Genomic DNA, 49,194 nt, shown 5'->3' with positions numbered 1-49,194 from the left:
GATATTCCACACCGACTACCGGCGGCCACTGCGCACCTTCCGAGATGCCTTCAACGCCGTCCGCGGACTCATCTTTTTCACTCGGCAAAAAACCAATTTTGCATAAGCCTCCACCTTTTGCCGGCACCTTGATGTCCGGTAACGAGATGAGACCATTCGCGTCGGTCGTTCCTGAGTAGGTTTTCGTTCCGTCTTTGAAGGTATAGCCATCGGTCACCGTCACCGTGACCGTTTTTCCGGGATCGGCAGTGGTTCCGTCGAGGGTGCGCTTCACCTGCACGCCGGTGATCGTGCCGCACGCAGTACCGCTGTACGACGCCTGTGTGAACGCCAGAGTCGGCGAGTTCGACGCTGCGGCAGCCGGCGTACCAATCGACACAGCGACGACCGGAACGGTCCAGGCGGCGCCCTTCACGATGGTGCGGCGGTGGAGGCCGTCCTCGGAGGGAATGGTCCACGTGGACGAGTCGAACGTGGCTCGTAGGGTGTTCTTCTTCGGCATGGTGCGCTCGAACTTTCTGTGGGTGTCAACGGACGTCGAACAGTGTCCTGAGCACGCCCATGACCAGAGACGAACCTGCCGGGATTATGACCGTGCTTGCCGGAAGTGGCGTGCGCTGTCTCGGGGCGCACGACGCGAAGCGGAACGGAAGGCGGCGAGCGGAGAGTGCCGAGGAGGGCGCGAGGAGGGCGCGATCAATCGTGATGAGGCGGTAACTCTGGGGCGGCTCCGGAGTCGTCGCGGGTGTCTGAGCTGACCTGCCCCAGATGGCGGAGCGGTCGATTCTGCCTGCGGCGCGGCCGCCGTGATCGTCCGCGGACAGGAGGCAGGTGCCGCCGTCACTGCGGTGCCGTGGCGCTCGGGTTCGGTCACTCCTGGTGAAGCGACTGGTCAGTCGGGGAGTCGCACCGGCCCGGTGATTCCCGTGACGGTCGACCCTGACGGCTCTTTTCCCGGCCGAGCGATCCTCGCTGCGAAGAGTTCCGCTTCGCCGCTCTCTCATCGCGCTGGCCTTCTTTGCAAGGCCGACCGAGGATCGTACTGACTTTCCGAAATCAATGACGAATCGTCGATATGTAGGGAGGCGGAAAATGCCCTGTCAGTCGCCGCCCGCTGCCTGTTCCTTCGCCGAAAACTGCGCGCGACGGAGCAGAATAGTGATGAGCGAGGCATTCTGATGGGACGAGTCGATTTCCACGACTGCCGAGCGATCGTCGCTTTCAAGGAATCCCGAGAATGGAAAGCTGATGCCTACCGAGACGCCGCGGTACAAATACTCCCTTCTGGGCTCGGAGGTGTTCAGCTGGCTGGCGGACAGGCAGATGCCCGACGGCGAAGCCGATTCCGACGTCCGTCTCGTCGCCGACGAACTCGTCTTGCCCGAACTCCGCATCGCTCGCGTGTGGAACACCAGCGCCAGCTATCGGGTCCGTCGCGACTCCTCGACGGCACTGCTGCTGCTGCAAATAGAGGGAGTGTCCTCGATCGAGTGCGATGCCTGGGATGCACCGGCCGAACTCAGCCCGGGAGACGTAGCGATCCTCCCCGGCCCAAAGCACTCCTTCCGGATCTCCTCCAGCTCCCCGACCGCGCGCTATGAGGTCGACTACGACCTCGACGCTCTCCCGCGGCCGGCCCGAGACGAACTCACAGGGGGACGGATCTTTCTCGCTCCCGCCCGGGAGTACCGTGACGCTGTCGCCGCGGCCTCGAACGCCGCGTTGAACTCGGGCATGGACGTCGAAGACGCCGGCTTCTCGGACTTCGCGGCGGGAGTGCGGTACCTGACGACCGCGCTGCTGGTGCAGGCGCTCGAAAGCACGTCGCCCTGGCTGATGACGCCTTTCAGCGACCTGTATCGGGGCGCGTTGCGGACGATTGCGGCGAAGGCCACGGATCCGGACTTCGACATCGAATTGCTCGCCGCGGCGGTCAGCACGTCACCGCGCAACCTCCGCCACGTCTTCGCGCGGGCGGGCGCCTCGGCGAAGGCCTCACTCACGGCGGAGCGGGTGCGCATCGCTCGCATCTACCTGTCGAAGAACGCCGCCGGAGCATCGTTCTCGCAAACCGAGATCGCCCGGCTCTCGGGGTTCCGCGACGTCCGCGCCCTCCGGCGTGCGATGTCGGCGACCGCGGACGGGGTTCCGAGTGGGCGGGAGAGCGCCGCGGAAACAGAGGGCGCAGGCGCATCGGAATCGGTCCGGAGTTCGCCAGGCCGTGACGCCGCGACGCGACCGCCCGTCTTCCTCGCATGATCCCCCTCTGCCGCACGAGCGGCTCGGCCTACGGTCGGTCGGACCGCCCACGTCGCCGCGCCGGAGGCGCAGACCGCCGCCCGACGTCACTCACCCCCGCTGTCGGCGCCTCGACGTAGGCTGTCGGCCATGACTTCGACGACGTCTCGCTCCGGTATCGACCGCTCCGAACTCGACCCCGAGACGCGGCCGCAGGACGACCTCTACCGGCACGTCAACGGGCTGTGGATCGACCGCACCGAGATCCCCGCAGACAAGGCGCGGTACGGCTCGTTCCACGTCCTGCAGGAGGAGGCGGAGAAGGCCGTGCGCGACATCATCGTCGAGGCGCAGACCGCGCAGCACGGCACCGAGGAGCGCCTGTTCGGCGACCTCTACACCTCCTTCATGGACGAGGCGCGCGCGGAGGAGCTGGGCGCCGCTGCGATCGCCGACGATCTCGCGGCCGTGCAGCGGGTCGACTCGATTCCCGGCCTGCTCCGCGCTGTCGGTGCCTTCGAGCGCACCGGCGTCCCCGGCCTCTTCGGCCTCTTCGTCGACAACGACCCCGGCAGCCCCGAGCGCTACCTCGTCTTCGTCAACCAGGGCGGCCTCGGTCTGCCGGACGAGAGCTACTACCGCGAGGAGGAGTTCGCCTCCGTCCGCGAGGCCTACACGCCGTTCGTCGCGCGGATGCTCGCGCTGGCGGGCATCGATGCCGCGGAGGCGCGCGCCGAGCGGATCGTCGCGCTCGAGACCGAGCTCGCCGCCGTGCACTGGGACAAGGTCCGCAGCCGCGACAGCCAGGCGACCTACAACCTCCGCACCTGGGCCGAGGTCGAGGAGCTCGCCGCGGGCGTCGACCTCGGCGTCTGGCTCACCGCGATGGGGGCTCCGGAGGGGGCACTCGCCGAGGTCGTCGTCCGCCAGCCGAGCTTCCTCCAGGGCCTCGCGGGCCTGCTGGCCGAGGACCGGCTCCCGGCCTGGCGCGACTGGCTGGCCTGGCAGGTGATCCGGGGGGCCGCGGCCTACCTCTCCAGCGCGTTCGTCGACGCCAACTTCGACTTCTACGGCCGTACCCTCACCGGCACTCCGCAGAAGCGCGAGCGCTGGAAGCGCGGCGTGTCGCTGGTCGAGGCGTCCCTCGGCGAAGCGGTCGGCCGCACCTACGTCGCGCGCCACTTCCCCGAGACCGCGAAAGCCGCGATGGACGTGCTGGTCGCGAATCTTATCGAGGCCTACCGCCGCTCGATCGTCGACCTCGAGTGGATGAGCCCCGCCACCCGCGAGCGGGCGCTCGAGAAGCTCGCCACGTTCACCCCCAAGATCGGCTATCCCGTCCGCTGGCGCGACTACTCCGCCCTCTCGATCGACCCGACCGACCTGCTCGGCAACGCCCGCCGCGTCGCCGAGGTCGAGTTCGCCCGTGAGCTCGGCAAGATCGGCCGCCCGCTCGACCGCGACGAGTGGTTCATGACCCCGCAGACGATCAACGCCTACTACAACCCGGGCTTCAACGAGATCGTCTTCCCCGCAGCGATCCTGCAGCTCCCCTTCTTCGACGAGGGGCGCGACTCCGCAGCCAACTACGGAGCGATCGGTGCCGTCATCGGCCACGAGATCGGCCACGGCTTCGACGATCAGGGCTCCCGCTTCGACGGCGACGGCCGCCTCACCGACTGGTGGACCGAGGAGGATCGGGCCGCATTCGAGGAGCGGACGACGGCGCTCATCGCGCAGTACGACGCGCTCGCTCCGGCGACCACACCCGGGCACCACGTGAACGGCGCACTCACCATCGGCGAGAACATTGGCGACCTCGGCGGGCTCGCCATCGCCTGGAAGGCATACCTGATCTCGCTCGAGGGCCAGGAGCCGCCCGTCGTCGACGGTCTGACCGGCGCCGAGCGCTTCTTCCTCTCCTGGGCCCAGGCCTGGCAGCAGAAATCGAGAGACGAGGAGACGATCCGCCTTCTCGCCATCGACCCGCACGCGCCAGCCGAGTTCCGCTGCAACCAGATCGTTCGGAACATCGACGAGTTCTACGCTACTTTTGACGTCTCCGAAGGCGACGCCCTCTGGCTCTCCCCGAGCGAGCGCGTCACCATCTGGTAGTCGTCACCGACCACCTCCCCGCACCACAGACGAGGAGCCCCGGGCATCGAGAGCCGACCGATGCCGAGGGCTCGTCCGCCGATCTCGCGTCCCGCCGGCGCGTGAGGACCTCGGTCCCCCTCCGCACAACCGCTCTCCCGACCCGTAAAGGGGCCGTAACCGTGGTGATTCCCACCAGCGAGACCCGCCGTGAGAACCGACGCAACCGGCGGGGCCGGCACAAGGGGGCCGGCGACCGCGACAACTTCCAGCGCGGCTTCGATGCCCTCGGACGCCTCGCGGTCGACGGCGTCGTCGTTTCGGCGCGCGCCGTCGACCTGACGACCGGGCGCACCCTCTTCGCCGTCGACGACTCCGTCTCGATGCCCACCGCGTCCCTGGGCACCGTCGTGCTGTTGATCGAGGTCGCCGCCCGCCTCGCGCACGAGCCGCAGGAGAACCTGCGGCTGGTCGACCGGACCGCCGCCGACGCGGTCGCGGGCTCCGGGATCTGGCAGCACCTCCAGGTGCCGTCGATGCCGATCGCCGACCTCGCCGCACTCGTCGGCGCGTCCAGCGACAACCTGGCGACGAACGTCCTGCTCCGCCGCGTCGGTCTCGACGCCGTTCGCGAGCGGGCGGAGGCGCTGGGGCTCTCGCGCACCGCTCTGCTCGATGTCGTCCGCGACGAGCGGGGCCCCGACGATGCACCGCAGCTCTCGATCGGCTCGGCCCGGGAACTGACCTGGCTGCTGGCCACCCTCGCGAACGGCGACGTCGTCGATGCCGCCGTCAGCTCGCGGGTGATCGGCTGGCTCTCGCTCGGGACCGACCTGTCGATGGTCGCCGCGTCCTTCGGCCTCGACCCGCTCGCGCATCGGCACCCCGATCACGGGGTCCTGCTCGTGAACACCACCGGCACCGACGTCGGCGTCCGCGCTGAGGCGGGCGTCCTTCGCGGACCCCGCGCCGGCGTCGCCTACGCGGTGGCGACCCAGTTCGACGACACGACCCTGCACTACCGCCTCGCCGTGCTCGAGGGCATGCGCACCCTCGGCGCCGACCTCCTCGAGTACGTGCACTGAGGCGGCTGTTCAGTGGTCGTGTTCACTTCTCGTGAACTCGACAAGAATGCTCGTCCTCGATCGGTGTTCTGCCCCCGTCGTCAAGTCCGTGACCGCGCCCCGCGCCGCGATCTAGGCTGCCCGCAGCAGCGCCGCCTCCCGGGCGGAGCGCGGAGAGGGAATGATGAGCAGCTTCGGCTTCGACGCCCCCGAGGACGTCACCGACACCACCCGACCCGACGGCGGTTCCCTGCCGGTCCCACCCGAGATCGACGACCCCGAGGCTGTCGACGAAGCACTCGACCAGGGCGCCGATGCCCGCCTCGACGACGACCAGGACCCGCCGGAGCACCCCGTCATCCCGTCGCCCAGCTGATCTCCGCGGAGTGCTCTCGGGGCGGGCGGCGTTCCGCGCCATCCTGAAGGAGCGGGACGTCCTCTCGGGCAGAGTGGAGGAATGACAGATGCTCATCAGGCTCCTCAGTCCCTTCCTCCTCGTCCCGATGCAGGGGCCGCGCCCGCGCCCTCGGCCGGATCCGCGCCGCCGTCCGTGCCCGCCCGCAGTGCCCTCGCCATTACGGCTCTGATCCTCGGGATCGCCGCCGTGCCCCTCGCCTTCGTGCCGGTACTCGGCGCTCCGGCGGGCATCACCGCGGTGATCATGGGCATCGTCTGCCTGGCGAAGAAGCGCCCGCCGAAGGGGTTCGCTGTGAGCGGGATCGTCCTGGGCGCGCTCGGGGTTGTCCTCGCAGTGGTCGTGGTCGTGGTCACGGTCTTCGGTGTGCTCAGCGCCGTCGGGAAGCAGCAAGCGGTCTCGCGTCCCGGCACCGCCCAGGAGGAGCAGATGACGTCGACCTTCAACGACGGCGTGGTGTTCGACGACGGCATCGCGATCGGCGCCTCCTCCCCGGCGCCGTACCAGCCCGGCAAGTACGCGACGGGAGCCGACCAGGCGCAGAACGTGGTCCTCACGTTCGTCCTCAAGAACAACTCCGACAAGCCGTACGAGCCGTACGTGGTCATCGACGCGTCCTCCGGCGGTGTCGAGGCCTCCCGCATCTCGGACTACGACTCGGGCGAGACCTTCAACGACCCGACCACCGCCGTGCTCCCCGGAGGCTCGGTGACCTGGAAGCGCGCCTTCTCCGTCGCCGACCCAGCCGCACTGATCGTCCAGGTGCACGTGGACCAGCACTCGACGGTGATCTTCACCGACGTGCACTGACTCGGCCGCGCAGCTGCCCGAGGTGGTCGGGCTACTCCTTCGGCCTGGCCTTCAGTCGCTCCGCGAGCCGCTTGAGCGGATGAGCGGGCTCGCGTTCGGTCGGATCCTCGACCTCGAGGCCGTAGAACGTGCCGATGTCGCCGACGAGCGCCGTGCGACGGGCCCGGTCGTAGGCGCGGATCTCCCGTCGGAAGGCGATCACGGTGGCGATGCACATCAGGATCATCACGACGCTGAACGGCAGGGCCGAGAGGATCGCGGCGGTCTGCAGGGCGTCGAGTCCGCCGGCGACCAGGAGCGAGAGGGCGAGCAGCGCGGTCGCGACGGCGAAGAAGACGCGAATCGGGTTGCGCGGCTCGGCCTGGCCGCCGGTCGCGATCATCGCCATCACCAGGGCGCCGGAGTCGGGGGAGGTCACGAAGAAGATGCCGATCAGGATGATCGCGCCGACGGTCAGCACCGAGCCGGCGGGCAGTTCCTGCAGCATCGAGAACAGGGCCGTATTGGTGTCCACCGCGCCGTCCGCGCCGACGAGACCGCCGGTGCCGTAGAGCTCGCGATAGATGGCGGTGCCGCCGAGGACGCTGAACCAGAGGAAGGTCATGATCGTCGGCACGAGCAGGACGCCGACGACGAACTCGCGGACGGTGCGGCCCTTCGAGACGCGAGCGATGAAGATACCCACGAACGGCGCCCACGACATCCACCAGCCCCAGTAGAACGTGGTCCACGAGGCCTGCCACTCCTCGCCCGCGCGTCCGGAGTAGGCGCTGACCGTGAACGTCAGGCCGATGAAGTTCTGCAGGTAGTTGCCGAGCGATTGGACGAACTCGCGGAGCAGGAACTGCGTCGGCCCCGCGACCAGCACGAAGACCAGCAGGGTCGCCGCGAGCAGTAGATTCGCGGTCGAGAGCCACTTCATGCCCTTGCCCACGCCCGAGATCAGCGAGAAGACGGTCAGGCCGGTGACCACCGCGATGACCACGATCTGCACGGCGAGCGACGACTCCACGATGCCGCTCGCCTCCAGGCCCGCCGAGATCTGAGTGACGCCGAGCCCCAGCGAGGTCGCGACTCCGAACATCGTGCCGACCAGGGCGACCACGTCGATCGCGTTGCCCCAGCCTCCGCGGACCCGGCGGCCCAGCAGCGGCTCCAGCGCCCAGCGGATCGATACCGGCCGCTTGCGGCGATGGATCGCGTACGCGAGGGCGAGGCCGACGACGACGTAGATCGACCAGGCGTGGACGCCCCAGTGCAGGTAGGTCTGCGAGATCGCGCTCTGCGCGAGCTCCGTCTCGTCACCGGTGACCCCGGGGCGCGGAGTGGCGAAGTGGGTGAGCGGCTCCGCGACGCCGTAGAAGACGAGGCCGATGCCCATGCCGGCGGCGAAGAGGAGTGAGATCCAGGCGAGCATCGAGAACTCGGGTTTGTCGTCGTCGGCGCCGAGCGTGATGTCGCCGAAGCGGCTGACGCCCATCCAGACCGCGAACGCGACAAAGACCGCGGCGATCAGCACGTAATACCAGCTGAACGTGTTGACAACCGTGGTCTGCAGCGTCGAGAAGACGGCGGTTGCGGCGTTCGGCGCGAGAATGGCGAAGGCCGCGATCGAGAGGGTCAGGGCTGCTGCTGGCCAGAAGACCCATCGGGCCAGGCGGTGCTCGGGGATGGTCACGCCCGCGGTCGCGGTGGCGGCGTCCGGGGAGGACGGATGCTCGGACATGGGGGTCCTCTCGTCGGCGGCAACCTGCCACGGTACACGGCGGCCGGTCAGCGGCCAGTCGGCCGGGCTCGCGCGATCCGGCCCGGGTGCGCGAGGCTGGACCCGTGCAGTTCAGAGTCTTCACCGAACCCCAGCAGGGCGCGAGCTACGAGGATCTCCTCGCCGTCGCGCAGGCCACCGAAGCCCTCGGCTACGACGGCTTCTTCCGCTCCGACCACTACCTCCGGATGGGCGACGGCGACCCCGGCGTCGGCCCCTCCGACGCGTGGACGACCCTCGCCGGCCTCGCCCGCGAAACCGAGCGGATCGCGCTCGGCACTCTCGTCTCCTCCGTCACCTATCGGCCACCGGGGATCCTCGCGATCCAGGTCGCCCAGGTCGACGCGATGTCCGGCGGTCGCGCCGAGCTCGGGCTGGGCACGGGCTGGTTCGAGCAGGAGCACGCGGCCTACGGGATCCCCTTCCCGCCGCGCCGTTTCGACCTGCTGGAGGAGCAGCTCGAGATCGTGACGGGCCTGTGGTCCACGCCGGTCGGCGAGCGCTACTCCTTCGCCGGTGAGCACTACACGCTGACCGATTCGCCGGCGCTGCCCAAGCCCGCGCGCCTGCCGCTGCCGGTGATCGTCGGCGGCGGAGGGCCGAAGCGGACCCCGGCGCTCGCGGCGCGGTTCGCGAGCGACTTCAATCTGCCGTTCCCCGAGTTCGACGCGATTCCGGGTGCCTTCGCGCGGGCCGACGAGGCCTGCCGCGCGATCGGGCGCGAGCCCTCGACGCTTGTGCACTCGGTCGCGTTGATCGCGGTGGGCGGCGGCGATGAGTCGGAGTTCACGCGCCGGGCGGCGACGATCGGCCGTGAGCCCGCCGAGCTGCGCGAGCACGGAGTAGCGGGCGGAGTGGACGAGGCGGTCGACCGCCTCGAGTCCCTGCGCGAGGCGGGCTGCGAGCGCGTCTACCTCCAGTTCATGGACCTGCAGGACCTCGATCACCTCGACTTCTTCGCCCGTGAAGTGCTGCCCAAGCTCTCGGCGTAGAACGGACCCGCATCGGGAGCCCCACTGTCCAAAAGTTGTCGCACTCGGCATCGACTGCGACAACTCTTGGATTCTCGTAGCCTCCGTCGGTCCGGGGCCCGCACCCACTATCCAAAAGTTGTCGCACTCGGCGTCGACTGCGACAACTTTTGGAGTCTCGCGTCGTGGGCGGGCGCGGGACGCCGGCGCGCCGCTCCTGCGTCGGCGCGACTTACGCTGGGGGGATGGCGGACACGATCGAGCGCGCGGACGAGCGGGTAGCGACCCGATCGGCGGCCGAAGTCCCGTGGATCGTGCTGGTCTGGGACGATCCGGTCAACCTGATGTCCTACGTGTCGTACGTGTTCCGCAGCTACTTCGGATTCAACCGGGCCGAGGCCGAGCGGCTGATGCTCCAGGTGCACACGGAGGGGCGCGCGGTCGTCGCGACCGGCAACCGCGAGGAGATGGAGCGGCACGTGGAGGCGATGCACGGCTACGGCCTTTGGGCGACGCTGCACAAGGCCGACGCATGAGCGAGCTCCGGGATTCTCGCGCAAGCGCCCCGCGGTGCCGCCGACCCCGCCCGGACGGAGCGCGCTGATGCGCGCCTTCCGTCGCGACTCCTCCGGCGAGGCGATCGCCCGCTTCGACCGCGAGGAGGCCGGGATCCTCCGCCACCTGGCCGGCGAGATGCTCGAACTGCTCGACCGTGGCGCATCCTCCGAGCAGGCGCGCTCAGATCCCGCGCTCGCCCGACTCCTGCCCGACGCCTACCGCGACGACGCCGAGGCGGCCGACGAGTTCCGCCGCTTCACCGCTCCGGATCTCGCCGCCCGCAAGATGGACGATGCCCGCGCCGTCACGGCCGCCCTGGACGCGGGCGACGGCACGAGCCACGGCCGGATCTTCGAGGGGCTCGGCGAGGTGGCGGTCCGGCTCGACGAGTCGCAGGCCATCGCGTGGCTCCGCGCTCTGACCGATATGCGGCTCGCCCTCGCCGTGCGCCTCGGCATCGACGACACCGACGACGTCGAGCCGAAGGAGGGGAGCGTGGCCGCGATTCGCAGCGTCTACGACTGGCTCGGCGGTGTGCAGGACGGTCTCGTCCGAGCCGTCGACGTCTGATCCGCTCGTCCCTCTAGCGATTCCACAGCTGTGGACAACCCTGTGGAGAGGTGTGGACAACCGCCTCCTGACGTACCCGGAATGGCGGAGCATCGGGCGCCGAGGTGTGGACAGCCGAGGTGTGGAAAGCCCCCGTTCGGTCCAACGTTCGGACAAACTCACCGTTCGACCCCACGGTGTCCGGACACACACTGTGAGGAAACGCGTGGCGTTCCCCCTGTGAACCCTCCGAGTGCTGCCGACGCCCAGCGCACCGCCGACGACGTCCAGGACTCGCGCGCGGTCCGCACCCTGGCCCGTGCCGGTTTCGCTGCCAACGGCCTCGTGCACCTCGTGATCGGGGTGATCGCGCTCCAAGTGGCTCGCGGCGGCGGATCGAGTTCGTCGGCGTCGTCCGAGGGCGCGAGTGCCCAGGTCCTCGCCGCGCCGGGCGGAGTCGCGCTGCTCGTGATCGCGGGACTGGCCGTCCTCGCCGTCGGTGGCGTCTTCGTCTACCGCGAAGCGAGCAGGAGGTTTCTCGAGAATGTCGCGAAGCCGGCGGGCGCCGCGGGCACGGTCGTCACCGGGCTGGGGATCGTGGGCTCTATCGCCAAGGGTGTCGTGCTCGCCGTTCTGGGCGTGTTGCTGATCGTCGCCGCCGTCAGCCACGATCCGGAGCAGACGGGCGGGATCGATGAGGCGTTGCGGTCGCTCGTGGGTCTGCCCGCGGGCGTGTTCCTCCTGGGTGTCGTCGCCGTCGGGCTCATCGCCTACGGGCTCTTCTGCTTCGCCCGCGCGCGCTGGCCGCGCCTCTGATGACGGGTAGTGGATCCGCTGCATACCTGTCACCCCCCTTTTGTGCAACTGGTCCCGCAGTCGCGGAGTCGGTGACACGCTGGAGCCTGTGAGTGCTGGGGGCGGTGGGGCGAGCGAAGGACGAGTGCGTCCGCCGCTGACGCTGGACGCCGCCCGTTTGCTGACGCGCACCGCCGCGGGAGACAGCTCCGCTCTGGGAGAGCTCGTCGACCGCTTCGGTGGCCTCGTCTCCGCGTGTATCGGAACCGTGCAGGCCGACTCGGTCGGCCGCGACCGCCTCTGTACCGACGTCTTCACCGCACTCTGGCGCCGTGCCCGCGAGGGGGCCCACTCGTCCGAGCCCGTGCTCTGGATCCTCGAGGTGCTCTGCGAGACCCTCGGCTCCGCGAATGAGCTCGGTCGCCGTCCGCTCGGCGGTGGTCTGCTCGGCCTGGACTGTCCCGACCGGGAGCTACTGCTGCTCGCCGCAGCCGGCGGTTTCTCGCAGGGCGAGATCGCGGCGTTGACCGGGGTCGACGAGTTCCGGCTGCGCTCGATCCTCCGAAGGGCACTCGAAGTCCTGCGGGGCCGGCACAGCGATCGACTGACGGCCTGACCTCCCGGGCCCCGACGGGGGTAAAGTTGAGTCCAACGAACTCAACTTCTGAGTCACGGAGGAGGCCACCATTATGCAGGCCGGTCGGATGCCCCAGCAGGACGAAAAATCCGCTCTCGAGCAGTACGGCGTCAACCTGACCGCCATCGCGGCGAGCGGCAAGCTCGATCCGGTGATCGGACGGGACGCCGAGATCCGGCGCGTCAGTCAGGTGCTCACGCGCCGCACCAAGAACAATCCGGTTCTCATCGGTGAGCCCGGCGTCGGCAAGACCGCTGTCGTCGAGGGGCTCGCCCAGCGGATCGTCGCGGGCGACGTCGCCGAGAGCCTCAAGGGCAAGCAGCTCGTCAGCCTCGACCTTTCGGCCCTGATCGCCGGCGCGAAGTACCGCGGCGAGTTCGAGGAGCGGCTCAAGGCCGTGCTCCAGGAGATTCAGGACTCCGACGGTCGGATCATCACCTTCATCGACGAGCTGCACACCCTGATGGGCGCGGGCGGCGGCGAGGGTTCGGTGGCGGCGGCGAACATGCTCAAGCCCATGCTGGCCCGCGGTGAGCTGCGGATGATCGGCGCGACGACGCTCGATGAGTACCGTCAGTACATCGAGAAAGACGCGGCCCTCGAGCGCCGATTCCAGCAGGTGTTCGTCGGCGAGCCGACCGTCGAGGACACCGTCGCGATCCTCCGCGGGTTGAAGGAGCGCTATGAGGCGCACCACAAGGTGGCCATCGCCGACTCCGCTCTGGTCGCCGCCGCGTCGCTCTCGAACCGCTACATCACCGCCCGTCAGCTGCCGGACAAGGCGATCGACCTGATCGATGAGGCCGCGTCACGGCTCCGGATGGAGATCGACTCCGCGCCGGTCGAGATCGACGAGCTGCGTCGCTCCGTCGACCGGTTGAAGCTGGAGGAGCTGGCGTTGAAGAAGGAGAAGGACGAGGCCTCGAAGGCGCGGTTGGAGAAGCTGCGCGAGGACCTCGCCCGCCGCACGGGCCAGCTCGACGAGCTCCAGGAGCGCTGGGAGCGCGAGCGCGCCTCCCTCAACCGTGTCGGTGAGCTGAAGAACCGGCTCGACGCCCTGCGGATCGCGGCCGAGCGGGCGCAGCGCGAGGGGAAGCTGGAGCGCGCGTCAAAGCTGCTCTACGGCGACATCCCGGTGATCGAACGCGAGCTCTCGGCGGCCGAGGCCGAGGAGGAGCCGCTCGAAGGCCGCATGGTCAATGAGCAGGTGACGGCCGACGACATCGCGGCGGTCATCGCGGCCTGGACCGGCATCCCGGTGGGGCGCCTCCTGCAAGGCGAGACCGAAAAGCTCCTGCACCTCGAGACCGAGCTGCATCGGCGCTTGATCGGGCAGGACGAAGCGGTGTCGGCCGTGTCGGACGCCGTGCGCCGCACGCGCGCGGGCATCGCCGACCCCGACCGGCCCACCGGCTCCTTCCTCTTCCTCGGGCCGACCGGTGTCGGCAAGACCGAGTTGGCGAAGGCGCTCGCCGGTCATCTTTTCGACGACGAGAAGGCGATGGTCCGGATCGACATGTCGGAGTACGGCGAGAAGTTCGCGGTCTCGCGGCTGGTCGGCGCTCCTCCCGGCTACATCGGCTACGAGCAGGGCGGTCAGCTGACGGAGGCGGTGCGCCGTCGCCCCTACTCGGTGGTGCTGCTCGATGAGATCGAGAAGGCGCACCCCGAGGTGTTCGACGTGCTGCTGCAGGTGCTCGACGACGGCCGGCTCACCGATGGGCAGGGGCGCACGGTCGACTTCCGCAACACGATCCTCATCCTCACCTCCAACCTGGGCTCGCAGATCCTCATCGACCCGGCGCTCTCGCGAGCGCAGAAGGAGGAGGCGGTGCAGCAGCTGGTGCGCCAGGCCTTCAAGCCGGAGTTCGTGAACCGGCTCGACGACATCGTGATCTTCGACGCGCTCGACCGCACCGAGCTGGGCGAGATCGTGTCGCTGTACGTCGACCGGCTGTCGAAGCGGCTGTCGGAGCGACGGCTCGACCTGGCGGTGACGCCGGCCGCCCGCGGGTGGCTGGCCGAGCGCGGCTACGACCCGCAGTACGGGGCGAGGCCGCTGCGCAGGCTGATGCAGCGGGCGATCGACGACCAGCTGGCGACGGCGCTTCTCGGCGGGACGGTGCGCGACGGGGACGTGGTGCTGGTGGATGTGGCGCCGGACGGCGAGAGCCTGTCGGTGACGGCGGGCATGACGGAGCCGGCGTAGGCCGGTTGCGCGCCGTCGCCGCTGCGGTCGCCGCCGCGAGTATCCACAAGTTGTCGCACTCGACGCCGAGTGCGACAACTCCTGGACACTCGCGACGGCGAGCGGCGGCCAAGGCTCCTCCACAGGGGGCGGTGAGGGCTCGATTGTCCACAGATGCGGTCGCAAGCGCCCGCGGCGACGGTGGCCTGCGTAGCGTCGCGGGCATGTCCTTCGAATCGCCGCGCATGGCTGACCTCTCTCCCGAGCAGCGGCCGCGCGAGCGCCTGCGTGCCCGCGGTCCCGAGGCGCTCACCGACGCCGAGACCCTTGCCGTGCTCATCGGAGCCGGTGTCCGCGGCGCCAACGCGACCGTCGTGGCGCAGCGCCTCCTCGCCCGCTTCGGCGGCATCGACGCCGTCGCCCGCGCCGGCGTGAACGACCTGATGCGGCACCGCGGCATCGGCGAGGTCGCCGCATGCCGGCTGGTCGCCTCCTTCGAGCTGCGACGGAGGATGAACCGCGCCTCGCGCGCCGCCCGCGTGACGGACGCCGCGGGTCTGGCCGCCCTCGTCACTCCGCTGCTCGCCGCGCGGCCGCTCGAGACTGTGCTCGCCGTGGCGCTCGCCGAGTCCGGAGCCGTGCGCGACGTGCTGACCCTGGCCGACGGCCCTCCCGCGCACGCCGAGCTCCCGGTGTCCGCCGTGCTGGCCGAGGTGCTCGCGCGGGGAGCCGCGGGCATCGGGCTCGCGCACAGCCACTCGGGCGAGGCGGTCGTGCTCCCTTCCGACCGGGCGGCCACCCGCGCCATCGAGGACGGAGCCCAGGCCTGCGGTTTGCGGTTCCTGGCTCACGTCGTGGTCGGGCGCAACGGGTGGGTGGAGGTGCCGCCGTGATGCCGGGCCGCTCCACCCGTCGCCGCTCCGCTCCGTACTGCCGCTCCGTCGGTGAGAGCGTCGTCGCGCGTTCGTGCAAGCCCCCGCCGCGGCAGCATCCGCGCGCGGCACCGGCGTACCGTGGACGCCGACACCATCCCTCTCGACCAGGAGCACCTATGCGAGCAACACTCATCCACGGCGAGCGCGACGTCCGACTCGAGGAGGTCCCCGACCCGCAGCTCTCCACCGGACGCGACGCGATCGTCCGCGTCACCGCGGCGTGCGTCTGCGGCTCGGACCTCTGGCCCTACCGCGGCGTCACGCCCACTACGGAGGCGCACCGCATCGGCCACGAGTTCGTCGGCGTGGTCGAGGAGATCGGCGACAAGGTGCACGATGTCGCAGTCGGCGACTTCGTGATCGCCCCGTTCTACGTCTGCGACGGCACCTGCGCGAACTGTGCCAACGGCGTCTCCACCTCCTGCCTGAACGGCGGCTGGTGGGGCGCAGACGTGCACGAGGAGGGCTTCGCCGATGGCGCCCAGGGCGAGAAGGTGCGCGTCCCTCTCGCCGACGGCACGCTCTTCCGCGTCGACGCCGACCCGGACCCCGCGCTCATCCCCAGCCTGCTCACCCTCGCCGATGTCATGGGCACCGGCCACCACGCCGCCGTCTCGGCCGGTGTCACTGCGGGCTCGACCGTCGCGGTCGTCGGCGACGGGGCGGTCGGTCTCTGCGCGGTCCTCGCGGCCAAGCGCCTCGGCGCCACTACGATCATCGCGATGTCGCGGCACGAATCGCGGCAAAACCTTGCCCGCCGCTTCGGAGCGACGCACATCGTCGAGACCCGCGGCGACGAGGGCGTGGCACGCGTTCGCGAGCTGACCGACGGAATCGGCGCAGACTGCGTGCTCGAGTGCGTCGGCACCAAGGAGTCGATGCAGCAGGCACTCGACTCCGCCCGCCCCGGCGGCATGGTCGGCTATGTCGGCGTTCCCAACGGCGGCCCGGAGCTGCCGGTGCGGCAAATGTTCGGCTCGAACGTGGGCGTCAACGGTGGAGTCGCGCCGGTGCGCGGCTACATGGCCGAGCTGCTGCCGGACGTGCTCAGCGGCGCGATCGAGCCCGGTCTCGTCTTCGATCTGGAGCTGCCGCTGGACGAGATCGCGGAGGCATACGCCGCGATGGACGAGCGCCGCGCGATCAAGACCCTCGTGCGTCCCTAGAAGGTCGCACCGGACCCGCTCGCAGCGCGGCTGGCCTTCCTTGCGCCGCGAGCGGGGCCGGCCAGAGGTTCCCGCTGCCCGCCCACCACGTCGTGACGGAGGCCCCATCACCATCGACCGGCTCGCCACTCGCTACCGCATCGCCCTCAGGGTGCCGCAGACGAACCATGCCCCGGGGGCACCCGCTCAGCGAGTCGGGTGCGAGCCGTTTCTCAGCGCGCTGCCTCACGTGTCCAGGGCATGCAGCTGCGCGCCCAGCGTACTGTACACACGCAGCTCATCAGCTACTGGGACCTCGGTCACGCCATCCTCGAGCAGCAGGCGAAGGAGCCGTGGGGACCCACGTTTCTGATCGACTCGCCGACGACGTGCGCCGTGAGTCTCCCGCGATGACCGGCCCGTCCCGCAGCAACGTCTTCTCCATGCGCGCCTTGGCCGCCGCCTCGCCCGACCGGGTGAAAGTCCCACAGGCTTGGGCCACGTCCGCCTCCTCCTCGACACGCTCCGGACGCCGAGCGCCTCGCGCACCCCGACGAGCAGCGCATCATCGCCGCCCTCGACCTCAGCGGTGCCGCGAACGGATAGTCCCAGCGCGGCGTCAGCGCCACCAGTCATCGAACATCGACAGCGGCACCTGGCGCTTGTGCTCGGTCGCGGCGTACCGCGCTTCGATCGCCTCGGCAATAGCCGGGTCGACGTCGCCGCCCTCCAGGTACGCGTCGAGGTCGGCGTAGGTGAGGCCGAGGTTCGTCTCGTCGGTCTGGCCGGGGTTGTCATCGAGGAGGTCCGCGGTGGGCGCCTTCTCGTAGAGGCGGGCCGGAGCGTCGAGGTTCTCCAGGAGCGAGCGGCCCTGCCGCTTGGTGAGGCCGGTGAGGGGGAGGACGTCGGCGCCGCCGTCGCCGTACTTGGTGAAGAAGCCGGTGATCGCCTCGGCAGCGTGGTCGGTGCCGACGACGAGCATGCCCGTCTGACCGGCAATCGCGTACTGGGCGACCATCCGCATCCGCGCCTTCACGTTGCCCTTGACGAAATCGCTGATCGGCTCACCGACCGCGTCGCCGAACGCCGCGGCGACGCCGTCGACGCCCTGGTGGATGTCGAACACCACCTGGCGGTCGGGCCGGATGAAGCCGAGGGCGAGTTGGGCGTCCTCCTCGTCGGCCTGCGCCCGGTACGGCAGGCGGACCGCGATGAAGGAGGCATCCCCTCCGCTCGCGCGCACCCGCTCGACCGCGAGCTGGCAGAGTCGGCCGGCCAGGCTCGAATCCTGCCCGCCGCTGATGCCGAGGACGAGGCCCTTCGCGCCCGTGCCGCGGAGGTAATCGGCGAGGAAGCCGCTGCGCCGTTCGACCTCGGCGGCCGGATCGACGGTGGGAGAGACGTGGAGCTCGGAGATGATCTGCTGTTGGACGTCGCGCACGGCCTCACGCTACTCCGGATGCGGTCGCTGAGCTCTCTCGGTCGCCGAGACGGTGGCGACCCGTCCCGGAAGCGGCCGGTGGCCACCACCCGTCACGAGTCGATCGACCCTCCCGCTGTCCCGAGGTCCTTCCCGGCCGCGGCCGAGTCGTCGAGGGCTTGCCGGAGATTCGCCGCGAGCGGAGTACACGTTCGGGGAGAGCACGCCGCCGGGCACCAGTCCGTCGCCGATCATCCGCATGGTCACGACAACGAGGTTCTGCAGCCTGTCGAGGGTCTCCGGGCCGACGACGGGCAGGGTGACGAGCGTGTGTCGATGCGGGACCGTGGCATGTCAGCGAAGGAGAGGAGCGAGCCGGTGTGGGCGGCGATGAGGGGCCGTCGCGTCGTGAGACTCGATGAACGCGCGCACGATCGTCGCGTCGCCGCCGCCGGTTCCGTGCAACGTCGACACCGCTCTCGTGCTCGCCTCAGCCGAGCTGCGCGACGATCCGCGCGATGCACGCCGGGACGGTGTCGTCCTGGAGGCTCGTCACATCGCCGAGCGGACGGCCGTCGCGGATGTCGCCGAGCAGGCGGCGCATGATTTTGCCGGAGCGCGTCTTGGGCAGGTCGGCCACCACCACCACGTCGCGCGGCTTGGCGATCGGCCCGATGGCGGTAGCGACGTGGTCGCGCAGCAGAGCGGAGAGCGACGAGCTGAGCCCACTCCAGTAGGCCGGGTCCTCCTCGGCCCGGTCGACGGCCTCGTCGGAGGGGATGACGAACGCCGCGATCGCCTGCCCGGTCGTCGGGTCGGCGACTCCGACGACTCCCGCCTCACCGACCGCCGGGTGGGCGACGAGGGCGGATTCGATCTCGATCGTGGAGAGGCGGTGGCCGGAGACGTTGATCACGTCGTCCACGCGGCCGAGCACCCAGATGTCCCCGTCGGCGTCGTATTTCGCGCCGTCTCCCGAGAAGAACCAGCCCCGTCGCGCGTAGCGGGCCCAGTAGGAGTCGCGGTAGCGCTCCGGATTTCCCCACACGGTGCGCGCAAGCGCCGGCCCGGTGCGGTCGACCACGAGGTAGCCCCCGGAGCCGTTCGGGACCCGCTCGCCGTCCTCGTCCACGACCAGGGCTCCGAGTCCGGGCAGGGCACCGAGTGACGAGCCCGGCTTGAGGGTCGAGACGCCCGGCAGTGGGCACATCACCGCGGCGCCGGTCTCGGACTGCCACCAGGTGTCGACGATCGGGCAGCGCCCGCCGCCGACTGCCTCGTGGAACCAGACCCAGGCCTCGGGGTTGATCGACTCGCCGACCGTGCCGAGCAGGCGCAGGCTCGACAGGTCGTACCGCACGGGCACCCCCTCGGGGAACCAGGTCATGAGCGTGCGGATCAGGGTCGGCGCCGTGTAGTAGACGCTCACTCCGTAGCGCTCGATGATCTCGAAGTGCCGGGCCGTGTGCGGCGTGCTCGGCGTGCCTTCGTAGAGCACCTGGGTCAGCCCGTTCGAGAGCGGACCGTAGATCTCGTAGGTGTGCGCGGTCACCCAGGCGAGGTCGGCCGTGCACCAGTGCACGTCGTCGGGCTTCGCGTCGAAGACCGCCCAGTGCGTCCACGACGCCTGGGTGAGGTATCCGCCGCTGGTATGCACCAGCCCCTTCGGCTTCCCGGTCGTGCCGGAGGTGTAAATGATGAACAGCGGCGTCTCGGAGTCGAAGGCTTCTGCCTCGTGGACGTCGCTCTGCGCGTCGACCAGCTCGTGCCACCAGACGTCGCGGCCCGGAGTCCAGGGCACGTCCTGCTCACCGGTGCGGCGGACGACGAGGACGTGTTCGATCGACGTGACGCCCTCGACCGCCTGGTCGGCGCTCGCCTTGACGGGCACCGCTGCTCCGCGCCGGAACTGTCCGTCGGTGGTGACGAGGAGCTTCGCCCCGGTGTCCTCCACCCGGAACCGCACCGCCTCGGCCGAGAAGCCGCCGAAGACGAGCGAGTGGATCGCTCCGATGCGCGCGATCGCGAGGGTGATCACGACCGTCTCCGGGATCACCGGCAGGTAGACGACGACGCGGTCGCCCGTGCCGATCCCGAGCGCGGTGAGCGCGTGCGCGGCGCGGGAGACCTCGCGCTGGAGCTGCGCGTAGGTGATGGACCGCCGGTCCCCGCGCTCGCCCTCGAAGTGCAGCGCGACCTTTTCGCCGCGGCCCGCGTCCACGTGGCGGTCGACGCAGTTGACGGCGACGTTCAGTCGTCCGCCCTCGAACCAAGTGGTGCGCGGTACCGAGAGCGAGCCGTCGGGTTGCGGCGTGGCCGGCTCCCAGGTGTGCGCGGTGTGCCAGGGCTCCGCCCAGTCGAGGCGGCGGGCCGCCTCCTCCCAGAAGGCGATCGGATCCGCGGCGGCGCGGGCGTACTCCTGCTGACCGACGTTCGCCCGGGCAGCGAAGGCTGCGGGCGGAGGGAAGCGTCGGTGCTCGTCGAGCAGGTTGACGATCGTCTCGCTCACCTTCGGACCTCCTTCCCGGGTGCTCACGCCCACTTCCTCACGGCGTAGCGCTGGAAGACGCCGACCACGGCGTCGGTGAGCTTGCCGAGCACGGCCAGCAGGATGATTGCGAGGAACACTCGGTCGATCCGGCCGTTGTTCTGGCTGTCGATGAGTCGGAAGCCCAGGCCCATCGAGGAGGCGATCAGCTCGGACGCGACCAGGAACAGCCACGACTGGGCGAGCGCGAGGCGCAGCCCCGAGATCACGGCGGGGATCACCGCGGGCAGCTGCACCGTCGTGAACAGCCGGACGCCCGAGAGCCCGAACGCGCGGCCGGCTTCGACGAGGTGTCGGTCGACGTGGCCGAGCGCCGTGGCGACCGTGGTGAAGACGGGGAAGAACGCGCCGATCGTGATCAGCGTGATTTTCGACTCCTCACCGATGCCCAGCCAGAGCAGCAGGAGTGGCACCCAGGCCAGCGAGGGCACGGCCCGGATCGCGCCGAGGGTCGGCCCGAGGACCACCTCCCAGACGCGGGAGAGGCCGAACATCGCCCCGACGAGGAGCCCGAGAGCCGAGCCGAGGGCGAATCCGATGAGCACCCGCTGTGTCGAGATAGCGACGTCCTGCCCCAGATCGCCGCGCTGGGCGAGGTCGACTCCGGCCGCCCACACCATCGCGGGCGAGGGGAACACGGCGACCGAGACCAGTCCGCTCGTCGTCGCGATCTGCCAGGCGGCGAGCAGCAGCACGGGGAGGATCGCCCCGCCGGCGACGACGAACCAGCGCCGCGAGGTGAGCGGGCGGGACCCCCGAGCGCGGTCCTCGCGGAGCCGGCGCTGGGAGGCGGCGACCGCGGGGCCCACCACGGCGAACCCGGCCGCGCCCGGAACCTGGACGAGCCCGGTGCCCGCGCTCAACAGGTCGGCGTCGGTCGCGGTCTCGTTGTCGCGGATCGTCATCGTCGTCTCCTCAGGTGGCAGGGCGGTCGCAGGGGAATGAGGCGTTGCCCCTCACGCCCCGATTGCGCTGGGGTCAGCCGCTGACGCGGAGGTGCCGTCGAGCAGCGAGTCGAGCGCGTCGTCGACCTGCTGCTGGGAGGCGACGTCGCCGTTCTCGACGAAGATCGGGCCGATCACGGCGAGCACGTCGGTCTGGGCGGAGCCCGGGACGTGGTCGACGTCGAGGTTGCTGCGCTCGGTGATGACTGTGGTCGCCACCGTGACGTCGAGCCCGGCGACGGAGGCGAGGATGCTGGCCGTCTCGTCCTGGTTCTCGAGCGCCCAGGCGCGGGCGTGCTCGTACGCGTTCACCACGGTTTGCGCCAGGTCCGGCTTCTCAGCGAGGAAGCTCTCGGTCGCGTTGAGCAGACCGTAGGAGTTGAAGTCGACGTTGCGGTAGAGCAGGGTCGCCCCGGCAGCCTGGGCACCGGCCATGATCGGGTCAAGGCCCGCCCAGGCGTCGACGGAGCCGTTCTGCAGCGCGGCCCAGCCGTCGGCGTGCTGGAGGTTCTGCACCGTCACGTCGCCGATGCCCAGCCCGGCGGCCTCGAGCGCCTGCACCAGGAAGAAGTAGGGGTCGGTGCCCTTGGTGGCCGCGATCTGCTTGCCCTTCAGCTGCTCGACGGCGGTGATCGCTGAGCCTGCTGGAATCACGAGGGCCGACCACTCCGGCTGCGAGAAAATGTTGATCGTCTTGATGGGCGAACCGTTCGAGCGGGCGAGCAGCGCCGCGGAGCCGGCAGTGGAGCCGACGTCGATCGCTCCGGCGCGCAGGGCCTCGTTGGCCTTGTTCGATCCCGCCGACTGCACCCAGGCGACGGTGACCTGCTGTTCGGCGAGGGCCGCCTCGAGCCAGCCTTTCTCCTTGATGACCAGGCTCAACGGGTTGTAGGTCGCGAAGTCGAGCGTGAGGGTGCCGCCCCGGGTGCCTCCGGCCGCGGTGTCGGCGGCCGCCGCTCCTGCTCCGCCCTCGCCCTGGACGCAGCCCGCAAGGAGCGGGACGGCGGCGGCGGTGAGCAGGCCGGCCAGAGCGGTGCGGCGGGTGAGCGGGGAGCTGGTGTGCGGGGAGCTGGGGAACGACATGGGGGCCTCGACTTCGGGATGCGGTGACAAGAGTGAGTGTGGGTGCTGCGGGGGAGCGATGGTGCGGGGAGGAGCCGGTTTGGTGGAGAGCGGGCGGAGACGGCGGCTGTGGAGGGAGACCGTGCGGCCCCCATCGGTGCGGGCCCGGTTCGGTGCCGTACGGCTCGGTGCCGCCCGGGTCAGTGCCGCTCGATGCCGAGCCCCGCGAGCAGCTCGGCGCGGTACTCGGCGAGTTCCGCCGAGCCGCGGTCCCGGGGTCGAACGCCGGGGACCGTCACGATCCGCTGGATCCGGGAGATGCCTCCGGGCTCGTCTCGCCCGAGGAGCACGATGCGGTCGGCCAGCTGCAGGGCCTCGTCGACATCGTGCGTGACGAGCAGGATCGTCGCCGGAGCCGCCGCGTGCACCTCGAGCAGCAGGTCCTGCATCCGCAGGCGCGTCATTGCGTCGAGCGCGCCGAACGGCTCGTCCAGGAGGAGCACGCCGGGATTGCGCGCGAGCGCGCGGGCGAGGGAGGCGCGCTGGGCCATCCCTCCGGACACCTCGCGGGGGCGCGAGCGAGCGTGCGCGGTGAGGCCGACCAGCGAGAGGAGCTCGTCGACGGCGGCACGGGCGGCGGGACGCGGAGTGCCGCGCGGCAGACCCAGCGCGACGTTATCGGCGATGCTCCGCCACGGCAGCAGCCGCGGCTCCTGGAACGCCATCGCGCAGCGCGGGTCGATGCCCAAGACGGGTGCGCCGCCGATCAGCACGGAGCCCTCTGATGCAGTGTCCAGGCCAGCGGCGATGCGCAGGAGCGTCGACTTACCGCAGCCGCTCGGGCCGAGGATCGCGATGACCTCGCCCGCGGCCGCCTCGAGTGAGACGTCCGTCAGCACCGGCGCCCCGGGCGCGAAAGTGCGGCCGACCCCCTCGAAGCGCACGGGGAACGCCGACTGGCCGAGCTCGGCGTCGAAGGCCAGGCTCGTGCGGGCGGCGGGGGTGGCGGGCATGTCTCTCCGGATGGCGGGACGGACGGGCGGATCGTCCGATCGTACGGAGGGGCCCCGGGCGCCACCTCGCGGCCCGACACGGGGAGTAACACAGAAGGCCTACCCGATCCGCGGGCGGGGGAGGCCTTCGACGTGCGGCGGCTACGCCTGAACGAGCAGGAGCTCCGCCAGGGGAAGGCGGCTGCGCGGCGCGGTCTCGCGCTCGCGCAGCGTCTCGTTCGACAGCGCGTCGGCCTCGGCAGCGACTCCGACCGCCGCGATCGTCACCGGGTCGAAGCGCTCGTCGACGTCGAACGCGGCGCGGACGGCGTCCTTGTCGAAGCCGGCCATCTGGTGCACGTGCAGACCCTCGTGGTGCGCCTGGACGCTGAGGTGGGCGATCGACTGGCCGAGGTCATAGCTGGCCCACGGGCGCGGCTTTCCCTCGGCGTCGAGGGTCTCGGCGAGCGCGACGACCAGGACGGCGGCGGAGCCGGCCCAGGCTCCGTTGAAGCCGGCGAGGGTCGAGACGATGCGGTCGAACTCGTCGGATCCGCGGCGGGCGACGATGAAGCGCCACGGCTGCGAGTTGCTGGCGGACGGTGACCAGCGCGCGGCCTCGAGGAGGGACGTGAGGGTCTCGTCCGAGACGGTCGCGGTCGCGTCGTAGGAGCGCGGGCTCCAGCGCTCCGCGAGGACGTCGAGGATCGGGGCGCTGGTCGTGGCGGTGCGGGAGGCGATGAGGGCCATGGCGGGCTTCTTCCGTGCGGGGGCTGGGGGACGGGCTCCGTTGCCCATCGCACTCCAACCGTCCCCGCCCCGCGGACATTCCTGCGTGGGCCCAGTCCGCGCCCACGCGCGCGTTCGCCTACGGAGGACCGGGCCGCCTCCGAGCCCCGGAACGGTACGGTGGGAGACGGCGTGGTCATCCCGCGCACCACCATCCACGACTCTGGAGGATCATCCATGGCCCAGCACTTCGACGTCGTCGTCCTGGGGGCAGGCCCCGGCGGATACGTGGCCGCGATCCGCGCCGCCCAGCTCGGCAAGTCCGTCGCCGTCGTCGAGAAGCAGTACTGGGGCGGTGTCTGCCTCAACGTGGGCTGCATCCCGTCCAAGGCGCTGCTGCGCAACGCGGAGCTCGCCCACCTCTTCCACACCCAGGCGAAGCAGTTCGGCATCTCCGGCGACGTCTCCTTCGACTTCGGTGCGGCGTTCGACCGTAGCCGCTCGGTCGCGGACGGCCGCACCAAGGGCGTCCACTTCCTGATGAAGAAGAACAAGATCGCTGAGTTCGACGGCGTGGGCTCCTTCACCGGCCCGAAGGGCCTCGACGTCCAGCTCAGCACGGGCGGCACGGAGTCGCTGACCTTCGATGACGCGATCATCGCGACCGGCGCGAGCGTCCGCCTCCTCCCCGGCGTCGAACTCTCCGAGAACGTCGTCACCTACGAGACCCAGATCATGACCCGCGAGCTGCCCGACACGATGGCCATCGTGGGCGCGGGCGCGATCGGCATGGAGTTCGCGTACGTCCTCAAGAACTACGGCGTCGACGTGACGATCATCGAGTTCATGGACCGCGCTCTCCCCAACGAGGACCCGGACGTCTCGAAGGAGATCCAGAAGCAGTACAAGAAGCTCGGCGTCGAGATTCTGACCTCGACCAAGGTCGAGTCGGTCGTGGACAAGGACGGCTACGTCACCGTCACCTACACCGCGAAGGACGGCACGCAGTCGACCTTGGAGGTCGACAAGGTGCTCATGTCGATCGGCTGGGTCCCCCGCACGGAGGGCTTCGGCCTCGAGAAGACGGGCGTCGAGCTGACCGAGCGCGGCGCGATCGCGATCGACGACCACATGCGCACGAACGTCCCGAACATCTACGCCATCGGCGACGTCACCGCCAAGCTCCAGCTCGCGCACGTCGCGGAGGCGCAGGGCGTCGTCGCCGCCGAGACCCTCGCCGGCGCCGAGACCCAGACTCTGGGCGACTACCGGATGATGCCGCGCGCGACGTTCTGCCAGCCGCAGATCGCCTCCTTCGGCCTCACCGAGAAGCAGGCGACGGATGAGGGCCACGAGATCACCGTCTCGACCTTCCCCTTCATGGCCAACGGCAAGGCCCACGGCCTCGGCGAGCCCACCGGCTTCGTGAAGCTCATCGCGAGCAAGAAGTACGGCGAGCTCCTCGGCGCGCACATGATCGGCCCGGACGTCTCCGAGCTGCTCCCCGAGCTCACCCTCGCCCAGAAGTGGGACCTCACCGCGACCGAGCTGGCCCGCAACGTGCACACCCACCCGACGCTGTCGGAGGCGCTGCAGGAGGGCTTCCACGGCCTGAAGGGGCACATGATCAACATGTAGGGCTCGTCCCTCCGGCTACCTCCGGCTCGCAGGATCCCGCTCGGCTCGTCCGATCGAGCGGTTCCTGCGAGCCGGAGTCGTTTCCGCGAGCCGGAGCGGCGCGGCAGGGCGTCAGAAGAGGGTCGGCTCGGCAGGAGTACCCTCCGGAGCTGGATGCTGTTCACCAGAACCGCGGGATGTGAGCTACGACGCGAAGGACCTCCCGCTACCGTGACCCGATGGATCCGCTGCTGCTCGACCGACTCGCCGCCGACGCCTGGCCCGCGCTCGTGCGCCGCCCGCTCGGCGCGTGGGAGCTGCGCGCCTCCGCGGGCGTGACCAAGCGTGCCAACTCGCTGCTCGCCTCCGGGGACGTCACCGATCAGGCGGCCGCTCTCGACGAGGCGGAGGCGTTCGCCCACCAGCACGGCATCGCGCCCCTCGTACAAGTCGGCCCGCCGAGCCCCGAGGGATTGACCGAGCTACTCGCCGAGCGGGGCGCCGCGCCGATCGACCGCACACTCGTGCTGACCGGATCGGTCCAGGAGGCGCTCGCCGCGCTGCCCGCGCTGCCGACGCCCGTCCGCCTCGCCGCGGCTCCCGACGAGGACTGGCTCGCCCTCTGGTGGTCGGTCGACGGACGCGGCGGAGCGGACGCGCGCGCGGTCGCCGAGCGCATCCTCCTGGGTTGCCCCTCCTCCTCTGCCCTCGCCGTTGACGGAGACGGCCCCGCCGCGACCGGCCGTCTCGCCGTGGTCACTGCGCAGAACGGCGAGCTCTGGGGCGGCCTCTTCAGCCTGGCGACCCGCCCCGACGCGCGCCGCCGCGGCCTCGCCTCCGCCGTCATCCGCGCGCTCCTCGAGGAGGCGTCGCGCCGCGGTATCGAGCGCTTCTGGCTCCAGGTGCTCGCCTCCAACGCCGGCGCTCGCCGCCTCTACGCGTCCCTCCGCTGCCGCGAATCCTCCTGGTACGAGTACTGGCGCTACCCCGCCCCCCGCGAGATGCCACTTATGAGCGCGACACGCCGGTGAAGGCGCGCACAAGTGGCATCTCGCGAGAGGGAGGAACGGGGGAGGGCTAGGAGTTTGCGAGGACGGAGCGGGCGACGGACTCGGCCTTCGTGGCGTCGCCGGTAACGGTGATGCGCCACCAGACGTCCTCGGCCAGCGCGTCGATCTCGCAGACGCCCGCCGCGCAACCGGTGAGGGCCTTCTCGCCGAAACCGTCGAGCGGCTCGAGCGGGATCGCCAGGCCGGAGGTCAACGAGAGGTTGCGCCAGCCGTCATCCCCGTTCGGCAGCGCATCGACGGTCACGCCCGAGTAGGCCGCGCTGGCCGCATCGCTCCAGCTACAGGAGACGTACCCGGCCCGGGCCGCCGCCGCAGCGGATGCGGTCGTCGCCGTCCCGGTCCCGGCCGCCGCTGTCGGCTGCGCGAGCCCGGCGGCTCCGGTCAGCTGCTCGCCGGTGAGAACCTCGGTGCAGACGGGCGAAGGAGCGGTCACCGGCTCGTCGAGGGTGCCCAGGGCCGCCGCGGCCGTGCCGGTCGCGAGCGCCGCGAGGTCGATTCCCGCCGCAGCTCCTCGCAGCTGCAGGGTCACCCAGGTGGTGCCGGCGAGCAGGTCGAGGTCGCAGCTGCCGTCGGTGCAGGATCCGTAGGCCTCGACGTCGGTCGCGAGCCGCGGACCCGGGCGGCCGGCGAACGCCTCCGCCGCATCCTCGACCGCGGCCGCCGTGATCGACGCGTCCTCGTCGTACCAGGAGCAGCGGAGCAGTCCGCCGTTCTCCTCCGCCGCCTCGCGGATCAGCTCGCCCGAGGAGCGCGTCGTCACCTCGCGGCTGCCCTCGAGGCCGCTGCGGGCGACCCCGAGAGCCGTGGCCGCGCGCGACGCGGGCAGGAGGGAGTCGCAGCCCAGCCGGGTCGAGGCGGTGGGCGAGGCCGTCGGAGTGGCCGACGGAGTCGCCGAGGCTGTGGCGGACGGCGACGGCGACGGGGTCGGCGCGTCGGAGCGCTCGGCCGTGGTGCAGCCGCTGAGCCCGACGAGGAGCGCCAGCGCGACGCCGATCGCCGCCGCACGCGGGGAGCGCGCCGTCACGCGGCCAGCTCGCGCTCGATGGCCGCGGTGAACGCGTCGATGTCGTCCGCCGTCGTGTCGAAGGAGCACACCCAGCGGACCTCGCCGGTCGCCGGGTTCCAGTCGTAGAAGCGGTAGGCGGCGCGGAGCCGGTCGGCGACTCCGGGCGGCAGCGTCGCGAAGACCGCGTTCGCCTGGGTCTGCTGCGTGAACTCGAGCCCGCCGATCCGACCGTCGGCGATCGCCGCCTCGAGCCCCGAGCGCAGCCGCGCCGCCATAGCGTTCGCGTGCCGGGCCGAGCGCAGCCACAGGGGCTCCTCCTTGCCGCCGTCGCCGAGCAGCGCGAGCAGCTGCGCCGAGATGAAGCGCATCTTGGAGGAGAGCTGCATGTTGGTCTTGCGGAGGAACGTGAGTCCGGTCGAGGCCGCCGGGTCGAGCACGACGATCGCCTCACCGAGCAGGATGCCGTTCTTGGTGCCGCCGAACGAGAGCACATCGACGCCCGCATCCGAGGTGAAGGAGCGCAGCGGCAGGCCGAGCGAGGCCGCGGCGTTCGCGATCCGCGCGCCGTCCATGTGGAGCCGCATGCCGAGGCCGTGCGCGTGGTCGGCCAGCGCGCGCACCTCCTCCGGTGTGTAGACGGTGCCGAGCTCGGAGGACTGCGTGATCGAGACCACGAGCGGCTGGGCGCGGTGCTCATCGCCGAACCCCCACGCCTCCCGGTCGACCAGGCCGGGGGTGAGCTTGCCGTCGGGAGTGGGCACCGTGAGGATCTTGATCCCGCCAACCTTCTCGGGCGCTCCGCCCTCGTCGGAGGTGATGTGTGCGGTGGCGGCCGAAACGACGGCGCCCCACCGGGGGAGCATCGACTGCAGGCCGGTGACGTTGGCGCCGGTGCCGTTGAAGACGGGGAAGGCCTGCGCCTGCTCGCCGAACTCGCGGCGGAACGCGTCCTGCAGCCGCTCGGTGTACGCGTCCTCGCCGTACGCGATCTGGTGCGCCCCGTTGGCCGTTGCGATCGCGGCGAGGACCTCGTCGTGCACACCGGAGTAGTTGTCGGAGGCGAAGCCGCGGACATCGGGATCGTGCAGAGCGCTCATCCCTCCATCTTCGCAGCCCGCCGCTCGGAGGAGTCCCTGAGGCACCCTCGCTGCGCCCACCCCGCCGCCGCAGGCGTTTCGGGTAGGTCGACGGACGACGACCGAAAAGCCGATTGTCGTCAAGAAGTTGGTATCGGCTGGGAGGCAGGCCACTCTTGACGTATGCGCATGGACACGACGGGAGCTGTACGCGACATGCCTGCCCCTCCCGGGGTGGACGAGATCGCGGCTCGCTTCGGCGATCCCGTCCTCGCGTTCGCGCCGCAGCCGCGGTTAGAGGAGTTCGCCGCGGCGCAGACGATGGCGCTCGGCCGCTTCATCGAGATCTCCCTCTCGTACTCGTTCTTCAAGAACCCGCGCAATCGCGCCGACCCGGTGAACCACGTCCCGCTGACCCCCGAGCAAGACCGCGCGATCGAGCGTGCCGAGAACGACCACCTGCCGCCCTGGATGGTCGACCAGGTGACGCGGATGCGGTATCCGGTGCTCTGGGAGGCGGTGCGCACCTCCGTGCCGATCCCCGCCGAGCGCAGCCGGCCCCTGGAGTCGCGTCTCGCGGCGCACATGGGCGACGTGCTCCGCAACACTTTCCCGGGCCGTGTGCGCAGCCGTCGCGGCGGGATGCCGGTGGTCGCCGCCGCTCTTCGCGACGAGGACATCGTGCGCGGCGTCCCGGTGATCGTGGACGGGGAGGCGCTGCGCGGCTATCGCGTGGACACGGATCCGGATGTGGTCGCGATCGGCGCCCGCGTCGACGGCCGCTACATGACGGTCGTGCTTGACCGCACAATCGTGCCGGACATCCGGATGGAGTTCGTCCGTCGCAGCCCGCCCCGCCCGGCGGCCCCGCCCTCGCGGCGCTGACCACGCGGGTCGGCCCCCGACGTATCCGGCGGGCTGCGCCGCGGAACCGTCCAGCCGATCTCCGCATTCGTCGATGTCCGCAGGTTCGTCCATCCGCTGTCCACACCGGTGGACACCCGGCGCTCACGACTGCCCGGGCACCGCGATCCCGTGCTCGTAGGCGAACACCACCGCCTGGATCCGGTCGCGCACGCCGAGCTTCATCAGGATCTTCGACACATGTGTCTTCACGGTCGCCTCGCCCACGAACAGCTCGGCCGCGATTTCCGCGTTCGACCAGCCCCGCGCCAGATGTACCAGAACCTCGCGCTCGCGGTCCGTCAGCTCCGCGACTCCGGGGTGCTCGACGGCCGCGGGTGGACGCTCCGGCCCGGCCGCAAACCGCTCGATCACGCGCCGCGTGATGTCCGGAGTGAGCATCGCATCACCGCGGGCCACCACCTGCACGGCCTCGACCAATTCCTCCGGCGACGCGTTCTTGAGCAGGAACCCGCTCGCGCCGGCCGAGAGGGCGTCAAAAAGGTAGTCGTCGCGGTCGAAGGTGGTCAGGATGAGCACCCGCGAGCACAGGCGGGGGTCGGTGACGATCTCCCGGGTGGCTGCCAAGCCGTCGAGCCCGGGCATCTGCACGTCCATGCAGATCACGTCGGGGCACAGCTCCGAGGCCCGCTGCAGGGCCTCGAATCCGGTGCGCGCCTCGCCGACGACCTCGATCCCCGGCTCGGACTCGAGGACGATGCGAAAGCCAGCACGGACGAGTTCCTGGTCGTCGACGAGCAGCACGCGCACGTGCTCGGTCATGGGCGGTCCCCGCTCGCTCGCTCCTGGCGCCCCCACGACGCCTCCGACGACGCTACCGGGTCGCCCCCCACCGGAACGTCCGCGTCCAGGATGCTCGCCCGGACGGGGGACAGCGGAACCCGAGTGTGCACGAGATAGCCACCCTCCCTCGGCCCCATCTCGATCCAGCCGCCGACTGCCGCCGCTCGCTCACTCATGCCGGTGTGGCCCAGGCCGCAGGAGGCGGGGGCGCTGGGGTGCGGGCCGGAGCCGCCGTCATCGGCGATCTCGAGTTCGACGGCGTCGGGGGCGTAGCGCAGGCGCACCTCGGCGTGCGCGCCGCGTCCCGCGTGCTTGCGGACGTTCGTGAGCGACTCCTGCGCGATGCGGTAGAGGCTCAGCCCCACCGTCGCCGGGATCTCGCGGGGCGTGCCGAGCGTGCGGAACGCGGTGGGCAGTCCTGAGCCGTTCGAGGCGGCGACCAGCTCCTCGAGCTGGGCGACTCCGCGGGTCGAGGCGGCGTCGGTGAGCGGATTCGGGACCGCGTCCTCGGCGCGCAGGGCGACCAGGATGCGGTGCAGCTCCTCGATCGCCGAGCGCGCGTCGCTCTCGATCGCGCTGAGCGAGGCGGCGGCCCGCTCGGGATCGCGCGCTAGGACCCGCCGCGCCGCTCCGGCCTGCACCCCCATCACACTCACGTGATGCGCGACCACGTCGTGCAGCTCGCGCGCGATCCGCAGCCGCTCCGACGACAGCGCCCGCTGGGAGGACCGCACGCGCTCATCGTCGAGCTCGGCAGTGCGCGCCTTGAGCGCCTCGAGCCGCCGGACCGACTGCCAGGACGCCTCGCCGAAGACGTAGGAGCTGCCGAAGTAGAGCAGGTTGGAGACCACCGCGAGAGCCGACTCCGCCGCGTAGGGCGAGAGCAGGCCGGGGGAGTCGTCGACCGGCACCGAGCTGCCGAAGTACTCGCCCGTGGCGAGCGTGGTGAGCAGCCAGCCCAGCATCCCGACGGCGATCACCACTCGGACGACGAGGGCCGCCCGCCGGTTCCGGCCCCACGCGCCGACGGAGTACAGGGCGAAGAACAGGCAGATCTGCCCGAACAGCGACTCCGGCACCTGCAGCACGATCCCGAGCGCGTAGACGACCGAGAGGCCGACCGCGACGCTCGCGGGGAAGCGCCGACGCAGCGCGAGCGGGAGCGTGATCGAGCCTGCCCAGAGGGCGCTGACGATCGGGTGCGTCGCATCGGGGAAGCCCGCGGAGGTGTACAGCGCGATGGAGGTGAGCGTCGCCATCAGCAGGATCCCCGCGGTGACCGCGTCGCGCGCGTACCCCGCGCGGCTCGGCGCTCGCCGGACCCAGCCCGCGTCGAGCGGGTCCGCGGCTGCGTCACCTGAGGGCATGCGCCCCACGCTAACGGACGACGGTCAGCAGGCGGAGCCGCGGGAGGAGGCGGAGCGAGCCCGCCGCCTCCCGCGCGCCGCCTCAGTCCCGGCCGGTGATGCCGCGGGTCGAGGCGATGACGTCGCCCATCTTCTTCCCGAGGGCTTCGTAGAACATCGACAGTGGGAACTCGTCGTCCAGCACGGCGTCGGTGAGGCCTCGCGGGGCCCCGAGGAGCACCTCATCCGGGAGCCCGCGTGCCCAGGCGGAGGCGGGGTGCGGCGTGAGCGTCGCTGCGATCAGCTGGTGAGCGGCCAGCCAGTGCGCCGTCTTCGGTCGGTCGATTGAGCGCCAGTAGAGCTCGTCGATCGCGTCCGAGAGGGCGACGACCACGTCCGCGACGCCGTCCCACTCCAACGCCAGCCGGGTGTCGGTCCAGTGCAGCACGCCGCGCTGGTGCAGCCAGGCGAAGAGCAGCTGGCCGCCGAGGCCGTCGTAGTTGCGCACCCGGGATCCGGTGAGCGGGAAGCGGAAGAGCCGGTCGAACAGGATCGCGTACTGGACGAAGCGCGAGCGCTCGGCGAGCGCCTCCTGCTCGTCGTCGCGGCGCTCCAGCGCGCCGAGGCGGCGCCCGATGGCGACGGCCTCGCGGAACGCGGTGAGGTCGCAGCGCAGCTCTTCCAGGGAGTAGAGGAAGAACGGCATCCGCTGCTTGATCATGAACGGATCGAACGGCAGGTCTCCGCGCATGTGGGTGCGGTCGTGGATGAGGTCCCACATCACGAAGGACTCCTCGGCCAGGCGCTGGTCGGCGAGGAGGCGCTGCGCGTCCTCCGGCAGTTCGAGCCGCGTGATCTGCGCGGCCTCCGTGACGACGCGGCGGAATCGGGCCGCCTCGCGGTCGGCGAAAATCGCACCCCAGGTGAAGGACGGGACGGAGCGCATCGCGACCGTCTCGGGGAACAGCACCGCGCTGTCGGTGTCGTAGCCGGCGGTGAAATCGAGGAAGCGCACCGGCACGAAGAGAGCGTTGGAGTAGTCGCCCGCCTCCAGCTCGGCGACGAACCGCGGCCAGACGACCTCGACCAGGACGGCCTCGACGTGGCGATCGCGGCTGCCGTTCTGCGTGTACATCGGGAAGACCACGAGGTGGCGGCGGCCGTCCACGCGGTCGAGTTGCGGCTGGAAAGCGGTGAGGGAGTCGAGGAAGTCGGGCACCCCCAGCCCGTCGGCGCTCCAGCGCTCGAGGTCCACGACGAGCGCATCGAGGTAGGCCGCGTCGTGCGGGAAGGTGGGGGCGAGGGTGCGGATTCCGGCGACGATCCGCTCGACGAGGGCCCGGGCGTCTGCAAGGCGCTCCGGCTCGGCGAGCGAGCCGTCCTGCGCCTGCAGCGGATGCAGCGCTGTGGCAGCGGCGACGAGGTCCAGCCAGGCGGCGGAGTTCTCCACGCGGTCTTCGACGACCTCGGGTTCTCCGACGACGGTGCTGTGCACGACATGCGACATGGTGATCCTCCTCACGCTGGTGATACGGGGTGTTCGGAGCGGAATGCGCTCCGACTTCGAGCGTATGGGCGCAGCGGCGCGCTTTTCTTGCGTTGTGGTGGAGCGATGCGGCGAACTCGCTGTCTGGTGCGCACGTCTGCGCTGCGCCTCGGGGACCCTGCGGCCAGGATTCACCCAGGTTCCATACAGGCCAAAGCCCCCCATTCGGGGCTAGATTACTCCGCACTCCGTTTTTGGCCCGTCATCGGGTCGAGGATGGGGCGACACAGTGTCCGCATCCCGAGTGCGGGGACATCCGATCGAACCGGCGCGCCGAACACCCTGGTGGCGCGCTCGATCGACGAGCCACCCCGAGAGAGAGGATCGGAGCGCGTGACGGGACCCGAACCCGGAAGCGACCAGAGAACAGCCAGCATCGACCACCACCCCGAGAACCTCCGTCTGCTCCCCTGGTCGCAGGCGGACGCCGCGATCCTCCGCGACACCCTCGCGCAGGCGAACGGTGAACTCGAGAGCGAGAGCGAGATCCTCGTGCGTCACGACCGCTACCTGCGCGGTTGGGCGGACGGAGATGCGTTCTTCTACGTGGTCGAGCTGAACGGTGTCTCCGTCGGCTCCATCGGCTATTGGTACGGCTCCTCGCGCGGCGTACTCGCTTACGAGGCGGCCTGGAACATCGTTCCGCACGCCCGCGGCGTCACCGTGAACTCTGTGCGGCTGCTGCTCGAGGAGGCCGCGGAGCACCCCGTGCCGCGCTTCGTGCACGCCTTCGTAGCGCAGGGCGACCTCGATGCCAGCGCGACCTGCGTCGAGGCCGGATTCGACCGGGTCGATCTCGTCGAGCAGGGCGACCCGCCGGCGCTCTATGTCGACTGGGCGTTCGACCTGGCCGCCGTGGGCTGATCAGAGGGCGTGGCGCTCCAGCCACGGGCGCAGCACCGCGAGGAACTCCTCGGGGCGCTCAAGGCTGGGCAGGTGCGCGGCGTCCTCGAGCACACGTAGCTCCGCCCCGCTCACCGCGGCGGCGAGGTACTCGCAGACGGGCAGCGACTCGGACAGGTCGTGCGCGCCCACCACGACGAGGGTCGGTACGGCGATCTCCCCGAGCCGCTCGCGTGCGGGCCGGGGCAGCTCGATCGGGCGCGGCGCCTCCGATTCGTGGCCGACGCCTGCGAGAGCGAGTTCCCGCACCTGTGCGAGGAACTCCGGATCGACGTCGCCAGCCGAGCGGTCGGGGCCCACGGCCCACAGCTCCGCCTCGCGGATCGTCGCCGCCTCCTGCTCCCCGGCGAGTTCCAGCGCCTCGACCTGCGCGAAGCGGCGCTCCTCCTCCGTGGTCAGCGCGGGGTAGTCGAAGCCGGCCAGGCCGGGAGCGATCGCCACCAGGCCGCTCACCCGCTCCGGGTGCTCGAGCGTCAGATCCAGGGCCAGGGTGCCGCCTCGCGAGCAGCCGATGACCACCGCACGCTCGACTCCCAGGTGATCGAGCAGATCCAGGGCGTCTCGTCGCGGGTCGAACTCGACGTCCGCCGTGCTCGTGCCGCCGGCCCCGCGGACGTCGTAGCGAATCACCAGGCGCTCGCGCGCGAGGTTCGGGACGAGCGGATCCCACATCCGCAGGTCGGCGATGCCCGCGTGCACGAGCAGCAGGGCGGGCGCGGAGGCGTGGCCGTCCGCCTTCCAGTGCAGGCTCGCGCCGGGGACCTCGAGATGCGGCATGCCCGACACCGTAGGCGTGCTGCGCGGTCGCTGCAACGGCCACTGCCGCCCCCGTCCCCCTCCGCGAGTGCCACTTAGGAGGCTGACGCGCCGGGCGGAATCATATAGTCGTTGCGACGCTTCGATAGTTCGGAGTGTTTACGTCATGGGTTCCTGCTCGGGGTCGTCGGTTTGGTGGGGAGGCGAGGGAGGTGTCTGTGGCTCTCGTGCTCGAGGGGGTCGGGGAGCATGCGGCCGCGTGCGCGGTGGGCGCGTCGTCTCGGTCGGGTCCGGAGTGGTAGCGGCAGCCTGGTGGTCTGCGACCTAATCACGGGAACGCGGGGTCGGGGATTGCGGATCCTGCGCTGGCTGAACAGGTCGGCGAGGGGCGGTATCTGTCGTTGCGTGAGCGGTTGATGATCGAGGTTCGACGTCAGGACGGGTGGTCGTTCGCTCGAATCGGTGCTGCGATCGGTCGGGACCGTTCGATTGTTCGGCGTGAGGTTCGTCGGGCGTCGCGGACGGTCGGCGTGTTACGAGCGGCTTTGGCTCGTCATCACGCGCACCAGCTGGGGCGGCGCTCGAAGATCCCGAAGCACGCATCGACGCCGGAGTTGGCGTGGTTCGTGACGGAAGCGATGGATGCTGACTCGAGCCCGAAGCTGATCAGGCGATTATTGACGGATCTGTTCCCCAAGGATGGAGGAAAGCGTAGATTTCCAAGCGCTGGATCGTGTGCTCTGAATAGGCCTCAGGTTCTAGCGTGCAGTTCGCTCAGCCACACAGTGGACGGTAAGGTGCGTATCGCACCGGTGCCTAGCGGTGGCGCCGCGCTCAAGGGGATGACCAATGCACACGTTGACTGGAAAACGAGTAGCTAAGTTCGCGAGAGACTTCGGATTTGACGGCGACGAGTCCGATCAGTTCGAGCGCTATGTTGCAGCCAACTACCTTTTCCCGTATGTGCGTGACGATGTCCGGCAGATCGAGCGATCCGTTCTCGGAGGAGCTAGCGACGAGGGCATCGATATCGCGGCCGTCGTGGTCAATGGGCAGCTCGTTTTTGAGCCCTCGGAGATTGATTACCTGATTGCCGATCAAACGTCAAACTCTGTCAGGATCATCTTTATTCAGGCGAAAACTAGCGAGTCCTATGACTCAAAGCTGATCGCGAAGTTCCTCCACGGCATCGAGACTGTAACCAAGTATGCAATCAAGCCGAAAAGCCTTCCGCTTCCAGCGCCGTTGGTCGACCTCGCCAACCTCATCGACCGGATCGCGGAGAGCGGCGACAAGTTCCAAGACACGCGAATTCCATGCGAATTGTTCTACGTGACGACCAGCTCGAACGACGGCGAGAGCGCGCGCAAGGAGCTGCAAGTTTCACAAGCTATCAGCCGCATTCAAGAACTCGGTATCTACTCCGAGAACCTGCAACTTCGGACGCACGGTCATGATGCTCTGGCCGCCAAACTTAAAGAGCGCCACGGACCTCAAAATATTCGATTTACTTTCGAGAAGCGACAGACCATACCGGCCACGGACCGAGTAAGCGAGGCTTACATTGGTCTAATCTCTGGTGCTGAGGCATTGAAGTTGCTGACGGACGACATCGGCAACATGCGCCCTGGCATCTTTGATGATAACGTCCGTCTCGACCTCGGCAACCACAACCCCGTCAATACTCGAATAATCGGCACACTTCAAAGCTCCGACCGAGAGCATTTCCCCTTCCTGAACAATGGCCTGACCATCATTGCTACCGCACTTCGTGGTTCCGGAGACCGGTTCTTCATTTCTGGGTACCAGATCGTCAACGGAGGTCAGACAAGTCATCAGTTGGTTCGTTGGGCGGCGAGCGATGCGGTGAAATCGGATCCGAAGCTAATGGAAGAGCTTTGGATTCCAGTCAAGATCGTTAGCTCGAGCGACCCGGGAGTGCGCACTAGCGTAGCCATCGCCACTAACCTGCAAACGCCTATCGGCGCTGCTGATATCCAAGCGAGTTCGCAAGTGGCTAAAAATGTCGAAGAGTATTTCGGGCAGTCGGGCATCGATGGCCTCCGCTATTGCGGCAGAATCAGGGGTCCGCTCTCGACTTCCCACGGACGAGGGTTGTGACCACTTCCGAACTCAACCGGGCCGTCGCCGCAGCATTGTTCGGGGATTCGTCGCGCGCCATTGGCTCGCCCAAGGAGCTCGAAGCTGAAGGCTCGTTCGTGTGGGGCGACTACCCCGTCGAAGCCTTCTATTACGCAGCGTGGATCCTCTACCGCGTAGATCGCTTTTTCGCTCGAACGCCTGAGTCAAGCACTCTGAAGGCTGCAAGATACCACATCGCCATGATGGTGTCGGCGCTGATTAACCCGGAAATCGTTCCAATCTTCGAAAGTGCGAACCTTGATGATGCGAGCAAGCGGTTGAAGATGCCCAAGAAGCTGACCTACGTGGTTTCGGTTCAAGCTTTCGCCGAGAAGATTGAGTCGGCGATCGTGACGGCTGTTCAACTAGCAACTGAGCAATTCCAGGTAGTCCTGGATGAGGGCAGAAGCTTGCGTAAGGATGATGTACGCAGCCGCCGCAGTCAGGAGGCGTTGCTGCAGAGAGCGAAGAGCTTGAGCGCAAATTCCTGAAGATGCGCGTCGACTAACTCGCTTCGACCCCTCGCAATACGATCGGTCGGCACTGGCTGAAATCAGTTAACGCCGAGTCCGCGTAGGCCCCAGATACAAGCCACCAGCGAGTCTCGTGTCCCACCGGATACGGGACGACTGAGATTGTCAAAACCGCTTGCGCGTGTGAGGCCGACGCGAGGTGAGCCGTATGAGTGCGCATCACAGAGGACGAGCCCAGAGGTCGCCACCCGCTGCCCGTCCGGTTCACACGCGCTGGAGTGCTCGCTCGCACGACGGTGCTAGGGGTGCCCACTGTCGGTGGCTACGTCTAGCATGAGATGGTCAGCCGTATCGAAGCCACCGTGATAGGTAGGGGAACCCTGGTCAAGAGGAGCGGCGGCGCTCCCTACCTGCAGCTGACATGCCATGTTGGTCGCGCCGCCGCCACCGACCATGATGGTGATGGCACGACCACGGCACGATGTGGGTGGTCTCGAGTAGTGTCGTGTCCGTAGTAGATCTGAAGGAGCACCGTGAACGCGGACCTAACCTCTATCGAAATTTGCACCGGTGCGGGAGGCCAGGCCCTCGGCTTGGAGCAGGCAGGCTTCGCCCACGAAGCTCTCGTTGAGCTCGAGCACGCGGCTTGCCAGACCCTCAAGCTCAACCGCCCCGAGTGGAACGTCATGGAAAAGGACCTCCTCACCTGGTCAGGCGCCGATTACAAGGGTGTCGACCTGCTCGCGGGCGGCGTACCCTGCCCGCCGTTCTCCAAGGCAGGCAAGCAGCTCGGCGCGGAGGACGAGCGCAACTTGTTCCCGAAGGCTATCGAGCTGGTCGATGAAATTCGCCCCAAGGCCGTCATGTTCGAGAACGTCCGAGGACTGCTCGACGCCGTCTTCGACATGTACCGCCTCGATGTCGAAGGTCAGCTCAAGAAGATGGGCTACACGGGAGGATGGCGCCTTATAAACGCCTCTGACTACGGGGTTTCGCAACTGCGGCCCCGCGTCATCTTCACCGGAGTCCGGAACGAATACGCCGATGACTTTCATTGGCCGACGCCCCAAGAAGCCACTCCTCTGACCGTGGGCGAACTGCTGCACGACCTGATGGCAGCCAACGGCTGGGAGGGTGCTGGCGAGTGGGCGAGGAACGCTTCCACCATTGCACCCACGCTGGTTGGTGGGTCTAAGAAACACGGCGGACCGGACCTCGGCCCTACTCGCGCAAGAGCGGCTTGGGCGATGCTGGGTGTGAACGGTAAGTCCCTCGCCGACGAAGCCCCTGAGTCCGGCTTCGAGGGGATGCCGAGGCTGACCGTTCGCATGGCTGCACGTCTTCAGGGCTTCCCCGATGAGTGGAAGTTGTTTGGCCGAAAGACGGCTGCATACCGGCAGGTTGGAAACGCCTTCCCGCCGCCTGTTGCCGCGGCAGTCGGAAATCAAATCAGCGCAGCGTTGACAAAGCGCCGACTCCACGCCGTCGCGTAGTGGAGCTCAATCGCAGTACGGCTGCGTTTGCTGAGGCTCGTCGCCAGTTCCACGCGGGTCTGCTGATGGGATCGATTTTGACCCTTAGTGACAATGGCGTGCCCAGTAACGCCGACAGGAATAACACCACGAGCGTCAAATACGCCAAACGGATGGCCGAGAGTCTCCGTGTAGAGACAATTGCCGAGCGACGAGCGGGACAAACTTCCGGGAACGAGTTCGAGTCGGCCACCGCGGCTTTCCTCAACGCAACCTTCCCTGCGCTGCAAGCCCTTCGTCCCGGAGACTGGGAAATCAGGAAGGTCGGCGGGCGCGGAGCGGCCGCACAGGCCTCTGTCTTTGAGCAGTACGCGCATCTCGTCGAGCTCAACGCTGCCGTGCGAGCCAATCCTCAGCTGCAAGCGGTGCTCGGGAACGGGTACACCATCGCCCCTGACATCGTCGTGTCGCGCGCGCCAGTCGACGACAGGGTAATCAACGCTCAGGAAGTCCTCGTCGACGAGACCGTTGCTCTCCACACGGCTATGCGGTCATCGAATCAGACCCGCCGCATCTTGCACGCGGTCGTGTCCTGCAAGTGGACGATCCGAAGCGATCGAGCGCAAAACTCGCGCTCAGAGGCTCTCAACTTGATCCGCAACAGGAAGGGTCGACTCCCCCATATCGCCGTCGTCACGGCTGAACCGCTTCCCTCGCGGATCGCATCTGTGGCGCTTGGTACAGGCGACATCGACTGCGTCTACCACTTCGCTCTCCCGGAGCTAGTTGAAGCTGTAGAGCACGAAGGTCACGGAGACGCTACCGAATCGTTGCACATGATGATCGAGGGAAAGCGACTCAAAGACATCGCTGATCTGCCCCTCGACCTCGCTGTTTGAGGCTTACGTGACCCTAATGGAAAGCAGCGTATGCAGCGGTTCGCTTCCTGATCTTTGGTCATCCCTCACGTCTCCCGTAGCGGCTACATGACCGACCTGCTCCTGCATTTGGTCGGTGCCTCAGGGCAAGGCGCGACGAACTTGATGACAGCCCTCGAACAGCTCTGCCTCGTCTATCCCGAGCACCTCAACCATTACCGCTAAACCCGAGACTCCGCCCACTTACACACACAACTTGACAAGCTCCGATTACCGGTCGCTCTACGTCAAGACCCGCGGGGTTTTGCGCGCTGACCTCGCGAAACAGCTCTCCACGCACCGCACCGCCCGCAAGAGCAGCAGCTCGACCAGGCCCGTTTCGCCTTACCGGACGGCGTTCATAATCTCCGACCGTCCCGCGGAGATTGAGGACCGCGCGGTCCCTGGGCACTGGCAGGGCGATGTGATGATCGGCGTCGGCTCGCGGTCCGCGATCGGAACCCTCGTGGAACGGACCACCCGTTACACGATCCTGCTGCATCTGCTCGGAGATCACACCGCGGACACAGTCGCTACGGCGATGATCACCGCGATGAAAGACCCCCCGAACAGCTCCGCGGGTCGATCACGTGGTACCGCGGCACCAGACTCGCCGACGACCGTCGCATCACGAAAGAGCTCGACACGCCCGTGTTCTTCTGCGACCCGCACTCCCCCTGGCAGCGCGGCACGAATGAGAACACCAACCGCCTCTTCCTGCACTGGGTCGAGAAAGGCTCCGACCTCGCTCACTGGGCACTACAAGAACTCGTACACGTCGCCTCGGCCTTGAACCACCGACCCGGCCCACCCTCGAAATGAAGGTCCCCATCGTCGCCTTCGCCGCCCTGCTCGAACAAGAAGCAGCAGAGTAAACACAACGCGTTGCAACGGCCACTAGATACTGCCCCGGCCGGAGGCGTCATAGATCGCATCTCGCGGAGGGCGACGTGGGCCTGGTCGACGCAGTCGCGCTCCCGGAGCTCCCTCTCCTCCGTGTCCCTCGTCCTGGGTCGGCTGCGGTGGCGCGGAGCCCGTCGCGCCCGGGGGGCCGTCGCTTAGGCTCTCTGCAATGAGCACCACCTCCGCCTCTCGCCGCGCCTCCGGCAGGCCGCGCCGCCGTCGCGGCCTCTGGATCACGCTGATCGTCCTCCTCGTCCTGCTGATCGGCGCTGTCGTCGTTGTGCTCCTCGGGGTGCGCACCTACGACAAGGCGATGACGGTCCGCGACAAGCTCACCGAGGCGATCCCGCTGGTCTCGCAGGTCACCGGCAAGCTCACGGCGTTCGACACCTCGGGAGCGGAGGCGACGGCCGCGCAGATCGCGACGCTCACCGGTGAGGCGCGGGACGAGACCGACGACCCGGTGTGGCGGGTGATGGAGGTCGTCCCGTACCTCGGCCCGAACCTGTCCGCCGTCCGTGCCGCGACAGAGATCGCCGACGACATCTCCGGCAAGATCGTCACTCCGCTCTCGACGACCTCGCTCGACATCCTCAAGCCGGTCGGCGGCAAGGTCGACCTCGCCGCGATCACCGAGCTCTCGCAGAAGATCACGGTCGCCAAGGGAGTCGTCGATCAGGCGCAGGCCCGGGTCTCGGGGGTCGACCGTGAGCAGCTCGTCCCGCAGGTCTCCTCCGCCCTCGACTCCTTCAGCCCGCAGCTGGCCACGGCGACCGCGGCGATGGACCAGGTCGAGCCGCTGACCGCGATCCTGCCGGATTCGCTCGGCGCCTCCGGCCCGCGGCACTACCTCGTGCTGTTCCAGAACCTCGCAGAGTCCCAGGCGCTCGGCGGCGGCGCCTCCTCGGTGATGCAGCTCGACGTCGACGGTGGTGCGATCTCGATCGGCCGCCAGCAGTCCAGCTCGGACTTCAGGGGCCTGGAACCGGTCACCGTCGAGGAGAGCGCGCTCGACACCATCGGCCCCAACCTCGCGACGACCTTCAACGTCTCGACGAGCCGGCCCGACTTCCCCACCGCGGCGTCGATCGCCTCGCAGTTCTGGGCCCAGAAGTTCCCCGAGCAGAAGATCGACGGCGCGCTCGCCATCGACCCCGTCGCCCTCTCCTACCTCCTCGCCTCGACCGGCCCGGTCACTCTCACCGACGGCACGGTCCTCACCAGTGACAACACCGTCTCGACGCTGCTCAACGAGGTCTACTTCCGCTACCCCGCCTCCGTCGTCGGCGAGCGGACGGATGAGTTCTTCTCCGAGGCGAGCGCCACGATTCTGGGCAAGATCCTCGGTGGAGAGATGGAGCCGACGACGATGCTGCCGGCGATCGTGAAGGCGGTCGGCGAGAGTAGGATCCTGGCCTTCAGCTCGGACGCCGACGAGCAGGCGCTCCTCTCGCCCACCCCGATCGCGGGCGTGCTGCCGGGCTCGACCGCCGAGAGCACGACGACGGGCGTGTTCTTCCAGGACGCGTCCCGCGGATCGAAGATGGACTACTACCTCAAGACGGCAGTCGCGCAGTCGAGCGTCGATCGTTGTGCCGCGTCCGGCGCGGTCTTCTCGACGTCCGTCACCGTCACGAACACGATCACGAAGTCCGTGGCTCAGGGCCTGCCGGCCTACGTCGCCGCGGCGGGTGGTCGGGGCCCGTATCCGCTCGGCGACTTCGTGACCAACATCTACGTCTACGGTCCTCCCGGCACGAGTATCGCCGAAGCGTCCTGGGGCGACGGCACCGGTTACGACCCGCAGACGTTCGAGGACCTCGGCCGTCCCGTCTCCAAGGTCGCCGTGCAGCTTGCGCCGGGGGAGTCCAAGACGTTCGACGTGCAGTTCAGCGCCGGTGAGAGCACAGGTTTCGGGAACCAGGCCGTGCGCGTCACTCCGATGATCAATCCGACGACGGTGACCGTCAGCGACGAGCCCGGCTGCGGCTGAGGGCCGCCCGGCTCGGCGCTACGCCAGCGCCGAGCCGGGAATCGAGCTGGTGACGAGCCAGGAGGCGAGGAACGCGGCGCCGACGCAGAGTGCGAATCCGACGATCGGGATCCAGAACGAGCGACGGCCGACGAGGTGTCGGATGACCGTGACGCCGACGGCGATCAGCGTCAGGGCGGGTGGAGCGAGGAGCGCGATCGAGACGCCCCAGTCGATCCGGTCGAAGTCGCAGGCGAAGTTCTGGCCCTCGCACTGAGCGGGGAAGACGGAGAGGACCGCGGCGAGATAGCCCAGCACGATGCAGAGTAGGCCGAGCGCGAGGCAGCCGAGGACGGAGAGCACCAGGTCCCAGCGGCGCCGGTGCGGCTTCCCGGCGGCGATGATCTCGCGGACGGAGCGGTACGCGTCCGTGCGGAACTCGTCCCGGGCGGCGGCGGGCCGGGCGGGAGCGGGCCGGGCGGGAGCGGGGCGGGCCGGAGCGGCCGTGGCGCCCTGAGGCCGCGCGCGCTTCTTCTTCGACGAGGCCATGCTCAGAAGATCATCGGACGGTCGTCGTCCAGGGTCGTCTCGAGGTCGAGGTCGACCACCACCGGCACATGGTCGCTCGGGGCGTCGCCCTTGCGCTCGTCGCGGTGGATCGATGCTCCGGTGACCAGCTCGCCGAACGCGGGGGAGCCGAGCACGAAGTCGATCCGCAGACCCTCGTTGCGCGGGAAGCGCAGCTGCTTGTAGTCCCAGTAGGTGTAGCCCTCGGGGACGAGCGGGCGAACGACGTCGCGCAGGCCCGCGGCCCCGAAGGCGGAGAAGGCCGCGCGCTCGGGGACCGAGACGTGCGTGGATCCGGGGCCCAGGCTCGGGTCGCCGACATCGCTGTCGAGCGGAGCGACGTTCCAGTCGCCGACCAGCGCGAGGGGCAGATCGGGCTCAGCGGCCAGCCATTCGCGAGCGCTCGCCGCAAGGGCCGCGAGCCAGTCGAGCTTGTAGTGGTAGTGCGGGTCGTCGACCGCGCGGCCGTTCGGGACGTACAGGCTCCAGACGCGGACTCCGTCGACGGTCGCGCCGATCGCGCGGGCCTCGAGCGGGTAGCTGCCGTCAGCCGCCGGCTCCTTGGCGAATCCGGGCATGCCGGGAAACCCGATCTGTACGTCTTCCATCGGCAGTCGGGAGGCGATGCCCACACCGTTCCACTGGCTGAGGCCAACCATCTCGACGTGGTAGCCGGCGTCGGCGAAGGCCTCGTGCGGAAACTGTTCGGGCTTGCACTTGAGCTCCTGCATGGCCAGCACGTCGATGTCCTCGCGCACGAGCCAGTCGACGACGCGGCCGGTGCGGGCCCGGATGGAGTTCACGTTCCAGGTGGCGATGCGCATCCTGAAAGTGTAGGAGCCGCCGCCGACACGTCGGCTTCGGGCGGATGAGAGGCGGGTATCCGCTCATCGGATTGCGGAACGGGTGTCGGTGGTCGATGGTTGACTTGCCGCGTTCCTGAGCGGCCGCCTCCGCCCCACCCCCCCCTGCCCGCCCCGGAGGACCCATGATCCTGCTCCGACTCGCGTCGTCGTACGCGAAGCCCTACCTGCGCTGGGTGGTCGCCGTCGTCGTGCTGCAGCTCGTCGCGACGCTCGCCGCCCTCTACCTGCCGAGCCTCAACGCCGAGATCATCGACCAGGGCATCGGCCGCGGCGACACCGACTTCATCTGGGCCACGGGGATGACCATGCTCGGCGTCTGCCTGGTGCAGGTCGCGGCGGCGATCGCCGCCGTCTACTTCGGCGCCCGCACCGCGATGTCCGTCGGTCGCGACCTGCGCCGCGACGTCTACCGCCGCGTCGACTCGCTGAGCGGGCTCGAAGTGGGCGGCTTCGGCACCGCCACCCTGATCACCCGCGGCACGAACGACGTGCAGCAGGTGCAGATGCTCGTGCTGATGACCCTCAACTTCATGGTGTCCGCACCGATCATGTGTGTCGGCGGCATCGTCTTCGCGCTGCGCGAGGACGCAGGGCTCTCCTGGCTGGTCTGGGTGTCGGTTCCGCTGCTGTTCGTCGTCGTCGGCGTCCTGGTGTTCCTGCTGCTGCCGCTGTTCCGCCTGATGCAGGACCGGATCGACGGAATCAACAGCGTGCTCCGCGAGCAGATCACGGGCATCCGCGTGGTGCGCGCCTTCGTGCGCGAGCCGTTCGAGTCGGAGCGGTACCGCAGAGCCAACGCGGCGATCACTGAGGTGTCGATCAAGGTCGGCAACATCTTCGTGCTGATGTTCCCAGCGATCATGATGATCCTGCACCTCGCCACCGCCGCCGTGCTGTGGTTCGGTGGGCAGCGGGTCGACGCCGGTCAGATGCAGGTGGGCTCGCTGACCGCGTTCCTGCAGTACCTCCTCCAGATCCTCACCGCGGTGATGATGGGAGTCTTCATGGTGATGATGATCCCGCGTGCGGTCGTCTGCGCCGAGCGGATCCAGCAGGTGCTCGACGCTCGCACCAGCCTGACCACCCCCGAGGGCGGTGTCCGGACGCCGACGGGCGGCCGCGTCGAGTTCTCGGGGGTCGTCTTCGGCTACCCGGGTGCCGAGCGCCCCGTGCTCTCGGGGATCGACGTCGTCGCGGAGCCGGGCCGCACCACCGCCGTCGTCGGCTCCACCGGCGCTGGCAAGACGACGCTGCTCGGCCTCGTGCCGCGACTGTTCGACCCGCAGGAGGGCACCGTCACGATCGACGGCGTGCCCGTCTCCTCCCTCGACCGGGCGCAGCTCGCCCAGGTGATCGGGCTCGTCCCCCAGCGGCCCTACCTCTTCTCGGGCACGATCGCCTCGAACCTGCGCTTCGGCCGGCCCGACGCGACCGACGCCGAGCTCTGGGAGGCGCTGCGCATCGCCCAGGGCGAGGACTTCGTGCGGAGGAAGGAGCACGGGCTCGACGAACCGGTCTCGCAGGGCGGGACGAACGTGTCGGGCGGGCAGCGCCAGCGGCTCTGCATCGCGCGCGCGCTCGTTGCCAGGCCCCGGGTCTACCTCTTCGACGACTCGTTCTCGGCGCTCGACGTCGCGACGGATGCGCGGCTGCGGGAGTCGCTGGCCCAGGCCACTACCGACGCGACCGTGATCATCGTGGCGCAGCGGGTGTCGACGATCCGCCACGCCGACCAGATCGTCGTGCTCGACGCGGGCCGGGTGGTCGGCCGCGGCACGCACGACGAGCTCTGTGAGACGAATCCGACCTACCGCGAGATCGTCGAATCCCAGTTGAGCGTCGAAGGAGTGTCCTGAGATGGCGCGCGCACGCGAGACGACCGCCGCCACGTCCACCGCCGCGGAGACGGAGTCCCTCGAGCCGGAGTTCGACCCCGGCGAGGGCGACGGCGGGATGTTCGGCGACGGACCGCCCGCCCGCAAAGCCCAGAACTTCTGGCCCTCCGCCAAGCGCCTGTTCGCGCTGCTCGGGCCCGAGCGCGCGCGGATGATCCTCGTGGTCGCCCTGGTCTCGCTGTCGGTCGTCCTCACCGTCATCGCCCCCAAGATCCTCGGGCAGGCGATGGACACGATCTTCAACGGAGTGATCGGCTCGGGTCTGCCCGCGGGCGTCCCGCTGGAGCAGATCATCGAGCAGCAGCGCGCCTCGGGCAACGGCACTTTCGCCGACATGCTCTCGAAGACCGACATTGTTCCCGGTCAGGGCATCGACTTCGTGGTGCTCGGCCGCCTGATCATCGTCGTGCTCCTGATGTACGTGGTCGCGTCGGTGCTGATGTGGGCGCAGGGCTACCTGCTCAACGGGCTCGTGATGCGCGTGGTCTACGGTCTCCGCCAGGACATCGAGGCCAAGCTCAACCGGCTCCCGCTGCGCTTCTTCGACACTCGCCAGCGCGGTGACGTGATGTCGCGCGTCACCAACGACGTCGACAACATTCAGACGGCGCTTCAGCAGGCCTTCTCGCAGCTGGTGCAGTCGGTGCTGACCATCATCGGAATTGCGGCAATGATGTTCATCGTCTCCTGGCAGCTCGCGCTGATCGCGCTGGTCTCGATCCCGCTCTCGGGCGTGATCGCGGGAGTGATCGGCGCCCGCTCGCAGAAGCTCTTCGCCGCGCAGTGGAAGAACACCGGCGCGCTGAACGGCCACATCGAGGAGACCTTCTCCGGCCTCGAGATCGTCCGCGCCTTCGGCCGCGACCGCGAGATGCTCGAGGAGTTCGATCGCCGCAACGACAGCCTCTACACCGCATCGTTCGGCGCCCAGTTCGTCTCGGGCATGATCATGCCGGCGATGACGTTCGTCTCCTACCTCTCCTACGTGCTGATCGCCGTGGTCGGCGGCCTGCGCGTCGCCTCCGGGCAGCTGACGCTCGGCGACGCGACCGCGTTCATCCAGTACTCCCGCGAGTTCACCCAGCCGGTGACGCAGCTCGCGAGCATGGCCAACATGCTCCAGTCGGGCGTCGCGTCGGCCGAGCGCACCTTCGAGCTGCTCGACGCCGAGGAGCAGGATCCGGAGACGGCCACCGCGTCGCTCCCGCAGCGCACCGATGGGCACGTCGAGTTCGAGAGCGTGTCCTTCTCGTACGACCCGGAGCAGCCGCTGATCGAGGAGCTGACCTTCTCGGCGCAGCCCGGGCAGACGGTCGCCATCGTCGGCCCCACCGGAGCCGGTAAGACGACGCTGGTGAACCTGGTCATGCGCTTCTACGAGCTCACCGGCGGGCGGATCCTGGTCGACGGAGTCGACATCACCAGCCTCGCCCGCGGCGACCTGCGCTCGCGGGTGGGCATGGTGCTGCAGGACGCGTGGCTCTTCGAGGGCACGATCCGCGAGAACATCCGCTACGGCCGCCTGGACGCGACCGACGACGAGATCGTCGATGCGGCGAAAGCCACGATGGTCGACCGCTTCGTCCGCCGACTGCCCGGCGGTTACGACACGGTGCTGGACGCCGACGGCGGCAGCGTCTCGGCCGGTGAGCGGCAGCTGATCACGATCGCTCGGGCGTTCCTCGCCAATCCGTCGCTGCTGATCCTCGACGAGGCAACCTCTTCGGTGGACACCCGCACCGAACTGTTCGTGCAGCACGCGATGAACGCGCTGCGCACCGACCGCACCTCGTTCGTCATCGCACACCGTCTCTCGACCATCCGCGACGCCGACACCATCCTGGTGATGGAGTCGGGTTGCATCGTCGAGCAGGGCGCGCACGAGGCGCTCCTGAAGCAGCGGGGTGCCTATTACGAGCTGTACATGACCCAGTTCCGAGGAGGCGCCGACGAGGCGGGCGAGCACGCCGCAGCGGGCGCGCTCCCGGGCGGGGGAGGGGGCGCCCCGTAGAGTAGGCGCGTGACCGACGCACGCCACCAGCTCATCGAGTACATCGGCTCCGATGCCGTCTTCCACGGGGACTTCACCCTCACCAGCGGCGCACAGGCGTCGTATTACGTCGACCTGCGGCGGGTGAGCCTCGACCACCGCGTCGCCCCGCTGATCGGGCAGGTCATGCTCGACCTGATCGCGCCGATCGAGCGCGTCGACGCGGTCGGCGGCCTCACGATGGGAGCCGATCCGATCGCCGCCGCGATCCTGCACCAGGGCGCCGCTCGGGGGCTCTCCTACGACGCGTTCGTCGTGCGCAAAGAGCCCAAGGACCACGGCCGCGGTCGGCAGGTCGAGGGCCCCGACCTCGAGGGCAAGCGCGTCGTGGTCGTCGAGGACACGTCCACCACCGGTGGTTCCCCGCTGACGGCGATCGAGGCCCTGAGAAAGGTCGGCGCTGAAATCGCCGGAGTCGCCGTCGTTGTCGACCGTGCGACCGGGGCCCGCGAGATCATCCAGGACGCCGGCTACCCGTACTTCGCGGCGATCGGTCTGGCCGACCTCGGCCTGAGCTGATGGTCGACAAGGGCGGACGCGACGGAGGCTCGGATGAGCACCCGGAGCCGGAGGACCGCGAGATCGAGGGCCGGGAGTCGACTCCTCACAGGAACGAGCGTCCCGAGCCGGATCGTCCCGTCGGCAGTAGCGAGTGGCTGCTCCAGCAGCTCAGCGGTGGCCGGCTGAAGAGCATCTTCGACTCGCCTCGGCCCCCTGCTCCGGTGCAGCGGCCGACGGAGGACGGTGCCGGATCGGCGGTGAACGGATCCGAGGCGGCGGCGGCCGACGCACCGAGCGCGTCGGCGAGGTCGGGGTCGGAGCGACCCGTGGAAGCCGAGTCCGCACCGCGCCACGGCCCTGCTGCTCCGGTCGGTCTCTGGCCGGGAGAGCCCGTGCTGAGTGCGGCGCCCGCACCCGTCGAGGACGGCGAGTCCGGCGACACGTCTGCCGACGACTCAACCCCGGACCGCGCCGACGCCCCTCCCGCCGCCGCCTCGGATCCGTTCACCGCCGATCCGGCACCGTCCTCCGTCGGCCGCTGCACCGGAGC

General features: G+C 69.3%; 41 protein-coding genes and 2 pseudogenes. 27 read left to right on the top strand and 16 right to left on the bottom strand.

What is annotated here, in order from left to right:
• Positions 1-502, bottom strand: a pseudogene (locus C5D07_RS15620) (hypothetical protein); the annotation flags it as partial.
• A gap of 746 nt (positions 503-1,248) precedes the next feature.
• Between C5D07_RS15620 and C5D07_RS02805 the strand changes: the two are divergent.
• From C5D07_RS02805 to C5D07_RS02785, 5 genes are all read left to right on the top strand, one after another.
• Positions 1,249-2,259, top strand: a complete 1,011-nt coding sequence (locus tag C5D07_RS02805; protein ID WP_104258624.1) for a hypothetical protein — start codon at positions 1,249-1,251, stop codon at positions 2,257-2,259.
• Between the two features lie 129 nt (positions 2,260-2,388).
• Positions 2,389-4,353, top strand: coding sequence for a M13 family metallopeptidase (locus C5D07_RS02800; protein ID WP_068250391.1), 1,965 nt, complete (start codon positions 2,389-2,391; stop codon positions 4,351-4,353).
• Between the two features lie 161 nt (positions 4,354-4,514).
• Entirely contained in the window at positions 4,515-5,417 is a 903-nt protein-coding gene (locus C5D07_RS02795; RefSeq protein WP_068250394.1) for a serine hydrolase, read from the top strand.
• Between the two features lie 160 nt (positions 5,418-5,577).
• Positions 5,578-5,772: a hypothetical protein gene (locus tag C5D07_RS02790; protein WP_068250397.1), complete on the top strand. Its 195-nt coding sequence runs from the start codon at positions 5,578-5,580 to the stop codon at positions 5,770-5,772.
• A 174-nt stretch (positions 5,773-5,946) separates the two neighbouring features.
• Complete coding sequence (locus tag C5D07_RS02785; RefSeq protein WP_068250400.1) at positions 5,947-6,621, top strand: DUF4190 domain-containing protein; 675 nt, start codon at positions 5,947-5,949, stop codon at positions 6,619-6,621.
• Positions 6,622-6,652: 31 nt separating this feature from the next.
• On the opposite strand, the gene C5D07_RS02780 is transcribed toward C5D07_RS02785, so the two are convergent.
• Positions 6,653-8,347, bottom strand: a complete 1,695-nt coding sequence (locus C5D07_RS02780; RefSeq protein ID WP_104258623.1) for a BCCT family transporter — start codon at positions 8,345-8,347, stop codon at positions 6,653-6,655.
• A 104-nt stretch (positions 8,348-8,451) separates the two neighbouring features.
• On the opposite strand from C5D07_RS02780, the gene C5D07_RS02775 reads away from it, so the two are divergent.
• From C5D07_RS02775 to C5D07_RS02740, 8 genes are all read left to right on the top strand, one after another.
• Positions 8,452-9,378, top strand: coding sequence for an LLM class F420-dependent oxidoreductase (locus tag C5D07_RS02775; protein WP_104258622.1), 927 nt, complete (start codon positions 8,452-8,454; stop codon positions 9,376-9,378).
• 224 nt (positions 9,379-9,602) lie between these two features.
• Positions 9,603-9,893: an ATP-dependent Clp protease adapter ClpS gene (gene clpS / locus C5D07_RS02770; protein WP_068250406.1), complete on the top strand. Its 291-nt coding sequence runs from the start codon at positions 9,603-9,605 to the stop codon at positions 9,891-9,893.
• A 67-nt stretch (positions 9,894-9,960) separates the two neighbouring features.
• On the top strand, positions 9,961-10,485 hold the full coding sequence (locus C5D07_RS02765) for a DUF2017 domain-containing protein (protein ID WP_068250409.1): 525 nt from the start codon (positions 9,961-9,963) through the stop codon (positions 10,483-10,485).
• Positions 10,486-10,704: 219 nt separating this feature from the next.
• Positions 10,705-11,280 carry a DUF1206 domain-containing protein gene (locus C5D07_RS02760; RefSeq protein WP_249028156.1) on the top strand — a complete coding sequence of 192 codons (576 nt, stop codon included), beginning with the start codon at positions 10,705-10,707 and terminating at the stop codon, positions 11,278-11,280.
• Between the two features lie 124 nt (positions 11,281-11,404).
• Entirely contained in the window at positions 11,405-11,875 is a 471-nt protein-coding gene (locus C5D07_RS02755; RefSeq protein ID WP_104258620.1) for a hypothetical protein, read from the top strand.
• Positions 11,876-11,948: 73 nt separating this feature from the next.
• A complete protein-coding gene (locus C5D07_RS02750) occupies positions 11,949-14,105 on the top strand; it encodes an ATP-dependent Clp protease ATP-binding subunit (protein WP_104258619.1) in 2,157 nt (718 codons plus the stop codon).
• A gap of 224 nt (positions 14,106-14,329) precedes the next feature.
• A complete protein-coding gene (locus tag C5D07_RS02745) occupies positions 14,330-14,977 on the top strand; it encodes a JAB domain-containing protein (protein WP_068250418.1) in 648 nt (215 codons plus the stop codon).
• A gap of 158 nt (positions 14,978-15,135) precedes the next feature.
• Positions 15,136-16,185, top strand: a complete 1,050-nt coding sequence (locus C5D07_RS02740) for a zinc-dependent alcohol dehydrogenase family protein (RefSeq protein ID WP_068250420.1) — start codon at positions 15,136-15,138, stop codon at positions 16,183-16,185.
• Positions 16,186-16,783: 598 nt separating this feature from the next.
• Here C5D07_RS02740 and nadE read toward each other — a convergent pair.
• From nadE to C5D07_RS02710, 6 genes are all read right to left on the bottom strand, one after another.
• Positions 16,784-17,605, bottom strand: coding sequence for an NAD(+) synthase (gene nadE / locus C5D07_RS02735; RefSeq protein WP_104258618.1), 822 nt, complete (start codon positions 17,603-17,605; stop codon positions 16,784-16,786).
• A gap of 469 nt (positions 17,606-18,074) precedes the next feature.
• The gene (gene acs, locus C5D07_RS02730) at positions 18,075-20,093 is read right to left on the bottom strand and encodes an acetate--CoA ligase (RefSeq protein ID WP_104258625.1); all 2,019 of its coding nucleotides are present in this window, start codon (positions 20,091-20,093) and stop codon (positions 18,075-18,077) included.
• 23 nt (positions 20,094-20,116) lie between these two features.
• Entirely contained in the window at positions 20,117-21,037 is a 921-nt protein-coding gene (locus tag C5D07_RS02725) for an ABC transporter permease (protein WP_104258617.1), read from the bottom strand.
• A 51-nt stretch (positions 21,038-21,088) separates the two neighbouring features.
• Complete coding sequence (locus C5D07_RS02720) at positions 21,089-22,159, bottom strand: aliphatic sulfonate ABC transporter substrate-binding protein (protein WP_104258616.1); 1,071 nt, start codon at positions 22,157-22,159, stop codon at positions 21,089-21,091.
• Between the two features lie 179 nt (positions 22,160-22,338).
• A complete protein-coding gene (locus C5D07_RS02715; RefSeq protein WP_104258615.1) occupies positions 22,339-23,151 on the bottom strand; it encodes an ABC transporter ATP-binding protein in 813 nt (270 codons plus the stop codon).
• A gap of 141 nt (positions 23,152-23,292) precedes the next feature.
• Positions 23,293-23,880, bottom strand: a complete 588-nt coding sequence (locus C5D07_RS02710) for a nitroreductase family protein (protein WP_068250432.1) — start codon at positions 23,878-23,880, stop codon at positions 23,293-23,295.
• A 216-nt stretch (positions 23,881-24,096) separates the two neighbouring features.
• Here C5D07_RS02710 and lpdA point away from each other — a divergent pair, with 216 nt between their 5' ends.
• Positions 24,097-25,497 carry a dihydrolipoyl dehydrogenase gene (gene lpdA / locus C5D07_RS02705; RefSeq protein WP_104258614.1) on the top strand — a complete coding sequence of 467 codons (1,401 nt, stop codon included), beginning with the start codon at positions 24,097-24,099 and terminating at the stop codon, positions 25,495-25,497.
• Positions 25,498-25,715: 218 nt separating this feature from the next.
• Positions 25,716-26,507, top strand: coding sequence for a GNAT family N-acetyltransferase (locus C5D07_RS02700; protein ID WP_104258613.1), 792 nt, complete (start codon positions 25,716-25,718; stop codon positions 26,505-26,507).
• 46 nt (positions 26,508-26,553) lie between these two features.
• On the opposite strand, the gene C5D07_RS02695 is transcribed toward C5D07_RS02700, so the two are convergent.
• Both C5D07_RS02695 and C5D07_RS02690 read right to left on the bottom strand, forming a co-directional pair.
• Positions 26,554-27,570 (bottom strand): hypothetical protein, encoded by a 1,017-nt coding sequence (locus C5D07_RS02695; RefSeq protein ID WP_068250441.1) that lies wholly within the window; start codon positions 27,568-27,570, stop codon positions 26,554-26,556.
• Positions 27,567-28,649 (bottom strand): threonine aldolase family protein, encoded by a 1,083-nt coding sequence (locus C5D07_RS02690; RefSeq protein WP_068250443.1) that lies wholly within the window; start codon positions 28,647-28,649, stop codon positions 27,567-27,569. The genes C5D07_RS02695 and C5D07_RS02690 overlap by 4 nt, the downstream gene beginning before the upstream one ends.
• Before the next feature lie 195 nt (positions 28,650-28,844).
• Between C5D07_RS02690 and C5D07_RS02685 the strand changes: the two genes are divergently transcribed.
• Entirely contained in the window at positions 28,845-29,513 is a 669-nt protein-coding gene (locus C5D07_RS02685) for a hypothetical protein (RefSeq protein WP_146076735.1), read from the top strand.
• Positions 29,514-29,636: 123 nt separating this feature from the next.
• On the opposite strand, the gene C5D07_RS02680 is transcribed toward C5D07_RS02685, so the two are convergent.
• The 3 genes from C5D07_RS02680 to C5D07_RS02670 form a co-directional block, all read right to left on the bottom strand.
• Positions 29,637-30,314, bottom strand: a complete 678-nt coding sequence (locus C5D07_RS02680) for a response regulator (RefSeq protein ID WP_068250449.1) — start codon at positions 30,312-30,314, stop codon at positions 29,637-29,639.
• A complete protein-coding gene (locus C5D07_RS02675) occupies positions 30,311-31,702 on the bottom strand; it encodes a sensor histidine kinase (RefSeq protein ID WP_068250452.1) in 1,392 nt (463 codons plus the stop codon). The genes C5D07_RS02680 and C5D07_RS02675 overlap by 4 nt, the downstream gene beginning before the upstream one ends.
• 82 nt (positions 31,703-31,784) lie before the next feature.
• Positions 31,785-33,188 carry a DUF6421 family protein gene (locus C5D07_RS02670; RefSeq protein WP_104258612.1) on the bottom strand — a complete coding sequence of 468 codons (1,404 nt, stop codon included), beginning with the start codon at positions 33,186-33,188 and terminating at the stop codon, positions 31,785-31,787.
• Positions 33,189-33,560: 372 nt separating this feature from the next.
• On the opposite strand from C5D07_RS02670, the gene C5D07_RS02665 reads away from it, so the two are divergent.
• A complete protein-coding gene (locus C5D07_RS02665) occupies positions 33,561-34,091 on the top strand; it encodes a GNAT family N-acetyltransferase (protein ID WP_068250458.1) in 531 nt (176 codons plus the stop codon).
• On the opposite strand, the gene C5D07_RS02660 is transcribed toward C5D07_RS02665, so the two are convergent.
• Complete coding sequence (locus C5D07_RS02660; RefSeq protein ID WP_068250467.1) at positions 34,092-34,907, bottom strand: alpha/beta fold hydrolase; 816 nt, start codon at positions 34,905-34,907, stop codon at positions 34,092-34,094.
• A 296-nt stretch (positions 34,908-35,203) separates the two neighbouring features.
• Here C5D07_RS02660 and C5D07_RS16365 point away from each other — a divergent pair, with 296 nt between their 5' ends.
• The 6 genes from C5D07_RS16365 to C5D07_RS02630 all read left to right on the top strand — a co-directional run bounded on the left by C5D07_RS16365 (position 35,204) and on the right by C5D07_RS02630 (position 42,786).
• Complete coding sequence (locus C5D07_RS16365; RefSeq protein ID WP_373408361.1) at positions 35,204-35,767, top strand: helix-turn-helix domain-containing protein; 564 nt, start codon at positions 35,204-35,206, stop codon at positions 35,765-35,767.
• A complete protein-coding gene (locus tag C5D07_RS02650; protein WP_068250469.1) occupies positions 35,736-37,007 on the top strand; it encodes an AIPR family protein in 1,272 nt (423 codons plus the stop codon). The genes C5D07_RS16365 and C5D07_RS02650 overlap by 32 nt, the downstream gene beginning before the upstream one ends.
• Positions 37,004-37,519 carry a hypothetical protein gene (locus C5D07_RS02645; RefSeq protein ID WP_068250472.1) on the top strand — a complete coding sequence of 172 codons (516 nt, stop codon included), beginning with the start codon at positions 37,004-37,006 and terminating at the stop codon, positions 37,517-37,519. The genes C5D07_RS02650 and C5D07_RS02645 overlap by 4 nt, the downstream gene beginning before the upstream one ends.
• 515 nt (positions 37,520-38,034) lie before the next feature.
• Positions 38,035-38,994 (top strand): DNA cytosine methyltransferase, encoded by a 960-nt coding sequence (locus C5D07_RS02640; RefSeq protein ID WP_068250475.1) that lies wholly within the window; start codon positions 38,035-38,037, stop codon positions 38,992-38,994.
• Complete coding sequence (locus C5D07_RS02635; RefSeq protein WP_084415722.1) at positions 38,994-39,872, top strand: NgoMIV family type II restriction endonuclease; 879 nt, start codon at positions 38,994-38,996, stop codon at positions 39,870-39,872. The genes C5D07_RS02640 and C5D07_RS02635 overlap by 1 nt, the downstream gene beginning before the upstream one ends.
• Positions 39,873-40,962: 1,090 nt before the next feature.
• Complete coding sequence (locus C5D07_RS02630; protein ID WP_104258611.1) at positions 40,963-42,786, top strand: DUF4012 domain-containing protein; 1,824 nt, start codon at positions 40,963-40,965, stop codon at positions 42,784-42,786.
• 18 nt (positions 42,787-42,804) lie between these two features.
• Here the strand turns inward: C5D07_RS02630 and C5D07_RS02625 are convergent, their stop codons facing one another.
• A complete protein-coding gene (locus C5D07_RS02625; RefSeq protein ID WP_068250481.1) occupies positions 42,805-43,314 on the bottom strand; it encodes a DUF6264 family protein in 510 nt (169 codons plus the stop codon).
• A 2-nt stretch (positions 43,315-43,316) separates the two neighbouring features.
• Positions 43,317-44,156 (bottom strand): exodeoxyribonuclease III, encoded by an 840-nt coding sequence (locus C5D07_RS02620; RefSeq protein ID WP_068250485.1) that lies wholly within the window; start codon positions 44,154-44,156, stop codon positions 43,317-43,319.
• A gap of 164 nt (positions 44,157-44,320) precedes the next feature.
• On the opposite strand from C5D07_RS02620, the gene C5D07_RS02615 reads away from it, so the two are divergent.
• The 4 genes and pseudogenes from C5D07_RS02615 to C5D07_RS02600 form a co-directional block, all read left to right on the top strand.
• Entirely contained in the window at positions 44,321-46,054 is a 1,734-nt protein-coding gene (locus C5D07_RS02615; protein ID WP_068250488.1) for an ABC transporter ATP-binding protein, read from the top strand.
• A 1-nt stretch (position 46,055) separates the two neighbouring features.
• On the top strand, positions 46,056-48,104 hold the full coding sequence (locus C5D07_RS02610; protein ID WP_068250491.1) for an ABC transporter ATP-binding protein: 2,049 nt from the start codon (positions 46,056-46,058) through the stop codon (positions 48,102-48,104).
• Positions 48,105-48,113: 9 nt separating this feature from the next.
• Complete coding sequence (gene pyrE, locus C5D07_RS02605; protein WP_104258610.1) at positions 48,114-48,662, top strand: orotate phosphoribosyltransferase; 549 nt, start codon at positions 48,114-48,116, stop codon at positions 48,660-48,662.
• Positions 48,662-49,194 (top strand): annotated as a pseudogene (locus C5D07_RS02600) (hypothetical protein); the annotation flags it as partial. The gene pyrE and the pseudogene C5D07_RS02600, both read left to right, overlap by 1 nt.

Source organism: Rathayibacter tritici, from assembly GCF_002932875.1.
Lineage (GTDB): Bacteria > Actinomycetota > Actinomycetes > Actinomycetales > Microbacteriaceae > Rathayibacter > Rathayibacter tritici.
This window is presented reverse-complemented; position numbering and strand designations above follow the sequence as displayed.

Excerpts from the sequence above, each read along its gene's own strand:
- C5D07_RS02805 (WP_104258624.1), top strand. The coding sequence starts at position 1,249 with ATGCCTACCGAGACGCCGCGGTACAAATACTCCCTTCTGGGCTCGGAG.
- C5D07_RS02800 (WP_068250391.1), top strand. The coding sequence starts at position 2,389 with ATGACTTCGACGACGTCTCGCTCCGGTATCGACCGCTCCGAACTCGAC.
- C5D07_RS02790 (WP_068250397.1), top strand. The coding sequence starts at position 5,578 with ATGATGAGCAGCTTCGGCTTCGACGCCCCCGAGGACGTCACCGACACC.
- C5D07_RS02780 (WP_104258623.1), bottom strand. The coding sequence starts at position 8,347 with ATGTCCGAGCATCCGTCCTCCCCGGACGCCGCCACCGCGACCGCGGGC.
- clpS (WP_068250406.1), top strand. The coding sequence starts at position 9,603 with ATGGCGGACACGATCGAGCGCGCGGACGAGCGGGTAGCGACCCGATCG.
- C5D07_RS02765 (WP_068250409.1), top strand. The coding sequence starts at position 9,961 with ATGCGCGCCTTCCGTCGCGACTCCTCCGGCGAGGCGATCGCCCGCTTC.
- C5D07_RS02750 (WP_104258619.1), top strand. The coding sequence starts at position 11,949 with ATGCAGGCCGGTCGGATGCCCCAGCAGGACGAAAAATCCGCTCTCGAG.
- C5D07_RS02745 (WP_068250418.1), top strand. The coding sequence starts at position 14,330 with ATGGCTGACCTCTCTCCCGAGCAGCGGCCGCGCGAGCGCCTGCGTGCC.
- C5D07_RS02740 (WP_068250420.1), top strand. The coding sequence starts at position 15,136 with ATGCGAGCAACACTCATCCACGGCGAGCGCGACGTCCGACTCGAGGAG.
- C5D07_RS02725 (WP_104258617.1), bottom strand. The coding sequence starts at position 21,037 with ATGACGATCCGCGACAACGAGACCGCGACCGACGCCGACCTGTTGAGC.
- C5D07_RS02720 (WP_104258616.1), bottom strand. The coding sequence starts at position 22,159 with ATGTCGTTCCCCAGCTCCCCGCACACCAGCTCCCCGCTCACCCGCCGC.
- C5D07_RS02715 (WP_104258615.1), bottom strand. The coding sequence starts at position 23,151 with ATGCCCGCCACCCCCGCCGCCCGCACGAGCCTGGCCTTCGACGCCGAG.
- C5D07_RS02710 (WP_068250432.1), bottom strand. The coding sequence starts at position 23,880 with ATGGCCCTCATCGCCTCCCGCACCGCCACGACCAGCGCCCCGATCCTC.
- lpdA (WP_104258614.1), top strand. The coding sequence starts at position 24,097 with ATGGCCCAGCACTTCGACGTCGTCGTCCTGGGGGCAGGCCCCGGCGGA.
- C5D07_RS02700 (WP_104258613.1), top strand. The coding sequence starts at position 25,716 with ATGGATCCGCTGCTGCTCGACCGACTCGCCGCCGACGCCTGGCCCGCG.
- C5D07_RS02690 (WP_068250443.1), bottom strand. The coding sequence starts at position 28,649 with ATGAGCGCTCTGCACGATCCCGATGTCCGCGGCTTCGCCTCCGACAAC.
- C5D07_RS02685 (WP_146076735.1), top strand. The coding sequence starts at position 28,845 with ATGCCTGCCCCTCCCGGGGTGGACGAGATCGCGGCTCGCTTCGGCGAT.
- C5D07_RS02680 (WP_068250449.1), bottom strand. The coding sequence starts at position 30,314 with ATGACCGAGCACGTGCGCGTGCTGCTCGTCGACGACCAGGAACTCGTC.
- C5D07_RS02675 (WP_068250452.1), bottom strand. The coding sequence starts at position 31,702 with ATGCCCTCAGGTGACGCAGCCGCGGACCCGCTCGACGCGGGCTGGGTC.
- C5D07_RS02670 (WP_104258612.1), bottom strand. The coding sequence starts at position 33,188 with ATGTCGCATGTCGTGCACAGCACCGTCGTCGGAGAACCCGAGGTCGTC.
- C5D07_RS02660 (WP_068250467.1), bottom strand. The coding sequence starts at position 34,907 with ATGCCGCATCTCGAGGTCCCCGGCGCGAGCCTGCACTGGAAGGCGGAC.
- C5D07_RS02650 (WP_068250469.1), top strand. The coding sequence starts at position 35,736 with ATGCACACGTTGACTGGAAAACGAGTAGCTAAGTTCGCGAGAGACTTC.
- C5D07_RS02630 (WP_104258611.1), top strand. The coding sequence starts at position 40,963 with ATGAGCACCACCTCCGCCTCTCGCCGCGCCTCCGGCAGGCCGCGCCGC.
- C5D07_RS02625 (WP_068250481.1), bottom strand. The coding sequence starts at position 43,314 with ATGGCCTCGTCGAAGAAGAAGCGCGCGCGGCCTCAGGGCGCCACGGCC.
- C5D07_RS02620 (WP_068250485.1), bottom strand. The coding sequence starts at position 44,156 with ATGCGCATCGCCACCTGGAACGTGAACTCCATCCGGGCCCGCACCGGC.
- C5D07_RS02615 (WP_068250488.1), top strand. The coding sequence starts at position 44,321 with ATGATCCTGCTCCGACTCGCGTCGTCGTACGCGAAGCCCTACCTGCGC.
- C5D07_RS02610 (WP_068250491.1), top strand. The coding sequence starts at position 46,056 with ATGGCGCGCGCACGCGAGACGACCGCCGCCACGTCCACCGCCGCGGAG.